A 56,313-nucleotide genomic window follows, 5' to 3' on the forward strand; every position below is an offset into this window, starting at 1 on the left:
ACAATTCGGTAAAAACAGGAATCCCTATTGAGTACAGACCCTAGCCCGCCGGCCGGTCACGCTCAAATCGGAGCAAACGAAAGTCGGGCGGCTCATCTACGACTTCCGCCACCGGGAGGCTGCCGTGGACGACAAGCCGCTCGACCTCCTGCGCCGGGAACGGCTTGCGCTCGAAGCGCTGATGCGGCGGCCCGGCCGAACCGTGCTCAGGGCGACGCTTGAGGAATCGGTCTACGCCATGGAAGACGAGATCGAATCCAACGCGCTCGACTCCCATCTTTCGCGCCTGCGCCGCAAGCTCGACGATGTCGGCGCCGGCGTCGAAATCCGGGCGATCCGCAACCTCGGCTATCTCCTGCGCGCGACGACATGATCAAGGTTCGTCCGCGCTCGCTGCAATGGGTCCTCGTCCGTCGGCTGATCCTCCTGCAGGCAGCCACGTTGGTCGTCTTCATCGGGCTCCTCTTCCTGGGCGTGTTCATCGCCCAGCCACGCCTCCTCGTCGACAACGAAGCCGCTGTGGATGTGCTCGACCGCGCCGTCGGGCGCGACGCGAACGGCCTGCTGACCGTGCACGAGACGGAGGACCTGCGGGAGCTTCGCCAGTCCTATCCCAATCTCTGGTACATCGTCCGCGACGCCGCCGGCCAGGTCGTGCGCTACGGAAACGTCCCTGCCCCCTATGAGGGAGCCGGCGACGACCTGCTGCAACGGGTGGAGGGAGCGAAACTGCTTTTCGAAGAGGGCGGCACGCTGCCGGACGCGGTCCTCCACAATGTGGAGACCGAAGCCGGCCGGGTCCAGATCCTCACCGCGACCGTTTCTTCCCGCCGCGACAACGAACCGTTGGACGTGCAGATCAGCATCAATGTCGATATGGCGCGCGACCTCGACGGTAAGACGGCCTGGATGGCGGTCATGCCGACACTTGTCCTCGTCGTCCTTTGCTTCCTTTTGCCGATCATCCTGGTCATGGGGGTCTCCACCCTGCTGACGACACCGGCTGTCGTGCGCCGCTCGCTCGCAAGCCTCGTTTCGACCGCCGACCAGGCGGGGCGCATCGACATCGACAACCGCGCTGTGCAGCTCGAAACCGAAGAAGTGCCGACCGAAATCGCCCCTCTGGTGCGGGCTTTCAACCGGGCCCTGGCGCGGCTTGGAGAAGGATACGACCAGCGCAACCGTTTCCTGACCGACGCGGCCCACGAGTTGCGCACCCCGATCGCGATCCTGCGGACCCGCGCTGAGCTTCTGCAGGAAGACGCCGAAACGACGCGCCTGAGGCTCGATATCGAACGCCTGTCGCATCTCGCCCAGCAGCTTCTCGACCGGCAGGTCCTCGAACATGCCGGCGGCCCGCTCGAAGCGGTCGATCTCGTCGCTCTCGGGAGGGTCATGGCTGCCGACTTCGCGCCGCTTGCGTTCGAAGCCGGCTACGAGCTGGCATTCGAAGGCGAAGCGCCGGCCGCCCTGGTCCGCGCCCGCCCGCGGCAGATCGAGCAGGCCGTGGCCAATCTCCTGCGCAACGCCATCGAACATGGCGGCGGTGCCGGCACGATCACCGTGCTGGTCGATGCCGCCGGCGGGCTCGAAATCCATGACGAAGGTGCCGGCATTCCGGTGGAGGAACGCGAGCGCGTCTTCGAGCCTTTCTATCGCTTGCGCCCGCGCTCCACCGGCGCCGGCCTCGGGCTCAATCTCGCGCGGGAGATCGCTCGGCTCCACGGCGGGCGTATCGACATTCTCGCCGGTCCATGGCGCGGCACGCGGGTGCGCCTGCAATTGCCGTTGATCGACGGAAACCGACCTGCGGCCACGCCGGCGCGCCCAATCGCCTGACGGAAGCGGGCGGCATGCCGCCCCAGATTTCTCAAAAGCTTTTCCGGTTGCCCCTTATCAAGGCGCTGCTGATGCTCCACATTTGCTGCGATACATCGTTCGGCTTACGCGGCTTCACCCGTTTGAGCGTCATGGAGAACAGCAATGCAGACCCCATCTGAGGCCCCCTCGCCTTCACCCGAGGATGGCAGCTGGCCGGCTCGACGCCAAAGCGTGCTCGACTGGCTGATCATCGAAACGCGCAACGAGCGCTTCATCGACAACATCCTCGTCGAGTTGGGCGAACGGCTGCAGGCAGCCGGTGTTCCCGTCGCGCGCGCCACCTTGCACTTCCGCATCAACCATCCGCAATGGCTGGGCGCCCGCATTCTCTGGCGCAAGGGACTGGCCGAGGGCGAAATCGATCTCTACGATTATGGCACCCAGAACACCGCTCTCTACCTCAACAGCCCGCTCTACGTGATCAACAACGGGGGCACCGAGGTTCGGACCAACCTTGAGGACCTGACGGAAGAGCAGGAGCAGAGCTCGCTTTATGTGGACCTCAGAGCGGAAGGCCTGACCGAATACATCGCCTGGCCACTCGAGCACACGCTCGGCAAACGCCACATCGTCACCTTTGCCACCGACCGGAAGGGCGGCTTCGAAGACGAGCATCTGGCCTTCCTCGCGAAAATGGTGCCGGCGCTGGCGCTGGTCAGTGAAATCCGACTGAAGAACCGCTTCGTCCGAACGCTGCTCGAAACCTATGTTGGCCCGCACGCCAGCGAACAGATCCTTGCCGGGGCCACGACACGGGGCAGCGGCGTCACCGTCGGTGCCGCCATCCTCATCTGCGACCTGCGCAATTTCACCAAGCTTTCCGATCTCTGGCCGCGCGACGACGTGATCGAACTGCTCAACGCCTATTTCGACGCCATGTCGGAACCGATCGAGCGCCATGGCGGCGAGATCCTCAAGTTCATGGGCGACGGGCTGCTGGCGATCTTTCCGTTAAGCAACCCTGACGCCGCCGAGAACCTGCTCCAGGCGATCCGGGAGGCGGAAGCAGCCATTGTCGTCCTCAATCAGGACAATCTCGCGAAGGGTCGCGAGCCGTTCGGCTACGGGATCGGCGTGCATGTCGGCGACGTGATGTACGGTAACATCGGCTCGCGCCGCCGGCTCGACTTCACCGTCATCGGCCCCGCCGTCAACATCGCGTCGAGGCTTGAAAGCCTGACCAAGGAAACCAAGCGTCCGGTGCTCTTGTCGCGCGCCTTCGTCGAGCTCGCCGGTTGCGCCTCCAGCATGGAACATCTCGGCGCCTACCCCGTCAGGGGGATCGGCGAACCGATCGAGGTCTTCGCTTTTTCCGGCAACGAACCATCGCCGAGGCTGCGCGTCGCCGCGGGATAGCTGGCGCTATTGCTACCCCGGCCTCACGAGTTGTCCGCGGACAACCGGTGAGGCCGGTTAGCCGATCGGGCTCGGCGCGAATTGAGCAACGAGTTCGTGGCGGTCGCCGGGATAGGTGAGCCGTACATGGGTGACCGGCGCCCGTCCGCTCCAGGTGCGCCGCTCGATGACGAGGCAGGCGGTGCCGGTGGCGATGTCGAGCGCCTGCGCTGCCGATTTACTGGCCGCAACGGCGCGAATGCGGTGTTCGGCCGTGCTCCACGGCACCTTGCCGAGCAGCCACGAACCGGGCGCTGCAGTCTCGAACGTTTCCTCCTCGGCCTCCGGAACCGCAGAAAGGCTGATAAGCCGCTCCTCGAAGCAAAAGGGACGCGAGCCGGCAAAATGCCGGCACGTTACGTCCAGCAGCTTGCCAGAGTTCGGGAGATCCAGGCGTTCCCGATCCCGGCCTTCGACCTTGCGCACTTTTCGCTCATCGACGCGGAAGCTGTAATCGAGCCCCAGCGACTGGACTTCTAGTTTGACGTCGTGGATCTCCATGACGGCGGACTGGACCTGCGGGAATGTAACGTAGCTTCCCGACTTGCGCCGCCGCTCAATCAGCCCGCGCTTGACGAGTTCCGTCAGGGCCTTGTTCACCGTCATGCGCGAGCAGTCGTATTGCTCGGTCAGTTCGTGCTCGAACGGGATGCGGTGTCCGGGCGGCCACTCCCCGGAAAGGATGCGCCCTTCGACGTCACCGAGTATGCGCTGATGCAGCGACAGCACCTGCCCCTGATTGTCGGCCGTATCGCCAGGCGGAGCACTTGAAACGGATCGATCTTGCTTGGTGTCCATGACAGCGAACTTAATCAATTCGCAGCCACGAAACAGCCCTTCTCTCTCCGATTTGCGCTTTTCCACGACCGCGGAAATCGACTTGCTCGTTGACAGCTGTCAACGGCTTGACCGGCGCAGTCTGGCGCCACGCCGGCGCTCCTCAGTAAAGGAGGTGCCAAGGGGTCAGGAAAGCACGCGCCCATTCCTGATTACGATCGGACTCTTCGCACGCCGCCGTGTCGAGCGTCGTGGAAGCGACATCCACTTCCGGCTGTCGCTTTGCCTTAATCGCCTTCGGCAAAGGCGGGGGCGGCTCGAGATAGCCAAGGGTCATTCCGCCGAGATAGAACATCAGGAAGCTCCGTGCATCCAATCGCCAACTGAACACAATCCTGACACAATTAGATCGGCTGTCAATAGTCTATTAAATCTATGCTCTAATTGAAGATGCACCCGCATCCCCGAACAGGAGTTGTCCGCGGACAACCGGATTGCGCCGTGGGCCCCCTTCCCGCCACCAGGGCCGGACATCCGCCAAAACGCTATGCATTTGTAAAACCGCGCCGAATCGGAGCATAGTGCATCTGCGCATATTGTCCGGATATGACGATTTTTGCGCAGTTTTCGGGGATATCAATGTTGCAGCAAAAAATTCAAAGCCAGGACGCACAGGAGCATCTGCCGACGCTTCTGGCTGCCGACGCTTTGGAGCTTGCCCATCAGCTGCAGCAGCACCAAAAGAAAATCTTCCCCCCGCAGGCACAAAAGCAGATGCGTCTCTTCAGCCCTGCCGAAGCCGCAGCCTTCATCGGAATCGGCGAAGGCTATCTGCGGCAGGTGGCCTCAGAGGGCCACGGCCCAGCGCCCTTGTCAAACGGTCGGCGCATGTATGCCGTTTCCGACATCGAACGCATTCGCCGCGTTCTCGACGACGGCGGCAAGTCGGGCAAATATGTCCCGCACCGGCGCGGCGATGAAAAGCTGCAGGTCCTGTCTGTGATGAATTTCAAGGGCGGGTCGGCAAAGACGACGACCTCCGCCCACCTCGCCCAATATCTGGCGCTGCGCGGCTATAGAACGCTCGCGATCGACCTCGATCCGCAAGCCTCGCTATCCGCCCTCTTCGGCCACCAGCCGGAGCTGGATGTCGGCGAAGGCGAGACGCTCTATGGCGCAATCCGCTATGACGCCCCGCGGCCGATCGCCGATATCGTGCGGTCGACCTACACGGCCAATCTGCATCTCATTCCCGGCAATCTCGAACTCATGGAATTCGAGCACGAAACGCCGAAGGCGATGATGACGGGCGGGGCTGCCGAAACCCTTTTCTTTGCCCGTATCGGCGACGTGCTCGCCGATATCGAGAGCTTCTACGACATCGTCGTCATCGACTGCCCGCCGCAGCTCGGCTTCCTCACCATGTCGGCGCTCTGTGCTGCGACCTCCGTGCTGATCACCGTGCATCCGCAGATGCTCGACGTCATGTCGATGTCGCAGTTCCTGTCGATGACGAGCGAGCTGATGAGCGTCGTCGAAAAGGCCGGTGGCCGCACCAGCTATGACTGGATGCGCTATCTCGGAACGCGGTTCGAGCCCAACGACGGCCCGCAAAGCCAGATGACCGGTTTCATGCGCGCCATTTTCGGCAATCGCATGCTGCAGAACGCCATGGTGAAGTCGACAGCCATCTCCGACGCCGGCGTGACGAAGCAAACGCTCTACGAAGTCGAGCGCGCGCAGTTTGTCCGCGGCACCTACGACCGCGCCATGGACTCTCTCAATCTCGTCAATGGCGAGATCGAGGACCTGGTCCGCAAGGTCTGGGGGAGGAAGTAATCCATGGCCCGCAAGAACCTGATCGGAATATCGGACGAGCGCATCGACGATGCCAACGGAGCACCGGGCAATGACCGGCCGATCGCCGGGCTGATGGCCGGAGCCCGCCCCCCGACCGTGGTCGGAGGCATCACCCGGTCCCTGTCGAACATCACGCAGAAAGTCGAGCGTGCCCAGGAGCTCGAACGGCAGCTCGCCGAAGGGCAAGCGGTCGTCGAACTCGATCCGTCGCTCATCGATGCATCCTTCATCGTCGATCGCCTCGGGATCGCCGCCGAAGCCCAATTGAGCCTCGCCGAACAGATGCGGGAGCACGGACAACAGGTGCCTATCCTGGTTCGGCCGCACCCGACCGCCGAGGGGCGCTACCAGGTCGCCTATGGCCATCGCCGTCTGGCTGCTGCCCGCGACATCGGCAGCAGTGTTCGTGCGGTCGTTCGCAATCTCAATGACGAGCAACTGGTCGTCTCCCAGGGACAGGAAAACAACACCCGTTCCGACCTCTCGTTCATCGAGCGGTCGCTCTTTGGCAGTCGCCTTGAAGATCGCGGGTTTTCGCGCGAGATCATCATGTCGGCGCTGGGTGTCGACAAAGCCGCCCTGTCGAAGATGATTTCGGTTGTTCGCCGGCTACCGATTGCGCTGATCGAGGCCATCGGGCCCGCGCCATCGATTGGACGGCGCCGCTGGTTCGAACTCGCTGACCTCGTCGCGCAAGACGGCAAGCAGAGGGTCGCAGACGACTTCATGCAAAGCCGGGAATTCCAGAAGGCTGGCAGCGATCAGCGCTTCGACGCCTTGTGTACTTTCTTAAGCGCCTCCAGAGCGCGTGCCCGTCCGATCCCATGGCTGGCGCCAGATAACACAACCCCGGTGCGGATCCGTGAAACGGACAGCGAGACAACGCTTGCCTTCAGCAGCAAGACGGCACCGGGCTTTGCAGATTTCGTGAGGCAGAGGCTCAAATCTCTGTACCTCGAATATCAAGAGGAAACAGGAGACTAACTGAGCAAAAGAAAAAGGCTTCCGAACGACTAGCGCTGCGGAAACCCTTCTCTCGTGTAGCAACTAGAGAATCCCATTTCCGCGAATCGGTGTCAAGAGTTTTCAACGTCGTTTCGGCGAACGGATTTCTTTTGCCTTGGAAAAGGTGAAGAAAATGGATCGTGGGATTGTCACGACGCCCTTCGGGCGGCGGTCGATGACGCTTGGGATGTTGGCACACCAACTTTCCAGCGCCTCGGCCGTCGACGACGGGAGCGTCGACAAGTGGAAATTGTTTCGAACGGTATGTGCCGCCAAGACAAGCCTTGGGGTTTCCGACCGTTCGCTCGCGGTGCTGAATGCACTGCTGTCGTTTTATCCGAAGACCGAACTCGACCCGGCTGCCGGCCTCGTCGTGTTTCCGTCGAATGCGCAGCTTTCGCTCCGCACGCACGGCATGGCCGAAACGACGCTGAGGCGGCATCTGACGGCTCTTGTCGAGGCTGGCCTTATCCTCAGGCGCGACAGCCCAAACGGCAAGCGTTATGCACGCCGTGACCGCAAGGGCGCGATCGGCCAGGCCTTTGGCTTCGATCTCGCACCGATGCTCGCACGCGCGTCTGAGTTCGCGGCAGAGGCCGCCCGGCTGGAAGCGGACCGTCGATACCTGCAGATAATGCGCGAACGTCTCAGCCTTTGCCGGCGCGACGTCGTCAAGCTTGTCGAGCTCCTGCGCCAATCCAATCTTCCCCAAGCGGAAGAAGCCGAAACCCGGTGCCAGGCCATCTACACGGCACTGTCGCGCAAGCCGCTCATCACCGAAGTGGAGCGCGCGCTTGCCGTTTTGTCGGCACTCCGCGACAATCTGACTAATTATCTGGAAAACCTGCTGAAAACGCAGAATACGGCTGCCAATGAACGCCAGGATGAGCGGCACATACAGAATTCAGAATCCGATTATCAATCTGAATCTGAAATCGCTTGTGAAAAGGCTGAAGCGGCATTTTCGGATCTTGCTGACACCGAGACGTCATGCACGGCCGATGCTGACATTGTTGCAGGCCGTACAAGGTCGTCCGCTCCTTCCCGCCTTCACGATCACGTCGGCACGCTGCCGGTGGTGCTGAAGGCATGCCCACAGATCCGCGACTATGGCCCGACGGGGCAAATTGGCAGCTGGCGGGACATGTTCGTAGCGGCAACCGTCGTCAGGACGATGCTCGGGGTCAGCCCGGAGGCCTACGATGAGGCATGCGCGGTGCTTGGTCCCGAAACGACGGCAACGGTACTCGCCTGCCTTCTCGAACGGTCCGAGCACATTCATTCGGCCGGAGGCTACCTCCGTGACCTGACGCGTCGCGCGAGAAGCCAGACATTCACCGTCTCGGCGATGCTATCGGCCCGCTTGCGAGCCCAGGCTGGAGTGGTTGCCATGAGCGGATGAACAGCACAGCGGCATGGGCCGTTCAGCAACGGTGCGGCTTGTCTGTGACGTTGAAATGCGGGACACTGGAGCTGCAGGGATTCGTTGACATCTCTCGGTTATTCTTACCTCTGAGATCGTTTTCAGCCTCTCGCCATTCCTCAGAAAACATTGCTGTTTCTCTTTCTTTTGGAAAGGAAGAGGGCATTTTGTTCCGTTGCGCGGATATGCCGTCCAAGGGTTGAGTTTTCTTCATCTCGAGGCGAAGGATTGAGCCTCTTCGGCGATCCTTACTACAGCCAGATCTAGCGGCAGAATCCAAGCTGTTTAGGTGGCAAATGAGCGGGCTGTTGCCAGCTGTCAACAGGTTGACGGTTTGGAGCTGCGCCCCCTCCCCTCAAAACGCTGAGCCGCGAAAGGCAACGTACGGCGTACAAGCTTCAGACAGGCGGATCCCGTTGCCGCGTGATTGCGAAACACGAGCATGACCGGAGGAGACAGCGAGTATGGTACGCGAAGAACGAGGAGACCAACACGGTTGACAGCTGTCAACGCAATGCACCGTGACAAGGCAATTCCCACCTGAATAGCAATGCTCGCGCCGTCGTTCTACCGTCATCAGTCGGCGCAGCTTGCCGTGTTCAAGCGGTGGAGAAAGCGTCTCCTGCCTGTTGGGGGAAATGATTCTCGTGTTACGGTCCACATCGGCAGCAACCGTTTACATTCAAAATGCGATACCAGTCTCCCGACCCCTACCATCCAACGCTCATCCCGCTGATGATTTCGGCCGAAGACGCCCTGGCGCGCCTGGATGAGCGTACCAACCGTCATGTCGTAGAGGACGGATACCGCGAACGCGGTCATTTCTTTGATGCGACGGCAGCGCTGTGGGTGGCGGGTGAACTCGTTCACGTCGAGGATCTTGTGCTGCACGATGCCCACATGGACGTCCGTACGCCGACCCACGAATTGACCATCGCCCATTCGGTCCTGAGAACCCGCCGACGCATTTGGCTCGGCGAGCCTGGTTGGGCCCTTTCCGCCCAGGGGCTTGCAACGCTCAGGGGCGAGCAAAGCCCGTCATCGGAGCTTGATCTCCCCGCGCTTGGCCGCGGCGAAACGCGTCAGGCAGCAGGTGCCGACCGCGGACCGGAGCGCGAGGTGGAGGACGAAGGCGACAGCAATCCGATGGCCGCGGAGTTCGCGGCCATAGATGCGGCCATCGCTCGATCGCAACGCCTGCTCGACGCCCATGACCAGGATACTTTGGACGTCGCCGAACGGACGGCGCTTGCCACAGCGCGCGAGCCGGTAGGGCAGCTCGGTCTGCTCTTCGACGAGGATTGGGACGAGGACGCACGTCTCGACGAATGGCGTCAGATGATAACTGCGGCTGATCAGTTGCCACCCTGCCTTGGCGCCGCCTTGCTTTTCGATGCCTGGGACCGGAAGGAACCCCTGCGCCGTCAGCATTGGCTGGGGGCACTGTTGGTCGGCGCTTACCTACGCTCCAGAGGCAAGGTTACCTCCCACCTGCTGTCGTTCAACACAGGCCTGAAGACCATCCGCTATGAGCGACGGAGGTCCCAGGATGCACTGACCCGCTGGAGCGCGTTCCTGGAGGCGATGACGGTGACGGCGGATCTCGGTCTCAAGGAACTCGACCGGCTGTCGCTCGCGAAGACCCAGATGGACATGCGCATCCGCGATCGTCGTTCCAACAGCAGCCTGCCCGCCTTGATCGACCTGGTTCTGTCGCGGCCGATCGTTTCGGCGGCTCTGGTCGCCAAGCATGTCGGCGTAACACCGCGTGGCGCGCTGAACCTTGTTCGCGAGCTTGGCATCCGCGAGATGACCGGCCGCGGGCGTTACCGCGGCTGGGGCGTGCTTTGAGCCGGCTTTAGGCCTGAAAGCTTGATGCCGGGATGGGTGGCGTCAGCCCATCGTGATCAGGATCAGTAGAACGAAGATTACCGGCACCAGTGTCAGGGCCGGAATGATGATTGCCGGGTATCCGAAGGTGAGGATGGCGAGCAGCCAGAGCAGCGCACAGTTGACGAGAAACAGCACCTTGGCTGTCTGTGAACCTTGCACGGCTTCCTTCAGCATCCAGCCGAACACCGGCACGTGGTAGACAAGTCTCGCAATCATGGTTTTTCCTTTGCGTAGGTGGCCGCATTGGGGGGACAGGCGGCGCGGGTTTTATTCAGGGGCGTGTCGTGTCGCCGGTCCGTTGGCGGGTGAAACCAGCGGTCGCTTCGAGGCGTTCGGGATCAAGGACGCGCATTGTCTTCGGGTGGCTGAAGTCGATCAGGCCTTCGCGCTTGAAGCGATTGAGACAGCGGCTCACCGTTTCGACGGTAAGACCGAGCCAGTCCGCAAGGTCGGCGCGGGTCAGGTGCAGGTGGAAGCTCAACCGGGCAGGGGCGCCGTTGCGGCCGGTCCGGTTGAACAGGCGCGACAGTTCCACCAATGCACTGGCGACTTTCTCGCTGGCGGTCTTGCGGCCAAGCAGCGTGGCATGAATCAGCATCCGATGAAGCGTCGTCTTCAGCTCGCTCGCAACGGCCGGATTGGTTGCGTTGAGATCCGCATCACCCAAGGGTTCGATGCGGGCGATGCTCAGCGTTTCGGCGGTGGCGATGTTGCGGCCGTCGATGGTAAAACCGAAGAGCCGGCCCGGTCCGAGCACGTCGGTGATCTGCCGGCGACCATCGTCGAGGAGTTGCGAAAGCACGACGCAGCCGTCAACGACACGGTAGAGCGCGCGGTTGCGCCCGCCCTCATAGAGCAGGGTCAGGTTTTCGCCGACGACACGGCTGCGCGATGCCGGGCGAGGCGGCCTTATCGAGGACACGCGGGGAGGAGCCGCTGGCGCGGCAGTGGTGATCAGGGTTTCTGGCATGAAAAACGTCCGCATAACCGAGGCAAGGGGGCGTGACGCCCCGATGCCGACCGGCGTCGAAGGAGGATGTTGACAGCTGTCAACGGAGGTCAAAGCCGGATGACGACCTGCGGTGGGCCTCGTGGACGGGCATTGGGAGCGTGAACTTGCGGCGTCGGTTGAACTGCCGACACCCGGATTGCAGGCGTGCGGCTCCCCTCCAGACGTTCGCTGAGAGAACCGTCCGGCGGCGCCAGCAGCGCCCAGAAGAACCGACAGGCGCTGCAGACATGTTTATGACCGGGCTGCTCCTTGCCGTCATCACCCAAACCGGTCTGGCAAAAGTCGGGCAAGGATCCGTCGGGCAGGGCATAAAGCGCCAGTTCCGCCGCCGGCGGGCGCGCGGCGAGCGCAGGGCCGAGATGGGCAAAACCAAGCAGGAACAGAGCCGCGGCGCAAAGCATGCGCACGGCATTGTTCCATCTGGCTTTCTCGCGACGTGTCATCGCCCCGGCTCGTTCCTGTTTCGATGGGGCAGAGATAGGCGACCGGCTTGATAAAGCTCAATGTGGCAAACCGCGCAGGGGCAGAATGCCGCAGGCAACAAAACGCCGCGCATCCGATTGGAGGCGCGGCGATTAAAGTATTGAATTATATAACTATTGTTGCAAAATTGGCGGGCAGGATCAATCCTCCTCGACAAAGACCTCCTGGCGCTTGGCCTTCACGCTGGGCAGGAACACGACGACGAGCACCAGAGCCGCAATCAGAAGCAGGATGGCGCTGATCGGCCGGGTGACGAAGGTCGTCGGGTCGCCGCGCGACAGGATCATGGCCCGACGAAGGTTTTCTTCGAGCAGTGGCCCGAGCACGAAGCCGAGCAGCAGCGGCGCCGGTTCGCAGCGCAGCTTCAACAGCAGGTAGCCGACCAGGCCGAAGAAGGCGACAGCATAGAGGTCGTAGACGTTGGAGTTGACGCTGTAGACCCCGATCGAGCAGAAGGCCATGATGATCGGGAACAAGACGTAGTAGGGGATCTTGAGCAGCTTCACCCAAAGCCCGATCAACGGAAGGTTCAGAACCACCAGCATCAGGTTGCCGATCCACATCGAGGCGATGATACCCCAGAAGAGGGCCGGTTGCTCGGTGGCAACGTTCGGTCCGGGCACGATGCCCTGGATGATCATCGCACCGATCATCAGCGCCATGACAGGGTTGGCGGGGATGCCGAGGGTCAGGAGCGGAATGAACGAGGTCTGCGCGCCGGCATTGTTGGCGCTTTCCGGACCGGCAACGCCGGCGATGGCGCCGTGGCCGAACTCCTCGGGATGGTCCGAGACGCGTTTCTCCACGGTGTAGGACGCAAAGGCGGCGAGGATCGCGCCGCCGCCGGGCAGGATGCCGAGCGCCGATCCGATGATGGTACCGCGCACGACGGGCGCGAACATGCGCTTGAAATCGTCCTTGGTCGGCATCAGGTCCGTGACCTTGGCCATCAGCACCTCGCGGGTGCTTTCGTTTTCAAGGTTGCGCAGGATCTCGGCGATCCCGAAGACGCCGACGGCGAGGGCCACGAAGTTCAGTCCGTCGGCATATTCCCGGATGCCGAGGGTAAAGCGCGGCGTGCCGGAGTAGATATCCGTGCCGACAAGCCCAAGCAAAAGGCCGAGGGCGACCATGGCCAGCGCCTTGACGATCGACCCGTGCGCGAGCGCGATCGACGAGACGAGACCGACGATCATCAGCGAAAAGTACTCGGCGGCGCCGAACTGCAGCGCGATTTCCGTCAGTGGTGGCGCGAAGACCGCGACCAGGAACGTGGAGACGGTGCCGGCGAAGAATGAGCCAAGGGCTGCGATCGCAAGGGCCGCGCCCGCTCGCCCCTTGCGGGCCATCTGATATCCGTCGATCGCAGTGACGGCCGACGAGGATTCGCCCGGCATGTTGATCAGGATCGCCGTGGTCGAACCGCCATATTGCGCGCCGTAGTAGATACCGGCGAGCATGATCAGCGAGGAAACCGGCTCGAGCTGGAAGGTGATCGACAGGAGCATGGCGATGGTTGCGGTGGCGCCGATGCCGGGAAGCACGCCGATCAGGGTGCCGAGAAGCACGCCGATCAGGCAGAAGAGCAGGTTGGCGGGCGAGCCGGCGGTCACAAAGCCGAGCGCGAGATTGTTGAAAAGTTCCATTGCGCGTCTCCTAGAACTGAACCCAGGGGCCGAAGCGCTGGAAGGGCAGGCCGAGGCCATAGCTGAACACGGCGACGGAGAAGGCCGTAAGCACTGCGGAGAGCGCCAAAGCCATGAGCGGGGTCATGCGGCCAGAGGCAAAGCAGGCGATGAGTGCCGTGAAGAACAGCGACGGCACGAAGCCGAGGCCGCGGACCGTGAGGCCGAAGAAGACCGGTGCCGGCAAGATGAAGAGCATGCCACGCAGCGCGATCGCGCCGATCGGTTCCCCCTGGACGCGGGTGGACTGTACGAGGATCACGATGCCAAGCAGCGTCAGGATGATCGCGAGCACGAGCGGGAAATAGCCAGGCCCCATGCGGAAGGCCGTGCCGAGCTCGAGGTTGAAGGCCTGCCAGGCGAAGAACAGGCCGACCGCGGTCAGGATCCCGCCGCAGAGCGCATTGGTGCTATCGAAGGAGAGTGATTTCATCGTGTCCCCATTTGTTTTCGCGGGGTAGCCGGGCCGAGGCGTCGACGGCCTCCCGCATTGGCATTGCCGGCTCGCGCCGGGTTCGCATATTGGGCAACGTCGCGTTGACAGCTGTCAACCGCCGTTGACGGCGCCTGTCCGGACACCGTCGGGAATATGCCCATGTCAGAACCGCCGCGCCCCGAGATGGCTCGAGAGCGCGGCGCGATGAGCGACGGATTAGTCGGCGTACTGGCCGGCGGCTTCGATGACCGGCTTCCAGCGGGCGATTTCGCTTTCGAGCTTGGTCTTCAGTGCGGCCGGCGTGGCGTCTGCGTCCGAAGACGGCTCGGTGCCGAGTTCGCCGAAGCGGGCAACCACGTTCGGATCCTTGAGCGCGACCTGCAGCGACTTCGACAGGCGCTCGGTCACTTCAGCCGGCGTACCCTTCGGCGCGTAGACGCCGTGCCAGATGCCGACCTGCAGGTTCGGCAGGCCACCTTCGGTGGTGGTCGGCAGGTCCGGGAAGACCTTGAGGCGTTCCGGCGAGGTGACGGCGTAAGCCTTGATCGTGCCGCCTTGGATCTGCTTGGTGGTGTTGGTCGTCTGGTCGCACATGATATCGACCTGGCCGCCGAGAAGGTCGGTCATCGCCGGGCCGGTGCCCTTGTAGGGAACGGTGGTCAGCGGCGTTTCGATGGCGCTCATGAACATCATGCCGCAAAGGTGCGAGGCGGCGCCGATGCCGGCGTTGGCGACGGTAACCGTGTCCTTGTTCGCCTTCACATATTCGACGAGGCCCTTGAGGTCGGTCGGTTCGAGGTCCTTGCGCGCGACGATGGTCATCGGTACCTCGGTGACGAGGCCGACATATTCGAAGGCGTTCAGCGTGTCATAGGCGAGCTTGCGGTAGAGCGTTGCGCTGGTCGCCATGCCGATGTGGTGGAGCAGAACGGTATAGCCGTCCGGATCGGCCTGGGCGACGCGACCTGCGCCAAGCGTGCCGCCGGCGCCGCCGACGTTCTCGACGATGATCTGCTGGCCGAGATCCTTCGACATGGATTCGGCAACCAGACGCGCAACCGTATCCGTCGGGCCACCGGCGGAGAAGGGCACGACCATGGTGATCGAACGTTCGGGATAGGTCTGTGCGTTGGCGGAAACGGCAAAAATAGAAAGGGCGGCGACGGCGCCGAGCAATGCGTTGAGGGTTTTCATCTTCTTCCTCCCGGATGAAATATGGCCAGCCGGCAAGGTTTCCTCCCACGCCGGTACTGGGTGCCCCATTTGCAGACGCAATCCGGATGCAGACAACGGCCTGTCCAGGCGATCAGTCGCATTTGTCGGGAGGCGGCAGGGACTTTGGGTGGATTCGGAAACATGGCGGCGCTGGCGTGGGTGGAAATCCACCCATCGCGCGTTTCGGAAAGCCACGGCCATGATTTCCTAGAGGCCGGTGCGCCGCCTCAGATCGGCGATTTCGTCGGCGCTGAGCGCTCGCGCCGCACCCTTCGGCAAATCACCGAGAGCGATCGCCCCGATCGAGACCCGCAACAGCCGCAACACTTCGAAGCCGAGCGCATCGAGCATGCGGCGGATCTGGCGGTTTCGACCCTCCTCGAGCTCCACTTCGATCCACATGTTGCGGTCGCCCGCCCGCAAGCGTTCGGCTCGGGCCGCCCGCAATGTCTCGCCGCCCTCGTCGATACCGGTAACCATTCGCGTGAGATGCGCGTCGTCGATCTGGCCTGTCAGTTGTACGTGGTAGACCTTGCCGACATGGGTTTCCGGGTCGAGCAGTCGCTGGGCAAGCACCGTGTCGTTGGTGAACAACAGGAGGCCCTCGCTCGCCTTGTCGAGGCGGCCGACTGGCGACAGATGGGTGGAATCCACGTCCTTCAGGCAGTCGAAGACCGTCGGCCGGCCTTCCGGGTCATGCCTGGTCGTAACCAGCCCCCGCGGCTTGTTCAGCATCAGATAGACCTTGTCTTCGGCAAGCACGGCCTTACCGTCGACAGCGAGACGGTCCTTGTCGACATCGACCCATGCAGAAAGACCGGGGGCCTTGCGCCCGTTGATGCTGACGCGGCCCTCAAGCACGAGCTTCTCGGCCTGCGTGCGCGAGCAGTACCCCAGCTTGGAAAGGGCACGGGCGACCGTCACGCGTTTGCCCATATCGGCCGCATGACGGCGGCCGGTATCGCGGACTGCTGTCGGTCGCTTCTGTTTCACGTTCTGGTCTTCCGGTTCTCAGTCGTCTCGCGGTGCATCGCTACGCTGCCGAGCATAGCCGGCGGCGCGAGCGTCAGCCGATCTTGCTATAGTCGATCCGCCGGGCGAGCCAGCAGCCGATCGTCAATCCCGTTACCTTGCCGTCTGCGTCACGCGAAACGAGTACGGTCCAGTCTCCCGGTGCCGGCGCGTCCATCGAGCGTTTGCAGCGCAGCTGCCAGACATCTTCGGCGAGCGGCCGCATGGCGTGCATGGCGCCAGAGCCAAGTGAACCGTCGAAACCGCCATAGAAGACGCCGTTGGTGGAGACGATGTCGAGATGGGCGTCGAGTTCTGCCGCATGGTAGCGGCCAGCGATATCCGGCTTGGCGGTGCCGGAGATGCGCGCGGCGTGAACCGTCAGGTTCTCCCGCGGGCGCTCCATGTGAAGCGAGGCGCCTTCCATGCGAAGCGTAACGGCCGCTGACTGTGCGCGGCCATCCGGACCGACGGCAAGCGTCTCGGCGCCCGTGGCGAAGCTCAGCGCGACGCGGGATTTGCCGGTCGGCCTGGTAACGAGTGCAAGGCCCGTTTCCGGATCGAGATAGCTGCCGGTGCCGTCGGCGTCCCAGGTGCCGGTCGCGGGCTCGGCATCGCTGTGGCCAAGGGCGACCTTCATCAGTGCTGTCGCGGCAGCATGGGCGTCGGCCTCGTGATTGAACATCACCACGACGGAAAGGCGCTCAGCGGGCGCGTAGAGCCGGCGGCTGCGGAAACCGCGCAGCGCGCCGCCATGGCCGGTGATGGCGATGTCGCCGATCTTCTCATGCGCAAGGCCGAACCCATAATGGGCCGGGCGGCCATCGGCATAGGTCTGCGGTGCGGACAGGCGGCGATAGAGGCCGTTCGCGTCATTCCGTGTCCGGTCGATGAAGCATTCCCAGGCGAGCATATCGTCGAGCGAAGCGGAAACACCGGCATCGCCGGCCCAGTAGATATTGTTGACCGCCTCGAAATAGCCGGCCGTCTCGTTGCCCTCGTAGCCGACGATCCCATCGGGGGGCAGGCTCGTATCGGCGGTGAGGGCGGCAGTCCGCATGTCGGCTGGGCCGAAGACGGAGTGCTGATAGAGTTCGGCCATCGAGCGTCCGGTATGCTCTTCGATGAGGTCGGCGAGAATGCGGAAATTGCCGTTCGAATAGGAGTAGCGCGTGCCCGGCTCGAAATGGGTCGAACGCGCGGAGGAGAGCAGGGGCCGTGCGTCCTCGCGGCGGAAGACGCCGTCGTGCCTGGCGCCCTGCAGCACGGTCAGCGCCCAGTAGTCGCGCAGCCCCGACTGGTTGTGACAGAGGTGGGCGACCGTCGGGCGCTTGCCTTCAAGCAGAGGCAGGTAGGCGTCGAGCGCGCGGTCGAGCGTCGCCGGTTCGCCGACGGCGTCCAGAAGCACAGCGCAGGTCATCTGCTTGGTGATCGAGCAGATCGGTACGCGGGTCGTCGCCGTCATCGGCTTGCGGGCGGTGAGGTCCGCATAGCCCCAGCTGTGGCTGAGGATCACCTGGCCGTCCCGGACCACGCCGGCGACGCCTCCGGGACCCGGATAGTGCTGGGGCAGGGCCTTTAAGGCGCGTTCGAGAGCGGAGAGTTCAAAAGTGGTCATGGCGCTGAAGGATCGGTCCGACGAAGGGCAGGGTGGTGTCTGTCTTCGTTCGTACCGCTCCCTCCGGGCACTTGCAATGCCGCGCCGACCGCTCTCCTCAGCCGGCGCTGGCCTGGGCGTGATAGAGCCGGCTATAGGCGCCCTTGGCGGCCAGCAGCGTCGCATGCGGCCCCTGCTCGCGAATGCCGCTGCCATCGACGACGACGATGCGGTCGGCATCGCGGATCGTCGCCAGCCGATGCGCGATGATCAGCGTCGTGCGCCCCTTGGAAAGCTCGGCGAGAGACTGCTGGATGGCTCTCTCGGTTTCCGTGTCGAGCGCCGAGGTGGCCTCGTCGAGAATGAGGATCGCCGGGTTTTTCAGGAACATGCGGGCGATCGCCAGCCGCTGCTTCTGCCCGCCGGAAAGCTTGACGCCGCGTTCGCCGATCACCGTGTCCATGCCCTCGGGCAGGGCGGCAATCATGCCGTCGAGCCGGGCGCGCCGCGCTGCGTCCTGGATGTCGGCTTCGCTCGCGCCGAGCCGCCCATAGGCGATGTTGTCGCGGATGGTGCCGGCAAAGAGGAAGACATCCTGTTGCACGATGCCGATCTGGCCGCGCAGCGACGACAGGGTAATGTCGCGGATATCGGTCCCGTCGACGGTGATCGAGCCGTCGCTGACCTCATAGAAGCGCGGCAGCAGCGAGCAGATCGTCGTCTTGCCGGCGCCCGAGGGGCCGACGAAAGCGATCGTCTCGCCGGCATGGATCGTCAGGTCGATGTTCTGGATGATCGGCTTTTCGGCGCTGTAGCCGAACGAGACATTGCGGTAGGTGATGTCGCCCTTGAGATCGGCGACGTCGGTCGCTCCGGGGCGATCCTCGATGTCAGGCTCGGTTTCCATCAGTTCGAGGAAGCGCTTGAAGCCGGCGATGCCCTTCGGATAGGTCTCGATGACCGAGTTGATCTTCTCGACCGGGCGGAAGAAGACGCCAACGAGAAGCAGGAAGCTGACGAAACCGCCGTTGGTCAGCTCGCCCGTCAGCACGAAGTAGCATCCGGTGATCATCACGATCAGCTGCGTCAGCCGCATGCTCATGTAGCTGAGCGATGTGCTCGCCGCCATGATGCGGTAGGCTTCGAGCTTGGTGCGGCGATAGTTCTGGTTGTCGGTCTCGAACAGGCTGCGCTCGTGCTCCTCGTTGGCAAAGGCCTGAACCACGCGCATGCCGCCGACATTTTCCTCGATACGCGCGTTGAAGTCGCCGATCCGGCCGTAGAGATTGCGGAAATTCCGGGTCATGCGCCCGCCGTAGCGGCTGGTCACCCAGGCCGTCAGCGGCACGACGGCGGCGGTGATCAGCGCCAGCTGCCAATGCACCATCAGCATCAGGATCAGCGCGCCGATGAAGGTCATGATCGCAATGAACAGGTCTTCCGGCCCGTGATGCGCGACCTCGCCGATTTCCTCGAGATCCTTGGTCAGCCTTCCGACGAGATGGCCGGTCTTCTGGTTGTCGAAGAACGAGAAGGACAGTTTTTGCAGATGGTCGAAGGCCATGCGCCGCATGTCCGTCTCGATATTGATGCCGAGCATGTGGCCCCAATAGGTGACGGTCGCCATCAGGCCGGTGTTGAGCAGGTAGACGATCAGCAGCCCCACGGAGGACAGCAGGATCAGCGTCCACTCCTGGCTCGGCAACAGCTGGTCGACGAACAGCTTCACCGCAATCGGAAAGCCGAGTTCGAGCAGGCCCGAGAGCACGGCGCAGGAGAAGTCGAGAATGAACAGGCCGCGATAGGGGCGGTAAAACGCGAAGAAACGCTTCAGCATGCACGTGCACTCACTGGGGGCGGGGGGCGCCGTGGGGCGCTGATAGAAAGATGATTGTCAATGTCATGTTTTTGGATCGAAACCAACCCAGAAAAGCGCGAAAGCGTGTCGGGCACGTGACGCGACCGATGTCTATGGCACCTGCGAGACGCAAACGGTTCACTTCGGCACCGGTGGGAAGGAAACGTTAACCATAGGCTTCGTAGAAATGGAATCAGCAGAACAATTCGCCTTCGATTGGGGACACCGGAGGCGGAGCGATTGTTCGATACCGAAACGCGTAGGGCGTCTTTGTGCGTTCGAGTGAGCGCACGAAGTCCAGGGGGCAAACGAGACGATGGCAGGCAATCAATCAGTGGAAGCCACGGAAACCAACACCATTGTTCCGTTTCCCGTGGTCAGGAGATTGCATGCCATTCGCAGTGCTGCCGCCGAGCTTGAAGATCTGCACGGTGCCGAGGCGCTGCAATTCTGGCGCCGTCGCTGCCGCGCTCTAGCGGACGAGCTTTTTGCCTGCGGCTGCTCGGAAGACGAAGTCCGCCGTCAGGTGATGGACTTCCAGGACGAGGTCCAGATCGAGCTGCAGCATCGCCACCTGTCGCGCCTTTCCGCAGGCGCAATGAGCCAGTAGCCGCCGCGGCTCAGGCGATCGGCAGCTCCGGATCCCAGGTAAACAGCTCCTTGGCCCTCGCAATGCCGCGCAGTGCAAAGCGGCCGAGCGAGACCGCGTGGACCCGTTCATCCGGCGGGCAGGCTTCGACGAAATCAGACGACATGATCATGTGCCGCTCGACCGAACGGCACATCGAGGCAATGCGGCTTACCTCATTGACCGCCGGGCCGACCACGGTGAAATCGAGGCGGGTCTGGCTGCCGATATTGCCGTAGAAGACTTCGCCGATATGGAGTCCGAGATAGACCTCTGTGGTCGGCTTGCTCTCGGTCTGCCGGCGGGCGTCGAGCTCGGCGAGCATGCGGCGCAGCTGCCGTTCGGCGGCGATTGCGTTGGCGCAGGCGGTCCCCGGATCGTCGGCATTGAAGATCGCCAGAACACCGTCGCCGATCAGCTTCAGCACGCTGCCACCATGGTCGTGAATGGCGGTGATCACGGTCCCCGAATAATCGTTGAGAAGCGGAATGATCTCGTCGGGTGCGGCGGTGTCGGAGATGCGCGTATAGCCGCGCAGGTCGGAAAACCACATGACCGTTTCGATGCGTTCGGCCGAACCGCGGGCAATGCTGCCCTTGACGACGCGCTGGCCGGCATCGGCGCCGAGGTAGACGTCGGCAAGCGTGCTGATGATGCGAACGCAGGAGCCGGCCTTCACCGCCAGCGCAAGCGTCGGCAACAGGATCCTAAGCGCTGCAATGTCATCCTCGCTGAAGCCGCCGTCGCTCCGCGTCGTCCAGTAGGAATAGAAACAGTCCATCTCGCCGACACGGCCCTGGTCGGTGAAGTGGTGGATCATACTGACGCAGTCGGTGTGACCCTCACCCTTCAGCTTGTCCAGTATGTTGTAGGTGGTGCCTTCGTCGGCTGAAAGCCGGATGCGGCGCTCGGCGGTCCGGTCGCGCAGCATGTGGTAGAAGATCGAGTTCTGCCAGTTCAGCAGCGCCTCACCCGTGGTCGTCGAGCCGTACTGGATGACTTCCGGGGTGATGTCGCTTTCATCGTTCCACTGGAAGGCACGCCCCTCGAATTCGGGGTGCAGCGTGTCGATCAGGCCGAGCGCGCGGGCAAGGTCGAGACCAGCTGCCCGACATTGCTCGCAGAAGCCGGCAAACAGCTCCGGCTCGTCCAGTCCCTTCAGGCCCTGTTCTGAAAGCCAGAGCACGATATCGCGTAGCTGTTGGTCGTTCATGGCGCATCCCGCTCGGCCGAGGTCGACTGCCTGATGATGTGGTGCACCATCCATAGCCGAACCAGGGCTCAGAGCGAAAGATGCAGTTTGCCCGCCTCGCTTTCGGCCGGCACGGCGCAACAGATGAGCGCTTCGCCTTCGGCGACCGGGAAGGAGGGCTGCGAGGGATAGGTTACCCTGCCCTCCAGCACCGGCGTCCGGCAGGTGCCGCAACTGCCGTTGCGGCAGCCGTAGTCCGGGTTGAGACCCCGTGCCTCTGCGAGATCGAGCAGCGTGCCTTCGCCCGGCTGCCAGCGCGCCTCCTTGCTCGACTTGGCAAAGACGACGTGAACGGGGGCGCTCGCCGCCGGCTCCATCGCGGGGGCAGAACCGCCGTCCGGCCGCCGGGTCAACGACGACAGCCCGAAGGCCTCCGCATGGATGCGGGCATCGGCGATGTTGAGCGCCCGCAGACCGTCGTAGAGCGACTGGGTGAAGGCGGCCGGGCCGCAGAGGTAGAAATCGTAGTCGTCGAAGGGCAGGGTGGCCTTGAGATGGGTGAGGTCGATGCGACCGGCGATGTCATAGTCCTGGCCTTCGGTGGCCGTTGCCGGCTGGCTCAGCGCCCGCACCAGACGAATATTGCCCTCGCCTTCCGCGACGAGTTCGGCGATCTCCCGATCGAAGGCGCGCTCTTCCGGCGAGCGGGCGGCCTGGAAGACCCAGGTCGGGCGCGTGCGCCGCTTGCGGCGGCTTTCAGCGACAACGTGCTTGAGCATGGCAAGGATCGGCGTGATGCCGACGCCGGCGCCGATCAGCACGGCCGGGCGCCGCTCGGTTCCGTCGATCGTGAAGCTGCCGGCAGGCGCCCGCGCCTCGATCCGGTCTCCCGGCTTCAGCCCGTGCAGGTGCCGGGAAGCCACGCCCTCCTTCTTGACGCTGATGCGGTAGAGACCATCCGTCGGTGCCGAGGACAGCGTATAGCTTCTGACGAGCGGTCTTTCGCCGTCTTCGACCTTGATGCGGATCGGCAGGTGCTGGCCGGCCTGGTGGGCCATCAGCCCGACGCCGTCATCCGGTTCGAGGTAGAGCGAGCGGATCGTCGTGCTCTCGTCCTCGATACGGGCAATCCGGAACGGCCGCCACGCATCGGCAAGGGCCGCGGCCTCTAGCCGGACCTTCGCCTGGTCCCAGTCGCCGGTGGACGTGAGGCTGGGAGACCAGCCGCCCTCCTCGAAGGCCCAGCGAAGCGGCAGGCCGTCCTGGCGGTAGATGACCTTTTCCGGCCGGAAGCGCCAGAGCCGCTCAGCTCCTTGGAATGCAGCGACCTCCGGAGAGGACAGGATGACTTCGGCGCTGCCGGTCATCTGCAGCATGTCGCCGGTCGCAAAATCGACGAACAGCAGGCCGGCGCGCGGATTGAGCATGAAGTTGCCGAGCGTGTTGAAGAACAGGTTTCCCGAAAAGTCTGGGATCGTCAGCACGCCGTCCGTGCCGATCTGCACGAAACCCGCCTTGCCGCCGCGATGCGAGACGTCGACCTGGCGCTCGCCACTGTCGCGATCGACATAGGAGGCGACGAAGAAAGTGTCGGCCTTGCCGATGATCGCCCGGGCGCGCGCGTCGAGCACGTCACCATGTACCGGGCGCACCGAGGCTGGCTGGTGCGGATCGCGAACGAAGGTGAACTGGCGAAGCTGGATATATTGCGGGCAGTTGCCGAAGCTCTGCCGGACGCGGAGCGTGAAGCCGTCGTCGCCATCGCGTTGGATCGCGCCGTTCAGCCGGTTCCGGCGCCGGGTCTCGAGTTGGATGCCGAGCATGCCGATGGAGTGCGCGTCGTCCATGCCGGCATCGGCCGGATCGTCCGGGTCGCGCGGCAACCGGATGTCGAGGTTCCAGGCGTCCGGCGCCTGCATGAAACCGGGGTCTGCCGCGCGCATCGTCGCCCAGACATCACCGTTCGCATCGACTGCCCCGAACATGGCGAAGGGCAGCATTGGGAAGAATTGCTGGTGCTGCTCCGGCATGAAACTGCGCACGAAATTGCGTCCGGTCGCATCCATGCGCTCGGCGACGCCGAGGCTGCGCTGGATGGCGAGTTCGCCTTCGTGCCAGGGCGAATCCGGTTTTTTCTGCTGTGCGTTGTCCGGCATGGTCGGGTGTCCCGGTTGCAGGGGGGCCGGGGCAGCGCTGCCGCCCCGGGAGGTCGGATCAGGCCGCGAGGCCGACCGCTGTCTTCTGGAAGCTGACGAAACCGGGCAGGCGCTCGACACGCGAAAGCCAGGCGCGGACATGGGCATAGTCGGTAAGATCGACATTGCCTTCTGGAGCAGCGGATACGTAGCTGTAGAGGGCGACGTCGGCGATGGTCGGCCTTACGCCCACGAGGAAGTCGTGGCCGGCAAGCTCGGCATCGATCTGTGCAAGCACCCGGTGGGCCCTGGAGATCGCCCCTTCGGCATCCAGATTGGCGCCGAAGACGGTGACGAGACGCGCGGCTGCCGGACCGAAAGCGATGTCGCCGGCGGCAACCGAGAGCCATTTCTGCACCTTCGCCGCTGCGGCCGGATCTTCGGGCAACCAGTCGATGCGGCCGAGCTTCTTGGCGAGATAAACGAGGATGGCGTTTGAGTCGGCGATGACTGTGCCCTCGTCGTCGAGCACCGGCACCTGGCCGAAGGGATTGAGCGCTAGGAAATCCGGCGCCTTGTGTGCCCGCGCCTTGAGATCGACGTCGATCAGCTCGTGCGGCACGCCGAGCAGCGACAGGAAGAGCTGCGCCCGGTGCGAGTGGCCGGAGAGCGGATGGCGGTAGAGTTTCATGGGAGATGTCCTCGAAGAGCTTGAGAACCGTCACGGCCCTCCGGCGGTTCGGGATGAACCGCCTTCGAGGATCAATCTATGACTTTCCAAATTTCGGCAGTAGAATGCGATTTCGATAGTCTGATTTCCAAATATCGGAAGGATGGAAATGGATCGCCTCGATGCCATGGGCGTTCTGCTCGCCGTCGTCGAACACGGCAGCCTTTCGGCCGCCTCCCGACACCTCAAGGTGCCGCTCGCCACGATCAGCCGGAAGCTTTCCGAGCTTGAAGCGCATCTGGGCGCGCAGCTCGTCACCAGGACCAACCGCCGGATCCAGCTGACCGAGGCCGGCCGGGCCTATGTCGAAGCTGCCAAGGAAATTCTTGCGCGGGTCGAAGAGGCGGAACGGGTGGCGGCTGGCGAATACAGAACGATCAAGGGTGATCTGACGGTTTCCGCACCCATCGTCTTCGGGCGCCTGCACGTGCTTCCCGTCCTGGTCGATTTCCTCAAGGCCCATCCCGAGGTCGATATGCGGCTCGCCTTGGGCGACCGGTTTGCCAATCTCGTCGACGATCACATCGACGTGGCACTGAGGATCGGAAACCTGCCCGACAGCAATCTCGTGGCGACGAAGATCGGCACGGTGCGCCGGGTGGTCTATGCGAGCCCCGATTATGTCGCGCGCCACGGCGTGCTCCGGCATCCGAGCGAACTTGCCGACCATGATTGCATCACCTTCGAAAACGTCACGGCCGCCCATGTCTGGCGTTTCCTCGACGAGGGGCGCGAGCTGGCTGCGCCGATCCGGTCGCGGCTGATCGTCAATACGGCGGAATCCGCCGTCGACGCGGCGATATCCGGTCTCGGCTTGACGCGGGTGTTGTCCTATCAGGTGGCGCGCCAGGTGGCGGACGGCCTGCTCGTGCCACTGCTGGAAGACTTCGAGCACCCGGCGCTGCCGGTCCAGCTCGTCTATCTTCCGCAGGGGCTGGTGCCGATGAAGCTGAGGGCCTTCGTCGATTTTGCAGCCCCGCGGCTGCGCGCGGTCCTGCGATAGCGGGAAGGCTTCCTAGTCCGTCTGGTTGCGGTCGCCGGTCATCGGCCGGATGTGGCGGGCGTAGGTTCGGCCGACGCGGATCTCGCTGCCGTCGGAGAGAAGGGCGATGAGCGCGGCGAAGGGGGCTTGCTTCAGCCCCACGATACAGTCCCGGCGCACGATCGAGCTGCGGTGCAGCCTCAGGAATTCCGCGGGATCGAGGCGACGCTCAAGCGATGCGAGGCTCTCGTGGTGCAGGTAGGATCGGCCTTCGACGTGAATGCGGACATAGTCGCGTTCCGCCTGAAAGCGCACCACCCGGTCGAGCGCGATCCGCACGAACTCTCCCCGGGCCTTGATCCAGAGGTCGTCCGTCTGGGTCTCGTGCTTGCGCAGTGCCTGGCGCAGCGCCGTCACCGTCTCGTTGAGTTCGAGTACCCGCTCGGCGCTCGTGCGTGCGGCGATCGCAACACGGGCCCGCTCGACCGCCGTGCGCAGGCGGCTGGATTCGATCGGCTTGGTGACATAGTCGACCGCAGCCGCTTCGAAGGCGCGGAGCGCATAGTGGTCGAAGGCGGTAACGAAAACGACCGCGGGCGCGTTGTCGCCCAGCTGCTCCAGGATGTCGAAGCCGGTGCCGCCGGGCATCTGGATATCGAGCAGGATAGCGTCCGGCGAAAGTTCGGCCACCATCGAGCAGGCCTGCTGCACGTTGCCGGCCGTTCCGACCACCTCGACTGCTGGAATTGCCCCGAGCAGGCGAAGGAGGCGCCGTCGCGCCAGGGGCTCGTCGTCGATGACGAGGATTGAAAGCGGAACAGTCTGGATTTCATTCATGCAAGCCTCAGGGGCATTGTGATTGCAGCTCTGAAACGACGGGGGGTCACGAGGCCCGAAACGCAGGCGCCGACACCCGGAAAACGGGCCTGGACGCGCTCGGCAACATTCTTGAGGCCGATTCCCGTGCCCGGCCACCGGGCGGTATCCGGCGCCGCTGCAATGTCGTTTTCGACGGCGATTTCCAGCGCCTGGCCCACCTTGGCGGCGCTGATGACGATTTCCACCTGATCCGGCGAACGGCTGACACCGTGCTTGACGGCATTCTCGATCAGCGGCTGCAGGATGAGGCTTGGCACCAGTGCCTCCTCAAGGCCGTTGGCGATGTCCATCCGGAGCCGCATGCGGTCGCAATAGCGCTCGCCCTCGATGTGCAGGTAACCGGCCTGGAGTGCGAGTTCGTCGGCGAGCCGCACGTCGTGCAACGGATCGAGCTCCAGCGTCGTGCGCAGAAAGTTGGACAGCGACATCACCATGCGCGTGGCGGCAAGGGGCTGCCCCTCCTCGATCAGGCCGGTGATGGAGTTGAGCGTGTTGAACAGGAAATGCGGATTGACCTGGTAGCGCAGCGCCCGCATCTGCGCGGCCAGGGCTTCCTCGCGCGAGATGGCCAGGCGCCGCTCGCGCTCGCGCAGTTCGAAGCTGTAGAGCAAGGCGACGAAGAAGAAGGACCAGCCGACGAAGGTCGCCATGCTGTAGACCAGCGTGTAGCCGATGCTGGTCCAGTCCGGGGCGATCGGGTCGGGACGCACGATGAAAAGATAGAGAAGAAAGTCGACGCCGGTATTGGCGATGGCGGCCATCAGAGCGGTCGCGAAGCCGACGACGATCTTCAGCGCGATGTGCTGGTGGCGGACGCCGAACATCGAAGCCGCGATGCCATAGGAGAAGGCCATGCCGCAGGACATCAGCAGCAGCTTGCCCGGGGCCGACATGATCGGATCGATCCCGACGATCGCCCACAGAATGCTGCTGACCAGGAATTCCACGAACCAGTAGAGAAAACCGAGCCAGAGCGTCGCGCGCCGCAGGCTGGCGATATAGGCGCTCTCGTCCACCGATCTTGCGTCATCCTCAAGGTTCATGGCCATTTTTATCGTTCAACCGGCCGCCGATGTCGATTGCCGTTCGTCGGTCAAATCGAGCCGTTGGCAGAAAGGCCCGGACTTTCGACCATTGCCGGCCGTCGTTGGCCGGAGAGCGGCGATCAGGCCAGCCGCAGCGGCATGGTGATCGCTGCGCGAAAGCGGTGGGGTGCGACGAGGCCTGATATGAAGGCGCCGACCTCGGGAAAGCGGGCCTTGATGCGGTCGGCGACATTCCTCAGTCCGGTGCCGGTCCCGACCGGTTTTTTCACCGGGCGCGGCGGCTCGCCCGCCATGTCGTTTTCGACGGAAAGCTCCAGCGTCTCGCCCTGCCTTGCTGCCCGGATCACGATCTCGACCACGCCGATCGAACCGCCAACGCCGTGCTTGATCGCATTTTCGATCAGCGGCTGAAGGATCAGGCTTGGCACCAGCGCCTGCTCCAGGCCCGGTGCAATGTCGAGCTTGACCCGCATGCGGTCGGAGAAGCGCTCGCCCTCGATGGTGAGATAGCCGAGCTGCAAGGCCAATTCGTCGGCAAGGCAGACGTCCTGCATCGGATCGAGCTCGAGTGTCGTGCGCAGGAAGGAAGAGAGCGAAAGCACCATGCGGCGGGCGGTGGTCGACGCGCCTTCTTCGATCAGCCCGGCAATCGAGTTCAAGGTGTTGAACAGGAAGTGCGGATTGACCTGGTAGCGCAGCGCCCGCATCTGCGCCGCCAGCGCTTCCTCCCGTGTCACGGCAAGCCGCCGTTCCCGCTCGCGCAGTTCGTAGTTGGCAAGAAGGGCGATGTAGAGAAACGCCCATCCGTGAAACAGTGCCATGCAATAGATGAGCGTGTAGCCGACATTGGTCCAGTTGATTGGGCCCGGATCGCCATGCTCGATCAGGCCGTGACTGAGGAAATCGACGCTGGCATTGATCGCCGCGGCGACGAGCGCGAGGGCAGAGCCGAGCAGAAGCTTGAAGAGGATGGACCGGCCTCGAAAGCGAAAGAGCGCCGCTGCCATCGCATAGGACATGAGTGTCCCGTTCAGCATCAGGATCAAGGTGATTGGCGCGATCGCGATCGGGTCGTATCCGAGGAAAGCCCAGAGCGTCGTGCTGATGACAAACTGCATGAACTGGTAGAGGAGCCCGAGGACGAGCGTCGCTCGCCGAACGCTTGCGGCATATCCAGCCTCGTCAGGCAAAACCGTCTCATGTCCTCGCGCCATGCGAGGTTTTATCCTTCAACTCCATACGGTTGTCGATTGCCGTTCGTCGCCGAAAACAAGCCGTTTGCAGAAAGCCACAGCCCTTCAACGCCGCAATCTGCCGTTTGCAGAAAGCCGAATTCTCGCTTTTTGCGGGCTTGCTATAGCCGCCCCATGACCCGTGCTTTCCCGGCGATTCCGATCGCCTGGGAATTGTGCGCCCACGAATGCAAAGGAAAAGGGGCAGACATTGAATACCTGTGCGAAGGCGGACGTTTTGAGGATCAACCTTTTGAGCTCGACCGCGCTCGGCCGGGCCGGCCTTGTCTCGATGCTGCTGGCGGCGGCGCCGTTCGCAGCGTCGCCGGCAAAGGCGGCCGGATTGCTGGTTCCAAACGACACGACGTGGTCCAGCGACCATACGATCAACGGCAATCTCGTGATCCGTGGCGGGCCGGGCGGCGCGACGCTGACGATCAACAGTGGCGCCAAGGTTGAAAGCACCGATGGCTACATCGCAGACAGCCGCGGCAGCGTCGGGACGGTCGTCGTCTCCGGGCCGGGCTCGACCTGGGACATCGTCGATGCCAACCCCAACGGCGACCGCATGCTCTTTGTCGGCGGCTTCGAAGGCGGTATCTATGGCGGCAAGGGCACGCTGATCGTCGAGAACGGCGGCAAGGTTTCGGCCAAGGAGACCTATGTCGGCGCCCTGCAGGAGGGCGACGGAACGCTCGTAGTGCGCGGCGCGGGTTCCATGCTAAACACCGAATTCCTGGGCGTCGCCTACGGCGCACTGACGCTCAATACCGCTACGGTTCGGATCGAGGACGGCGCCCTCGTCAACACCAACAAGACCTACTTCGAAAACGGCACGGTTCTCGTCACCGGCGACAATACGCGCTGGGTCAACACCGGTGAATTCACGATCGGCGACAGCTTTACCGTCGAAAAAGGCGCTGTCGTCTCGACTAACACCGCGATCCTGCGCGAGGACGAAAGCACCGACACCATCCAGGCTGCCATCGACGGCGCCGGCAGTGAGCTCAAGGTCGCCGACAGGTTGCTGATCGGCGAGGCTGGTCGGGCGAACCTTTCGATCGCCAACGGCGGCAAGCTCTCGGTTGGCGGGGACATCGTGCTCTCCGCCGTCGGCGGCATCAACAACGAGGGCATGGGCAACCTGACGATTGGCGGCAAGGTCAATCTCAACAACATCGCTGAACCGATCGCCGAACAGGCGCAGGCGGCAGGCACGGTCAATTCCTCGGCGAAGATCGATTTTGGACCGCGCAAGGGCTACGTCAACTTCAACCATACGAACACGGGCTACGAGTTTGCCAACACGATGGTCGGCAAGGGCACGATCACCAACTTCTCCGGCGAGACCATCGTTGGCGGCGACCTGTCGAAGTTCTACGGCAAGGTGAATGTCTCCGGCGGCAAGCTGGTCCTGAAGGGCAATATCGACACGATCGACAACGACCCGGACAACGGTCCCGTGGACTTCAGCGAGACCCGGTTCGAAGTGTCCGGCGGCACCCTGATCGTCGATGGCGAAACGGGGCGGGTAGAGGGTGATCGTTTCTATACCAATGAAGTGAATGTGCTCGGCGAATTGAACCGCATTCGCAATCCGAACTCGACCGCTTTCGGCAGGCTCGGCGGCTCCGGCACGGTCGGCGACACATTTATCGACAAGAATGCGATCATCTCGCCGGGCAACAATTCGACCGGCAAGCTGACGATCATGGGCCGGCTGGATATGGCCTCTGGCTCGATCTATGAGGCCGATATCGCCGGCGACGGCCGCTCCGACCGGATCGTTGTCAAGAGCATAGGCACCAACGACAACACCGGTATCGCCAAGATCGGAACCGGTACCAATGTCCAGGTGACGGCACTCGACGCCAACACCAGCTACAAGACCGGTCAGACCTACACGATCCTGACCGCCGATCGGGCAATCGAAGGCAAGTTCGCCGAGGCGATTTCGAAATCGGCGTTCCTCGAAATCTCGCTCGACCAGAAGGAAAAGCAGGTCGATCTGACGATCAAGGTCAAGAACGGCGGCAAGCCGGGCGGCGAAGAGCCGGGTAAGCCGGGTGAGCCGGGTGGAGAGCCGAAACCGGGCGAGCCGGGCGGAGAGCCCAAGCCTGGTGTCTTCGAAGGCGAGGCTGCCACCGGCAACCAACGGCAGACGGCACTGGCGCTGAACACGCTTGCCCAGAGCGGCCCGTCGGTCGGCCTCTACAATGCATTGACACTGCTCGACGGCGCCGGGGCACGCCGTGCCTTCGATCAGCTCTCCGGCGAAGTCCATGCGTCGGCCCAGACCGCGTTGATCAACGACAGCAGCCTGTTGCGCAACGCGGCGAACGACCGCATCCGCGATGCTTTCGGCGACGTCGGCGCTGCAAACGTCCCGGTTCTGGCCTACGGTCCGGAGGACAAGATCACGACAGGCGCAGTCGCGGCGGTCAACTCTGTCCCGGTGGCGCCGCCGGCCATGGTCGGTTGGGGCCAGGTATTCGGCTCCTGGACCAACACCGACGGCAACGGCAACGCCGGTGCGCTCGACCAGTCGACCGGCGGCTTCGTCACCGGTTTCGATGCGGCAATCGCGGACAATGCGATCGTCGGCATCATGGCCGGTTACAGCCGCACCAGCTTCGACGTGGACAGCCGCTCGGCGAGCGGCAACAGCGACAACTACCACCTCGGCGTCTATAGCGGCAGCCGTTGGGGCGACGTCGCATTGCGCTCGGGCCTCGCCTACACATGGCACTCGATCAACACGTCGCGCAATGTCGCCTTCCCGGGCTTCAGCGATCAGTTGAAGGCCGATTATGACGCGGGCACCTTCCAGGCCTTCGGTGAAGTCGGCTACCGCATCGATCTGCCGAGCGTCGCGCTCGAGCCCTTCGCCAACCTCGCCTATGTCAGCCTGCACACCGATGGCTTCACCGAGCGCGGTGCCGCAGCGGCGCTGTCGAGCAGGAGCAACACGACCGACACGACGTTCACGACGCTCGGTCTTCGCGCTTCGGCGCCGCTCAGCCTCGGCACGACCGAAGCAAAGCTGCGCGGTATGCTCGGCTGGCAGCATGCCTTCGGCGATACGACACCGTTCTCGTCGATGGCGTTCGGCACGGGCAGCGCCTTCTCGGTCGCCGGTACGCCGATCGCCGAGGATGCGGCAATCATCGAGGCCGGCATCGACTTCGCGCTGACCGGCAATGCGAGCCTTGGCATCACCTATACCGGCCAGTTCGGCTCCGGCACGACGCAGAATGCCGTGGACGCCAAGCTCGACGTGCGCTTCTGATGGGCAGGCTCGTCTGGCTCTCGACAATGCTGATGGCGACCTTCGTCGCCATCACACCGCTTTATGGGCAAGACGCCGCCGGAAAGCCGGCGGCGCCCTCCCAGCTTTCGGAGACCTACGAGGACTGGAGCGTCGCCTGCGCCGAGATCGAGGGGAAGAAGCATTGCCTCCTCTCGCAGCGCCAGTTCCACAAGGGCGGTCAGCATGTGCTGACGATCGAGCTCCGCACGGCGGCGGACGCGGGCCTCGAGGGGAGCCTCGCGCTCCCCTTCGGTCTCTACCTGGATAAGGGCGTGACGCTCGGTGTCGACGAGGCGACGGGCGGCAAGCCGACCGGCTTCCGCACCTGCCTGCCGCTCGGCTGCATCGTGCCTTTGACCTTCACCGAATCGACGGTTGCGCTGCTGCGCAGCGGAACGGCGTTGAAGATCGGCGCGTTTGCGAGCGACAGCGAAAAGGACGTTGCGTTCGCTGTCTCGCTCAAGGGCTTTGCCGCAGCGCTCGACCGGGTGATTGCGCTGTCCGGAAAGAGCTGAGGCAACGTCACAGCCTTCGCTTCGCCGCCAGGCATCTGGCGGGCTTTTTTAAAGGTGCGCAGCCTCCCGGGGCGGGCCCGGTCGTGCGAAAGGGCGGCCGGGTCTTCTCCATGTGTAGAGCCGAGCATAACCATCCCGGCGCGCCACCGTTGGCGTGCGCGTTCGGCCTATCGGGAGGTTACGTCGATCGCCTCGCCGATAGCGTAGAAATGCCCGCCCGCGATATAGTGCAGGCTGCGCAAGGCGGGATCGGCCGTTTCGAACATCCAATGCCCGTCGCGAAACACCCGATCGTCGGCCCAGGCCGCGAAGACTTCGCCGATGAACAGGTCGTAGCGGCTCTCGATCGACGGCTCGCTGATCAGCCGGCAGGCAAGCCAGGCGGAGCAGCCGGCGACGAGCGGAAGGTCATGGTCAGGCATCTGGAACAGTTCGACGCCGGCATTGCGCAGCTTGTCGGGATCGTCGTGAAGGCTCGTGGTGCCCACCGCATGGGTCAGAACCGCCTGGGTGGCGATCGGCACCTGGATGACGAACACGCCCGCTTCCTCTGCAAGGCTGCGGGTACGGGTGGCGCTGTCGAGAACGACCGTCAGCTTGGGCGGATCATAGTCGAGCGCGCAGGCCCAGGCTGCGGCCATCACATCTTCGATGCCGCCATGGCGGGCGGAAACCAGGACGGTCGGCCCGTGGTTCAGCAGCCGGTACGCCTTTTCGAGAGGAACGGTACGAATATGCGAAACCATCTGACTACCTCAGCCGCCGTTGGCGGACATTGACCGATCATGCGTCTTCTATAGGGGCGCTGCATTTCGCCAACAAGCACAAGCTTTCGCGGTGCCGGAGGGGCGGCACGGCCATGGGCGCAAGGCGCTGAAAAGGATCCCGGCGGGCGCAACATAAGCGTTTGACAAACACATACCCGATTGGCTATACGTCATTACATAGCCAATCGGGTATGGGACATGACTGAGTTACAGGACGCGGTTTTTCGGGCGCTCGCCGATCCTACACGCCGTGGGCTCTTCGAACACCTTTGCCGGCAGGGGGACACCACGGTCGTCGGATTGTTGGCCGATGCCGGGGTTTCGCAGCCGGTCGTGTCCAAGCATCTCAAGATCCTGAAGGCTGCGGGGCTCGTGCACGACCGGCACGAGGGTCGCTACACCTATTACAGCGCCCGGCGCGAAGCGCTTGCGACGCTGGTTGACTGGACGACGGAGATGGCCGGCTTCTGGCAGGACCGCTTCGACGATCTCGATGATCTTCTCAAGAGAATGGACCAATGACCGAAACAACCGAAACCACCCGCTCCGTCGTCGTCGAACGCGATTTTTCCCATCCGCCGGAGAAGATCTGGCGCGCGCTGACGCAGCCACACCTGATTGCCGAATGGCTGATGCGCAACGATTTCGTGCCCGAAGTCGGCCGCCGTTTTACGCTTTCGGCCGACTGGGGCCAGGTCGACTGCAAGGTCGAGACGATCGAAGCGAACCGCTCGCTCGCCTATCGCTGGGACACCAAGGACCTCACCAGTGTCGTCACCTGGACGCTCGCTCCCGCCAATGGCGGCACGAGCCTGCGCATGGAACAGCGTGGCTTCAGGGCGGACCAGAAGGCCTATTTCCAGGGCGCAACCGTCGGCTGGCAGCGCTTCTTCACCCAGCTGGAAGAGGTCGTCGCAAAACTCGACTGATCGCCGCCGCCTCCCGTTGCTCAAAGCCAAGGTGCCAGAATGACCGCCCTGATCCGGAAAATCCATCGCTGGACGTCGCTGCTCTTCGCGCTGGCTGTTGCCGCCATCTTTGCCGGCATGCCAGTGATGACGCTGCCCGAATGGGTCTACTATTTGCCCCTGCCGCCGCTGGCGGTGCTGCTGCCGACCGGCATTTACCTTTTCGTGCTGCCCTATCTGGGCAAGCCGCAGAGCAGGATGCAGGCGGCCGAGTAGGAAATAGCGCCAGCCCGGCTCATTCCGCGGAAAGAGCCGGGCTGGCGAAGCGCTTGCGATATTCGGCCGGCGTGACGCCGACATGCCGCATGAAGGCGCGCCGGAGCGTGTCGGCATCGGCAAAACCGCAGCGGGCGGCGACCTGCTTGGGGGCGTCCTGCCCCTGCTCTAGCAGGCGCCGGGCCGCCGCGACACGGGCTTCCTCCACCCAGTTCGCCGGCGTGATGCCGACGTCGCTGCGGAAAAGCCGGGAAAAATGGCGCGGGCTGAGATCCATGCGTTTTGCAAGCGTCGCGACGCTGTGATCCTGTCCCGGATTGGCCACGACCCAGCGCTGCAACTCCTGGAGCGCCGAGCGGCCCGCCGGCATGGCCTCGCCCTTGCGGCTGAACTGCATCTGCCCGCCCGGCCGCTTGAAGAACATCACCAGCTGACTTGCCACCCGCATGGCGATCTCGTGCCCGAGATCCTCCTCTACCAGAGCAAGCGCCAGATCGAGACCGGCCGTCACGCCGGCCGCCGTACGAACCGGGCCGTCGCTGACGTGAATGGCATCCTCGTCCACCGTGACCTCGGGATAGCGCTGCGCCAGCCGCGCGGCGACGGCCCAGTGCGTCGTCACGCGCCGCCCGTCAAGCAGGCCGGCGGCCGCCAGGAAAAAGGCGCCGCTGCAGACGGAACCGTAGCGCCGGACCGTCGGCGCACGTTGCCGCAGCCAATCAAGGACGATGCCGTCGGCGGGCACGTCCGTGGCATTGGGGCAGCCGGCGACGAGCAGGGTATCGATCGGATCGTCGAAGTCGCGGCCGATCACCCGGTCGGCCATCAGCCGCACGCCGGATGAGCTTCGCAGCGGCTCCGGCCCGGCCGCAGCGACGAGAAGACTGTAAGCCTCCCGGCGGACCTGCGCATTGGCTTCGGCAAAGACGTCGAGCGGGCCGGAGACGTCGAGGAGCTGCACGCCGGGCAGCGCCACCATCACGACGGTTCTGGTCTTCTCCTGCATCCGCGGCCGCTCCAAACCGGATTTGTCTCTATTTGACGTATCACGTCGATTGCCGACATTCCAGGCGGTTCTATCCTTTGGGTGCTGAGAAACCCAGGAGAAGACAATGCCATTCATTGCCGAAGATGCGACCGTTCCCGACAGCAAGCTTGCCAGGGCGATCACCGAATACATCCGCGATACGGAAACGGAGCTGCTTTTCAACCATTCGAGCCGCGTCTACCATTTCGGCGCGCTTGCGGGCGTTCATCGCGGCCTGACGTTCGACCGCGAACTGCTTTATGCCGGCGCGATGTTTCACGACATCGGCCTGATGCCGAGCCATAGCAGCAAGACCGAGCGCTTCGAGGTCGATGGCGCCCATGCCGCCCGCGATTTCCTGCGCAGCCACGGCATTTCGGAGGCGGATGCCTACACGGTCTGGACGGCGATCGCGCTCCATACCACGCCGGGCGTGCCCGAACACATGCATCCCGTCGTGGCGCTGGTGACGGCCGGCGTCGAGATGGACGTGCTCGGGCTGACCTATAAGCAATATTCCGACGCCGAGCGCGAGGCGGTTGTCAGTGCCTTCCCGCGGACGCCGACCTTCAAGGAGGACATCATCCAGGCCTTCTACGACGGCATCAGGCACAAGCCGGACACCACCTTCGGCAACGTCAAGGCCGACGTCATCGCCGACAAGGAACCGCACTTCCATCGCGGCAACTTCTGCAGCGTGATCCGCTGCTCGCACTGGCACGGTTAGGATGAGGCCGGTCGCTCGGGCCTTGGCCCGGGCGACCGGCTTTGCACGCCAGATGTCGATTTCCGCGGTTGAGCCGACAAGCTCATCCTTCAGGCTTACTCCATGAGGCAGTCGATCAATGCTCGGGTCGCAGCCGCAAGGTTTCGGTGCGGCGGATAAATGAGGGAGAAGGGACGCGACCGGCCACCGAATTCCGGCAGAAGCTCGACCAGACTGCCGCGCAAGAGCCGATCGCGCACGACGAAGTCATAGGTCTGGCATATGCCGAGGCCCGCCTCCGCCAGCGACACCGTGCCCAGCACATCGTCCTCGACTTGCACGGGACCATCGGGCACCCAGTCGACATCCGAACCATCGACCCGCAACAGCCAGGGAGCCGGGCGGCCGGTGCTCGGCATGACGAAGGGCAGGCAGGTGTGGGCCGCGAGATCTTCGACCGATTGCGGCGCGCCGCACCGGGCGATGTAGCCGGGAGAGGCCACAAGCCTCAACGGAGCGTCTCCGAGCTTGCGTCCGACCAGGCCGCTGTCTGGAAGCTGGCCGAGGCGTATCGCGAGGTCGTAGCCCTCGGCGACGAGATCGACATTGCGGTTGGCGATCGACAGTTCGACCGTAACGCCTGGATGGCGCAGCGCAAAACGCGCCAGTTTCTCCGGTAGCTGGAAATGCCCGAAGGTCGTGGAGGCGCTGAGACGGACCCGGCCGGCAAGCGCGCCCTCGCCCTGGATGGCCCGCTCCGCCTGGTCGATCGCGTCAAAGGCCACGCGGACCTGATCCAGATAGGCGCGGCCCGCATCCGTGAGGCTGATCCGCCGCGTGGTGCGCCGCACCAGCTGCGTGCCGAGCTTGGTTTCGAGGCGGGTGATCGCACGGCTGAGCACGGAGGGCGTGGTGGCGAGCGCCACTGCCCCGGCGGTCAGCGATCCCTTGTCCATGACGGTGATAAAGGCCTCGACGTCGGCGAGATGATCGAAGCGCCGCATTCTTGCCTCTCAAGACCAAATCATTTCCGTATCGGCGCATTTATCGCCGCAAATCGAAGTAATAAATAAGCAGCATCAGTCAACGGTCGCAAGCTCAGACCCGCTCCAAACAGGAAAAGATGATGCCGAACCCCAGCGCAAATCCGAAGAAGCCCGTACTCTTTGTCCTCACCAGCCATGGTACCAAGGGGGATAGCGGGCAGCCGACCGGTTTCTATCTCGGCGAAGTCACCCATCCGCTTTCCGTGCTCGAAGCCGCCGGCATCGCGGTCGAATTCGCGTCGATCAAGGGTGGCGAGCCGCCGATCGACGGCCTCGACCTGGAGGATGACACCAATCGACGTTACTGGAACGACGAGGCGTTTCGCGCCGCGATCCGCACAACGGCCAGGCTCGACGGTGTCGATCCCGACCGCTACGCGGCCATTTTCTTCGCCGGCGGTCACGGTGCGATGTGGGACCTGCCGCAAAGCAGCGCCGTCGACCGGGTGACCCGTTCGGTGTTTGAGGCCGGCGGTGCCGTCGCGGCGGTCTGCCACGGTCCGGCAGCCCTTGTGAATGTCAGGCTTTCCGACGGCCGCTACCTCGTCGCCGGCCGCAATGTCAGCGCCTTTACCGATTCCGAAGAACGCGCCGTCGGCCTCGACAGGACGGTGCCGTTCCTGCTCGCAAGCACGCTTGTCGAGCGCGGTGCGACCCACCATCCGTCCGCGGACTGGACATCGAAGGTGGTCGTTGATGGCCGGTTGATCACCGGCCAGAACCCGCAGTCGGCGACCGGGGTCGGCGAGGCGCTTCGCGATCTCCTGAGCGCCTGATCCGGGCGTCGCCGGGCATTTTGAAAGTCCGGCAAAGTCCTTCCGATCGTGCTGCCGGCGATGCGTCGCCGACAGCGTGAGGCGCGCCGGACAGGTGGGGCGCTCGACTGCCCTTGCGTTGGCCATGGCGGGAAACCGGAAAAACCGCCATGTTCGCCATCCCTGTCGCGTCCGGTTGACACGGCCCGCACACTCTTGGGTAAGCCGTCGCCGGCCGGAAAGTTCCCTCAGTGAGGCGGCGTCAGCCGCGCCGCGCCGCCTCGATCGCGGCGACGTCGATCTTGCCCATGGTCATCATCGCCTCGAAGGCGCGTTTTGCCTCGGCGCCGCCGGCCGCCAGCGCATCGGTCAGGACCCGTGGCGTGATCTGCCAGGAAATGCCCCATTTGTCCTTGCACCAGCCGCAGGCGCTCTCCTGGCCGCCATTGCCGACAATGGCGTTCCAGTAGCGGTCGGTCTCCTCCTGGTCGTCGGTGGCGATCTGGAACGAGAAGGCCTCGTTGTGCGTGAACATCGGGCCGCCGTTGAGACCGAGGCAGGGAATGCCGGCGACGGTGAATTCCACCGTCAGCACGTCTCCCGCCTTGCCGGACGGAAAGTCGCCGGGCGCCCGGTGCACGGCGCTGACCCGGCTATCGGGAAAGATCTCGGCGTAGAAGCGAGCGGCCGTTTCGGCCTCCTTGTCGTACCAGAGGCAGATCGTGTTCTTGGCCATGACGCGTCCTTTCGTTTTGAAGCCGGATGGGCCGTTTCCTTCGCCACCTGCCTTGCGAGATAGGTCGGCGCACCCGTTTCTCCACCCTGATATTCCCAGGCGGAGGCGTTTGCCGGGCGCTATGTCGGTCCGATCCACATGCGCCGGGTCGTCGCATCAGCCGGTTTCCCGTTGGAAATTCAACCGCTGATACCTAATTGTGCGGCTTCGATACGCGCATGGGGCTTCTCCTCGCGCGCCTTAGGGGATGCGGATGATACAACTGAATGGAACTGTTGCAGTGGTTACCGGCGCTGGTCGCGGTCTCGGGGCGGCACTGGCCTATGCCCTGGCCGAAGCGGGGTGCGATCTCGTTTTGTGCGGGCGTAGCCAGAGTGCCCTCAAGGACGTGGCCGAACCGATTGCCCGCAATCTCGGGCGACGGGTACAAACCGTCGCGCTCGATCTTGCCGATGCGAAAAGCGTCGCTGCGGCGGTCGAGGGCATCAAGGCGGAGAACACCCGCGTCGATATCCTCGTGAACAATGGCGCCATGTGGCTCGAGGACAGCGACGAGGATCATCCCGATGATGCGGTCATCGGTGTCATCAACGCGGCCGTTACCGGAACCTTCCTGTTTACCCAGGGTCTGCTGCCTTTGCTCGCTCACTCGGCCCGGCCGGATATCGTCACGATCGGCTCGATCAGCGGCCTGCCCAACGCAGCGCTCCAGACCGTGTCCGTGCCCTTCTACGCCGCCAAGCGGGCGCAGGCCGCCCTGGCCGATGGTCTGCGCCAGAAGCTTGCCGGTACGCCTACCCGTTCGATCGTTGTCCACCCGCCTTACCTCGAGGATGTCTCTCCGCTTGATGGCGCATGGGAGGCGGCCGGCAGTCGCAAGAAGGGCGAGGCGGCAACCAACCGGGACATCGCCGAAGCGGTGCTGTTCGCCTTGACGCGGCCGCGGCACGTGACCCTGTCGATCACCGTCGATGCCGACGAAGGCGGCCTCTATCCGTCTCCGCTTCGCTCCGCCTAGCGGGGGGCCCAGATCAGCGGCCGAGCCCGCACATTGCCGAACGCTCGCGAGGGCGTTCGGCGAAAATCAGGTCCCGTTCGCGCAACCCCTCTCATCGTCCACATGTGCAGACGATAAGTCCAATTTTGGCCAACTACAGAGCCTCCGTCCACGTCGATATATCCATGACACCAACAATGGAGAAACGACACCATGCCTTCTGTCTCTGAACCGATCTTCACCGCAGGCTTTCCGCTCGGCAGCTCCGCCGGCCTGGTCACCGCCTTCGAATGGCTCGGCCAACCCTATCGCCTCACCCGCGTCGACATGCTCGGGGAAATGCGCACCGACGCCTATGAGCGCTTCAACGGCCGGGTCGAAACGCCCGCGCTGGTGACCGAAAAGGGCGACGTGCTGACCGAGACCATGGCGATCGCACTGTGGCTGGAGGCGCGCGATCACCAGCGTCGCATCTCGTTCGCCCCAGGCACTTTCGAGGCGGCCCGCATGCACCAGTTCATCGCCTTCCTCAACACCGGCTTCACCGGCGCCTTCTTCCCGATGTGGGTGGCGCTGGAATCCGAAGGTGCCACGGAGGAATACCGCGAAACCCTGCGCGCCTTCGGCCGCGAATTCGTCGCCAAGCGTCACAAGCAGTTGGAAGCGATGATGGGCGACAGCGATTACCTGCTCGACGACCGGCCGACGCTTGCCGATGCGGTCTTTGCCGGTGTGGCCCGCTGGGTCGATTTCCACGAGGCGATCGATCCGAAGGATTATGCGCGCAACTACCCGCGCATCCACGCGCTGCGCCAGCGCATAGAGGCCGACCCCGCCTTCCGTTTAGCCGTGGCGATCGAGGACGGCGAACCTGCCACCGGCAGCGGTGCGATGAAGGGCCTCGTCCCGCTCGAAGATGTGTTGCGGATGACCGGCGCACTCCGCGCGTGATCTAAAAAAGTGAGGTGGTGCACCGGCAGGCGGTGCACCACCTCAAACTGTTGGAGCGGCCAGCCGCCGCCGACATCACACCTCGAATACGTCGACGAACGATTCCGGGAAGCTTTGCCGGGCAACCTTCTCGTTGATGACGAGCATCGCCTCATAGGACACGGGATCGAAATCCTTGTCGACCGGCAGCACCTCGCGTCCGAACAGGAGGTTCAGCCGGGCGGCATCGAGATTGCCGCGCTCGAATGGTTCCGCGCCGAAATGATGCCAGAGGGCGTGGAGGAAGGCCGCATCGATGCGGTGCGCTCCGGAGCCCGGTCGGGCATGACGGGGCAGTGCCTTGATCGGCGTTGCTCCCTTGGGATTGGCCCGACGGATGACGAACTGGATGCCCGTGCCCGGCATGGCGTAGGGGAAACCCCGGTGTTTCGTCATATCAGCCAGCTTGGCCATTCTATTCTCCTTAGGCGGTCTGCTTCTCGCCAATCTTGTCCTCAGTCTTCGTATCGAAGTCGGAGGCGTCGTGGCGCTCATGCAATTGTTCGGACGGGTTGCCGCTCAAGCGGTTGACCATGCGGCCGCGCTTGACCGCCGGACGGGCGGCGATCTCTGCCGTCCAGCGCTGGACGTGCTCGTAGCTCTGGACCTCGAGGAAGGTACCCGCATCGCCATATACCTGCCCGAGCGCCAGATTGCCATACCAGGGCCAGGTGGCCATGTCGGCGATGGTGTATTCGTTGCCGGCGAGGAACCGGTTTTCGGCGAGATGGCGATCGAGCACGTCGAGCTGGCGCTTCACCTCCATGGCGTAGCGGTCGATGGCGTATTTGATCTTCATCGGCGCATAGGCATAGAAATGGCCGAAGCCGCCGCCCAGAAACGGTGCCGAGCCCATCTGCCAGAACAGCCAGTTCAAGGTTTCGGTGCGGGCGCGAAGCTCGCTCGGCAGGAAGGCGCCGAATTTTTCGGCGAGATAGGTGAGGATCGAAGCCGATTCGAACACGCGCACCGGCGTGCCGCCGCCCTTGGGCGCGTGATCCATCAGCGCCGGGATCTTGGAGTTCGGGTTGACGTCGACGAAGCCGGAGCCGAACTGGTCGCCGTCTCCGATGCGGATCGGCCAGGCGTCGTATTCGGCGTCCTTATGGCCGGCCGCCAGCAGCTCTTCGAGCATGATCGTGACCTTGACGCCATTCGGCGTCGCCAGCGAGTAAAGCTGCAACGGATGCTTCCCGACCGGCAGGTCCTTGTCGCTCGTCGCTCCGGCGGTCGGGCGGTTGATGCTGGCAAACGCGCCGCCATTGCCCTTGTCCCAGGTCCAGACCTTGGGAACGTCGTAGCCGGCAGGGAAATTGTCAGCGGGGGATTTTTCGGTCATCAAATCTGTCCTTGTCTTGGCGGAAACGTCGAACGTCGTATTGGCTTATATAGGAAGTTCATCAAGCCACCACATCGACGTGGCGGCGAGGATGACCATGCTCAAAGGCCGGGTGCCGGAGAATTTTTTTATCGAAGCTGGATGAGACCTGCTTCCGTCGGCGTGAAGCCGCACCGATCGAGGTAAAAATCGCGAAGCTCAGGATCGAAGTCGACGTGCAGCCATTCGCAGCCCGAGGTCTTGGCGTGCGTTACGGCCTCTTCGACGAGCAGCGTGGCGTAACCCTTGCGCCGCAGCGATGACGTCACCATCGTATCGAGCAGGAACGCGTGCACGCCACCGTCCCAGGCGACATTGACGAAGCCGGCGAGCGCGCCTGAAATCCGCATGGTGAGCCAACCGAGGCTGAAGCGGGTGACTTGGTCCCACCAGTCGTCTTTGGTCACGGCGTGATCGAAGCATTCGGCGTGCAGGGTATTCACTTCGGTGTTTTCGAACGGCCCGCGCCAGGCGAACGCGGGTGCTTCAGTCCGGTTTTCTGCCGTCACGGTCCAACCTCACACGCTGCAGGAAACGATCTCGTCGGTCCTTTTGACCACAACGGTCCGGCCGCCAGCAAGCGCGGCCGAGTCCTCACAAAAAAAATCGCGAGCCTCTCTTGATCCCGGAAAGCCGAACGCTTATCTGCCGCCTAACCCGCTGGTCCGGGCCCCTCTGGCGAGAGCTTCGGCACTCTTGCGATGTCGGACCTTATTCCGACAACATGTGCCGATTGGGGACCCGTCTGTGGACTTTTCCTTCATGTCTGTAGTGTGGCTGGGAACGCCACTGTGGCTGTGGGCGAGCTTTTTCGCCCTCGTGATCGCTATCCTATCGTTCGACCTTGGTATTCTCCATAAGGAGAACAAGGAGATCAACGTCGCCGAAAGCGTCAAGCTTTCCGCCTTCTATATCGCCCTCGGCCTGAGCTTCGGCGGCTTCGTCTGGTGGTATCTCGGTGCCGAGTCCGGCCTTGCCTACATGACCGGCTTCGTCGTCGAAAAGACCCTGGCGCTCGACAACGTCTTCGTCATCGCCCTCATTTTCTCCTTCTTCGCCGTCCCGCGCATCTACCAGCACCGCGTGCTTTTCTGGGGTATCCTCGGCGTCATCGTGCTGCGCGCGATCATGATCGGCGTCGGCGCGACGCTCGTGGCTGAGTTCTCCTGGGTTCTCTATATCTTCGCCGCCTTCCTCGTCTTTACAGGCATCAAGATGCTGGTGATGAAGGAGGCCGAGCCCAACGTTTCGGACAACGCGCTCGTGCGCTTCATGCGCAGCCGTTTCAACGTCACCGAAGAGCATCACGGCGAGCGCTTCTTCGTGAAGCTCGTGAACCCGAAGACCGGCAAGATGACCTGGTTCATCACCCCCCTCTTCATGGCGCTGGTCATGGTCGAGGTGGCTGACGTGATCTTCGCCGTCGACTCGGTTCCCGCGATCTTCGCGATCACCACGGACCCGTTCATCGTCTACACGTCGAACATCTTCGCTATCCTCGGCCTTCGCGCTCTCTACTTCGCGCTCGCTGCGATGATCCATCGCTTCCGCTACCTGAAGCCGGCGCTGGCTGTCGTCCTGATCTTCATCGGTTCGAAGATCTTCGTGGCCGATCTCCTGGGGCTCGAGAAGTTCCCGGCGGCTCTGTCGCTCGGCGTCACCTTCGCGATCATCGCTTCGGGCGTTGTCTGGAGCCTGATAAAGACCAAGGAAGAGCAACTGCCGGCATAACGCCCGGGCTCATCCGACCGTGACAAGAGACGCGGCGGCCTTCGAAAGGAGGCCGCCGCGATCGCTTTTGCCCTTGCCGGGCGAGGGGGCAGCCTTACTTCGCCCTCAAGGAGGCATGCCGAACGGCATTTCGAAGGAGGAGGCGCACATGACAGAGGACGAACAAGCCATCCGCACGCTCGTCGAAAGCTGGATGGTGGCAAGCCAGGCCGGCGACATCGACATGGTCCTCTCGCTGATGACCGATGACGTGGTCTTCATGGTTCCCGGACAGGATCCCTTCGGCAAGGGGGCCTTCGCCGCGGCTTCGCAGGCGATGGCCGGCACGCGCATGGAAGGGGGCAGCGAGATTGTCGAGCTCCAGGTGCTGGGCGAGTGGGCCTTCATCCGCAACCGCATAGAAGTGACGGCGACGCCGACCAACGGGGCAAGCATCCGACGGTCGGGCTACACCTTGACGCTCTTGCGCAAGGAGGCCGACGGCCGATGGCGGCTGGCGCGAGACGCCAACCTTCTCGCCGTAGAGAACTGAGGCCGAAGGGCCCGAGCGCAAGCCCTTTCGACGCCGCCGACGCTCGGGAACTGCGTTCGGGCAGCGTCCGCACCCCCGCGACGGATGACCTGGCTGCGCCTTCGTCCGTGCCTTGAAATTTTAACATGAGTATTACAGACAAGTTTATTTCTGCGTGCTAAGAGACACCGCGCTCGGTCGGTCCCTGCCTATCGATCGCCTACCGGCAGGGGTGCGCACGGCGCGCCGAATCGAAATTATTTGATCGGATCAGACACAGTGGTCGACACGGATACGCGCCATCAGGTCTATTTCGCCAACCGCACTGCCCTGGTCGCCTACGCCACGCGGATCGTCGGATCGCGAGAAACGGCCGAAGATATCGTGCAGGAAGCCTTCATCCGATTCGCGCCGGCAAATACCGGCAATCCGCCCTCGGCGGGGCCTTCCGGCCTGTCGCTCGCCTATCTCTACAAGATCGTCCGCAACCTGTCCCTCGACCTCCTGAAACGCCGCAAAATCGAGGCGCGGGAAGAGCAGAGCGAACCGCCGTTCTGGTCGATGCCGGTCGAGGTGCCGACGCCCGAAGACATCATCCTCGTCAGCGATGAAATCAGACGCATCTCCGGTATTCTCGAAGACCTGCCCGAGGACGTGCGGGTCGCGCTCGAGATGCACCGTTTCGGCGGCTATACCCTGGAAGAGATCGCAGCCCACCTCGACATCTCCGTCGCGACGGCACACCGCCACGTGCGCTCCGCCATGATGCGGGTTGCGACAACGCTTGCCGGCGGCGCCTCCTAGAATTTCAGGGGTCCCCGTGTGAAAAAAATTCCGGTGCTGATCGTCTTTAAGACAGAGCGAAGGAACCACGGAAGCGTCCCGCTTCCCGGTGACTTCGCTTGACGTGGTAGGGGGCTACAGAAACAAGGTGCTAGGGCGTCGATCATCCAAGCGGCAGGCAAGGCTTTGACCAAGGACAACCACATATCGGAGGCTCTGCTCGAGGAGGCCATGGACTGGTTCCTCAAGTTGAAGGCGCGCCCGAACTGTCGCGAGACGGAGGCCGGCTTCCGTGCGTGGCTGGGCCAGTCGGATCTGCATGCCCAGGCCTGGGAGACGGCGTTGCGGACCTGGCAGCTGCTCGGCGAGGTGCCGCAGGTGCACGAGCATCTTTGGCGGGGGGCAAGACCGTCCGTTGCCGTCGAAACACCGATCCGCCAACGCCGCCGGCTGGGGACGGGCGGCTTGGCCGCCGGCGTGGGGCTGGCGCTAGCTGCCTGCCTCGTGCTTTTCGTCTCCCTGCCGTCGCTTCTCGTGTGGTGGCAGGCGGATCATGTGACCGAGACGGCGCAAAACAGAACGATTACGCTTGGCGACGGGACGATCATCGAAATGGGCGGCGGCAGCGCGATCGCCACCGACATCAGCGTAGGCACCCGCCATGTCAGGCTGCTGAAGGGCGAAGCCTATTTCAACGTTGCCCGCGATCCCTCGCGTCCTTTCGTCGTCGAGGCGGGGGGCGTCGAGGTGTCCGTGCTCGGGACCGCGTTCGATGTGCAACTGGCGAGCACGGAGACAACAGTCGAGCTGGCGCACGGCACGGTCGCCGTCTCCTACAGCGCTGACGCCCAAAAGCAGAATTTCGAACTGGCGCCGGGAGAAATGGCGACGGTGAGCCATGCGACCGGGGCAGTCTTGCGAAGCGCGATCGCGGCGGATGAGATCGGCGCCTGGCGAAGCGGCAGGATGTTCGTCAATGATGTGACGGTCGCCGCGGCCGCCGAGCGGCTGCAGCGCTACCATTCCGCCTGGATCGCCATTCCGCAGCCCGATCTGGCGGCACGGCGCGTGACCGGCGTCTACGACCTGAAGGATCCGGATCGTGCGCTCCAGGCGCTGGTGCAGCCCTTCGGCGGCAAGGTGCGCGAGGTGACCTCCTACGGCCGCATCCTGACGCGGTTTTAATTGGAGTAAAAAAATCAGGAAAAAATCGCGCGCCGGTGAAAAAAAATCCGGGGCCGGTCGTCTTTGGTTGGAAACGCGCGTCCGCAAGGCCGCGTGGACTGCCGAGACGGGGGTAAGATGCGTTCGCCGAAATGCCGCAAGGGACATCTGAGATTCGATACGGGACGTCGCCGTGAAAGACGGCGCCTGCTGGCGACGACGGCGATCGTCGCGTTTTCGTCCTTCGCGCTGGTACCCGCTACCACCGTATCCGCCCAGCAGACCACGTCGCGCGTCGGCAATGCCCGCAGCTTCGACATCCCGTCGCAGCCGCTTTCCACCGCGCTCAACGCCTTCGGGCGACAGTCCGGCCTGCAGGTGACCCTGGCGGCTTCAACCTCGCAGGGGCTTCGCTCGGCCAAGGTCAGCGGAACGATGACGGCGGACCAGGCGCTTGCCCGGCTTTTGTCCGGCACCGGCATTTCCCACAGGATATCGGGCGGGACCGCGCTGGTCGGTTCGGCCGTTTTGGCGGGTGGCGGCGGCGCGGTCGCTGCGGACGGCGCAACGGTGCTCGATCCGATTTCGGCCTTCGGCGCGGGGCCGCTCGGCGCAGGCGAGATCGTCATCTCGTCGGAAGACCTGAAGCGCAAGAACCCCGCCAACATTGCCGACGTGTTTTCCGGCGAGCCCGGCATTTCGGTCGGCAGTTCGCTGCCGATGTCGCAGAAGGTCTATGTCCACGGCATCGAGGAAACAAGCCTCGCGGTGACGATGGACGGCGGCCGGCAGAACAACAAAGTCTTCCATCACAACGGCACGAACCTCATCGATCCGGGTCTGCTCAAGGCTGTCAACGTCGATGCCGGCGTCGCGCCGGCCGATGCCGGTCCGGGTGCGCTCGCCGGTGCGATTTCCTATGAAACGATCGATGCACGCGATCTGCTGGACGGCGACGGTTTTGGCGGCTTCGTCACGTCCAGCTACAATTTCAACAGCAACACGGTGACAACCGGGCTCTCGGCCTACGGCATGCGAGACGGACTGGAGTTCCTGGGATACTTCAACTTCGGAACCGGCAACGATTTCACCGCTGGCAACGGCCAGGAAGTGCAGGGAACCTCCACCGACCTCTTGAGCGGGCTTGGAAAACTCGCCTACGAGTTCGACAGCGGCGATCGCTTCGAGATCAGCCACGACAGCATCCGCGACGATGCACCGCGACCGTTCCGCGCCAATATGGGGTCGACGACGGGAAGCAAGCCCTGGGAGCCACGTATCCGCGACTACACCCTTGAGCGGGGCAACACGGTCTTCACCTATACCGACAGCACGCCCGAGGGCTGGTGGGATCCGACATTGCTGCTCGCCTACAGCAAGACCGAAGTCGAGGTGCCCGTTTATCCGAAGCCGGCGCCGGGCATTCCCGTGAGCTACCAGGGTGTCGGCGCGTCGGACAGCTTCAACGGCAAGTTCGAGAACAAGTTCTCCTTCGATATCGGCAACGTCATCGCCGGCATCGATTTCTACGATGACGAGGCAAAGCTCAGGGATCTCTTCGATCCGGGCTCGGAGAAGGCGCGCAATGTCGGTCTCTACGCCCAGGCGCGGCTGGAGCCCTTCGAGCGCACACGTCTCTCCTTCGGTGCGCGCGGCGACAATCAGCGCTTTACCGGGACGACCGGCCAGACGTGGAACAACTCCGGTTTCAGCGGAAACGTTTCGGGCGAATACGATCTCGTCGAGGACCTGCTGACGGCCAAGGCCGGCTATTCACATGTCTGGGCCGGCATTCCGCTCGCCGAGAACTTCATCATCAATCCCAACTGGGACTATGGCAACGGCCCGAAGCCGGTAACGGCGGACAACTATATCCTCGGGCTGGAAGCGAACTACAACGGCTTTACCGTCGAAGGCAGCGTTTTCCAGACGGATCTCGATGATGCCCGCACACCACGTTATGCGGTCGCGCGCGGGATCGAGGCCCATGACGTCCGCTCGCGCGGTTTCGAAATCGGCGGCGGCTACAACTGGGGCGATGGCTACTTCAAGGTGAAATACGCCAATATCGACGTCGAGATCGACGGCAAGCCGGCCGATTCCGACCTCGGCACCTATCTTGCCACCCCGGCCGGCCAGATCATCACCCTGCAGGCGGTGCACACATTGACGGATTGGGGCGTCACCTTTGGCGCCGATGCCGAAATCGCGCTCGACTACGACGACGTGGCTGCGGGCTCCAAACCCCTTCAAGGTTACGAGGTCTTCAACGCTTTCGTCGAGTATGTGCCGCCGCAACGGCCAAACCTGACGCTGCGCGCCGAACTCAAGAACGTTTTCGATGAAACCTATTCGGACCGGGCGACCTACGGTCAGGAATTCGGCCAAGTCACGCCGCTCTATGAGCCCGGACGTTCCTTTATCCTGACCGCCAGAGCGACCTTCTAGGTCGGCGGTCCCGACTGCGGCTGCCGGATCCTCCCGGCGGCAGCCGCCCAAGACGCTCAGGCGGTCAGTCCCGGCCGCCAGAGCAGCGAAAGCCGAAAGACAGGAAGTTCCAGATGCAAGAAGCGACCACCCATTTTGCGACGGAAGACGGCCAGAAGTACCTGACGCAACTCTGCAAGCATTTCGCCCACAAGATCGACGTCGAACAGGCGGGCGATCGCGCCGAGCTCCGGTTCTCCTGCGGCACCGGCTATCTCCAGGCGACCGCCGATGGCCTGAGCATTCGCGCCCGCTCGCCCGACGATGCCGAACTCGCCGACACGAAGTCGGTGATCGAAAGCCATCTTCTGCGCTTTGCGTTCCGGGAAGAGCCCGGTCCGCTTGCCTGGCAAGCCGGCGGCTAAGCGGCCGCTTCAAAACAGTTCGGATCAGAAAATTCAATGTGTTGGTCGAAAGCGCCCAACGCAATTGCGCGGCTATGCGTGTCGCGTGCCGAGGATCAGGATGCAATCGTCTAGGCAAATCGCAGAAATCGCCACCTTTCAAAGCTTCGCAAACTGCTACCTGCGCGAAGTCAATCCGGGTATCCGGGCCATGCATCGCGCCGCAGGCGGCGCCGTTGATTGCGTGGAATGGTCTCTTCCCAGGCAGCAGATGATCCTGCGCGCCGAGGTGACATCGCCGTCGCTCTGCGGCCCCCACCATTTCGGCCGTGTATGGGGCAGAGGCGTGTCCGACGCCACCTGGCGCCAGATCGAACTGATTTCGGCACTCCATATCCTGGTGCACGAGTGCTACCGCCAGGTCGACGAGGCCCAGGCGGACGCCCTGCGCGGCTTCGAACTCGAACTGCTGATGCGCGTGCTCGAAAGCTACCAGCAGACCGCACTCTATATCGACAGGGCCGCGCCGGAACCGGCGGGCGGCGGCCACTTCATCGAAGCGGAGCAGTCGCTCGTCTTTGGCCATTGGCAGCACCCGACGCCGAAGAGCCGCCAGGGCATGACCTATTGGCAGCAGGAGAGCTACGCGCCGGAACTGCGCGGCCAGTTCAGGCTGCACTATTTCGCGGCAAAACGCGGCGATGTCCGGCACGATTGCGCGCGTGCAGTTGCTGCGCCCGAGATCGTGCGGTCGCTGGTCGGCCCGGATACCGACGGCTTCGCGATCGGCGACGACGAATATGTGCTGCCGATGCATCCGCTCCAGGCCGAAGCGCTGCTGCTTGATCCCGATATCCGCGGCTTGCTGGGGGAGGGGCGGCTGCGGCATCTCGGTCCCGCCGGTCCGGCCTTCACCGCGACCTCGTCGGTGCGCACGGTCTACGGCGCCGACGCGGACTGGATGCTCAAGTTCTCCCTGCCTGTGCGCATCACCAACTCGGTGCGCTTGAACCGTCGCCAGGAGCTCGAAGCGGGCGTCGCAATGGCAAAGCTGATCGACCGGATCGGTTTTGCCGAACGCTCGCGAAACTTCCGTATCATTCAGGACCCCGCCTATATCACGCTCGATCTGCCGGGACGCAGCGAGAGCGGCTTTGAAGTCATCCTGCGGGAGAACCCGTTTGCCGGCAGCGGCGGGCGGGGCGTCGTCACCGTCGCCGCCCTGACCGCCGATCCGCTGCCCGGTGCGCCATCCCGGCTGGCAAGGCTGGTTGAGACGGCTGCTCTGCGCGCCGGCGAAAACCTGGCGGACGCGGCGCTTGCCTGGTTTCGCAGCTATCTTGATTGCGCCGTCGAACCGCTGGTCCGTCTCTATGACGATTACGGTATAGCGCTCGAAGCCCACCAGCAAAACAGCCTGCTCGACGTCGGCTCCGGCTATCCGTCCGTCAGCTACTACCGCGACAATCAGGGCTTCTATCTCTCGGAGCGGTATCGCAGCCTGATTGCCGGCCATGTGCCCGAGACTGAACGGATCGCGTCCCTCTATTTTGCCGAGAGCGAAATCCGCGATCGTTTCGCCTATTACCTGATCGTCAATCAGGTCTTCTCGGTGATCAGCCGCATGGGCCATGACGGGCTCTGCGACGAGAGCCTGCTCCTGCGCGAACTGCGCGCGCATATCGAGCGCTATGCCACCCGGATGAGTGGCGCGGGTCGCGACTTCGCCCGTCACGTGCTCGACCTGCCGACGATCGTCTCCAAGGCCAACCTGACGACGCGCCTCTACGACGTCGACGAACTGCAATCCAGCAACGCGCCGTCGCTTTATCGCCCCGTGCCGAACCCGCTCCGGGCGCCGGCCGTCCTGACTGCGCCGAGGACCGACCATGCCATTGCCTCTTGATCTCAAGGGTCGCCCGGACGAGCGGGTGCTCCGCCAGCTCGCTGCCGCGCTGCTGTTCGAAGGCATTGTTGAGGCTAGCGAGCACCCGGACGGGGATATCACCACTTTCCACTGGTCGCTCGGCGGCCGGCAGTTCCGCTGCTGCGGCGCCATCGGTCCCTTTGGCCGGCTACGGCTGGCTGCCGGATCGGTGGAGATGCGCGATGACGCCGACGGCTGGGTCGTGCCGCCGCTGGCGCAGTTGGTATCCGTCCTGCCGGGCAGTGGACCGACACGCGGAAAGCTGCTCAACGAACTGACGCAGACGATTGCCTTCAGCGCCTGGAACGGGCGTCAGGTACCGGCGCGGCTGCGGCGCGCCTTTTCATTTGCCGAGTTGGAGGGAGCGCTCGACGAGGGGCATCCCTACCACCCCTGCTACAAGGCGCGCACCGGTTTTTCCGTCGCCGACCATGCAGCCTATGGCCCCGAAATGGGGCGCGCGTTCCAGCTCGTCTGGTTGCTGGTGGCGCGCAAGCATCTTCGCTGCGCGATCCCTGGTGATGAGGATGCCTTCTGGGAAACGGAACTGGGGGAGGAAACCTGGTCCGAACTCCGGGTGAAGTGGCAGGAATGCGGTGCTTCGCCTGACCTGTTCGGCCTTCTGCCGCTGCATCCCTGGCAATGGCGCGAACTCCGCGAGACTGAGCTTGCCGGCTGGATCGCCGCGGGTGAAGCCTTTTGCCTTGGCCCGGCGGGGTACCGATACACGGCGACGCAGTCGGTTCGTTCCCTGTTGAACCAGGACCGGCCGCTGGCCGCGAGCATCAAGCTGCCGCTCAACATGGTCAACACCTCGTCGCGCCGCATCCTTGAGGCGCATTCGGTGTGCACGGCGCCGGTGATCTCGCGCTGGATCGCCGGGATGGTCGCCGGCGACCCGGCTTTTCGCGACCGCTATCCGCTCACCATCCTGCAGGAATATGCCGGCATCATCGCCGACAGCGACGGCCCTTTGGCCGGACAGGTCGCAGCCATCTGGCGCGAGAGTGCGGAAGCGACGCTTGGCTCCGGCGAGGCCGTCATTCCCTTCAACGCGCTGATGATGGTCGAAGCGGACGGGCGCGCCTTTGCCGACGACTGGATCCAGCGCTTCGGCCTGATGCCCTGGATCAACCGCCTGATCGAAGTCGCCGTCCTGCCCGTCTGGCACCTCCTGCTGCATCATGGGCTGGCGGTCGAAGCGCATGGGCAGAACATGCTGCTGGTCCATCGCGATGGCTGGCCGGTGCGGCTGATCCTTCGCGATTTTCACGAGAGCATCGAGTTTTCGCCGGGCTTTCTGCGCGCGCCGGAAAAGGCGCCGGATTTCCTGTCGCTCCATCCAGCTTACCGGGAGGCGGAGCCCGACCAGTTCTACTGGACGGACAACCTGGACTCACTGCGCGAATTGGTAATGGACACGCTGTTCGTCTACAATTTGACAGAGATCTCCCACCTTCTTGACCACTGCTACGACCTGCCGGAAACGCTCTTCTGGCAGCGCGTCCAGACCGTGCTTGCCGCCTACGAGGCCGAGCACGCCGCGACGGGGCGGCTGGCGCAGCTTGCCTGCGACCGCCCCCGCATCCAGACCGAATCCCTGATGACGAGGAAGCTGCTCGCGCTCAAGCCGGAATACCACCACGAGGTGGCGAACGCCTTGGCCGCAAGAACGCTCCAACGAAGGAGAAAGCCATGATCCGTATCGACGACAGGCTCTATGACGAGGCCTATTTCAGCAGCAGATCGGCAGAACTCGCAGCCGAGATCGGCCTGAGTGCGCAAGACACCGGCCGCTACGCCGTCTGCTTCTCGGAAACGGTCGATTGGCTGGCGCTGTTCTTTGCCATTCGCAAGGCAGGCGCGAGCGTGCTGCCGATCCATCCGGGCACACCCTATCCGGCCGCGCGCAAGCTCGCGATCGGTGCTGGCTGCGACCGGCTGTTCTACAACAGCCTGACGGCCGAAGTTCTCGAACCATCCGGCCAGCTTTCGCCTGAGGGCACGCTGTTGCAGATGAGCTCCGGCACGACCGGCGCGCCGAAATGCGTGGCGCGCAGCTGGGCCGAAATCGATGCCGAGATCGAAAGCTATGTCGGCACCTTCCGCGAAGCGGAGGACATGACGCCGGTCATCGCCTGCCCGACCACCCATTCCTACGGGCTGATCTGCGGTATCCTGGTGGCGCTGAAGCGCGGGCAGACACCCGTCATCGTCAACACCGCGAACCCGAAGTATCTCCTGAAGGTGCTGCGCGAGACCGAACGGCCGTTGCTCTATTCCTCACCGGCGATCTTGCACACGCTGGCGCGGCTGATGCCCGCGGGCGAGCAGATCCACGCGACGATGACCTCGGGTACGCTGCTTCCCGATCCGTGGTTTGCCGATATCCGCGCCAAGAGCCGTTTCATGTTCCAGCAATATGGCTGCTCGGAATCCGGCTGCATCGCCATCAATCCGGATGTGACGTCTGCCGGCGACATGGGCTTCGTCCTGCCACATCTGATCGCCGCCACCGGCAACAGTTCTGAGGATACGGGCGAGATCATCGTCAAAAACGGCGACGGCGCGCCGATCCACACGCGTGACCTCGGTTACCGGCGCGCCGACGGCATGCTGGTCTTCGTTTCCCGCCTGGACGACATGATCAACGTCTCCGGCCTCAACGTCTATCCGAAGGACGTGGAGGATGCGGTCATGGCGATGCCGGCGGTTACCGATGCGGTGGCCTTCCGCAAGTCCGACCGTTTTGCCGGCGAGCGTGTCGCGCTGCTCTTCAGCGCCGAGGCGCCGGTGGCGCCGCAGGCCGTGCGCGAATGGTGCAGCCGCCACCTCGCGTCTCACCAGTTGCCGATGGAAATCCTGCAGATCGACACGGTCCCGCGCCAGGCGAACGGCAAGATCAGCCGCCGCGACGTCGCGGCGCGTCATCTGGCAGGCGAATTCAACAAACCGATTGCGGGAGCCGCATCATGACCGAAAGCGAAGTTCTGGCGGCGGTCGAGGCCGTCCTGACCGACAAGATGGCGCATGGACATATGGACGGCTTCGGCCTCGATGCCCGCCTCAACGAAGATCTCTATCTCGACTCCGTCCTGATCCTCGAGATCTTCCTCAATCTCGAGCTCGAATACGGGTTGTCGGTGCCGGAAGAGGCGATCGCGAAACAGGAGATCGAAACGGTCGCCGATCTCGTCGCGCTCTATGTCCCCAAGTCTACCGCGACCATCGTGCCGGCCTTTCCGCTCACCGGCGGGACGACTGACGAAGGCGTGCACGGCGAGGCCTATTACGACATCAAGGTCCATTGCTTCGTCAGCTGCGTTTCGGATGGCCTGAAGCGAAACGGGCTGGACCAGCGGCCGTTCTATTTCGGCGTCTGGGACGCGAAGTTCGCGGTCAGCGAGCGTTTCGAGCTTCTCTATCATGCGCCCGATATCACCCAGGAATTCTTCCGCGGCTGGTTCGAGCGACTTTACGGCGTCTCCGTCGTCGAGTGGTACGATCCGCAGCGCACCAAGCTCGACAACCTCGCGGTGCTCCTCGGGCTGTTGAAGCAGCGCGGCGAAACCGGTTCGGTCATGGTCATGCTCGACATGTTCCACCTGCCGGAACGAGAGAACAAGTTCAACCAGAACCCCTTCCCACACTATCTGATGCTGCAGGAGACAGCCGATCCCGATACATGGTTCGTGCACGATCCCGACTATCGCTGGGAGGGCGAGATCGCCCGCGAGAAGGTCATTCACGCCATCATGCAGCCGACCGTCGGCGGCGGTTACGTCTTCGACAATGCCGAGGCGCGCGCGCCGTTTGCCGAAGATCTGAAGGCTTATTTCGAGGCCTGCTTCGTCCGGGACCGCAATCCGCTCGTCGATGCCGTCAGAGCGATCGTTGCCGCGCATCTCGATGGCACGAACGGGGTGATGCTTACAGATCTTGGCGCGGCGGTGCGCGAGCTGCCGGTCATCACCATCCGGAAGTATGCCTATGAGCACGGCTTCGCCTTCTACTGGCGGGCGCTGAAACTGCCGTCGGGCGAGTTCGAAGGGTGGTGCGAGGAAATCGAGGCGCTGGTCCAGTCCCTGAAGACCCTGCACTACACCTGCATGAAGCTCGCCCAGACCGGCGACCGCGCTCTGGCCGCGCCGGTCTTCGAACGCCTCGACGAGGCGGACCGGCTCGAAACGAGACTGAAAACCAAGCTCGCCGAAGTCTTCGAACGCTGGTGCGACCTTGCCATCCCCGCGGAAAGCCACACCCCCTTGAAGAGAGTTGCGCGATGAGAGTTTCGCTTTGCACCATCACCTTCCGGCATCACCTGATATCGCTGGACGAGATCGCCGCCTGGGCCGAAGCCAATGATTTCCAGGGCATCGAGCTCTGGGGTGCGCATGCGCGAAATCTCGCGTCGCGCCCGGACCGCAATGCGGAATGGCTGGATGGCTATGGCCTCTCGGTGCCGATGATCAGCGACTACCTGCCGCTCGACGGCGACGCCGAAACGCTGCGCACCAAGACGGTCGAGCTTTGCCGGCTGGCGCGGCGGTGGCGGACCCGCAAGATCCGGACCTTTGCCGGCAACCGCGGCAGCGCCGAGGTCAGCGCCAACGAGCGGCAGCGGATCGTTTCGCGGTTGAAGGACATTTGCGCGATCACCGCGGGCTATGGCATCCAACTGCTTGCCGAGACCCATCCGAAAACGCTGGCCGACACGGCGGCGTCGACCGTGCGGCTGATCGAGGAGGTCGACCACCCCGCCTTTGCGATCAACTTCGATACGCTGCATGTGTGGGAGGGTGGCGACGATCCGGTCGCGGTGCACCGGGCGATGAAGCCGCATATCCGGCACTATCACCTGAAGAACATTGTCGACCGCGCCGACCTGACCGTGTTCGAGCCCGCCAATGTCTATGCCGCCGCCGGCAGCCGGCGGGGCATGACGCCGCTGTTTGAGGGCGCCGTCGACTACGACCGCTTCCTCTCAGAAATCGCAGGCGACCCGCAGGCCGATGCGTCGTTGGAATGGTTCGGGAACGATTGCTTCGAGACCCTGCGTGGCGACCGCCAGCAGATCAACCACATGGTTGAAGCGCGCACGCCTGCCCGCAGAACGGCAGGCGTCTGACGCAGTAATCGGCATCGGCCCGGCGGCCTGGCCCTTGGCCGGCCGCTACACCGTAGGAAGTCTGTAGATTTCCGTATGCTCCGTCCGCCCGGCAAGGCAATGCTTGCCGAGCGGGATGAGATCGGAGCGATCCTCGGCCACCAGGTCGAAGGTCTCTCCACTCAGCAGCATCACCAGCTCTTCGCCGGGCGCGATCGCCTTGCCCAGTTGCTCCAGCCGGTTACAGGCATTCACGGTGTCGCCGACGATCGTGTAGGCCGACCGCCCGGTCATTCCGATATTGCCGGCAACGACCGGTCCGGAGTGTATGCCGATGCGCAACCTGAGCGGCGGCAGGCCGCGGCGCTGCCGGGCGGCGTTATCCTCGGCGATGGCAAGGGCGATGGCGCGCGCGGCGCGGATGGCGCGGTCGGCGTGATCTTTCTGGATATCGGGCGCGCCCCAGAAAGCCATCACGCAGTCGCCGATGAAT

Annotated in this window: 54 protein-coding genes (1 of these 54 only partly in view); 29 read left to right on the plus strand and 25 right to left on the minus strand. The window is 63.6% G+C overall.

Annotated features, from left to right (window positions below):
• The first annotated feature begins 124 nt into the window (after window positions 1–124).
• From L981_RS10905 to L981_RS10915, 3 genes are all read left to right on the plus strand, one after another.
• Window positions 125–373 (plus strand): winged helix-turn-helix domain-containing protein, encoded by a 249-nt coding sequence (locus L981_RS10905; RefSeq protein ID WP_371258858.1) that lies wholly within the window; start codon window positions 125–127, stop codon window positions 371–373.
• The gene (locus tag L981_RS10910) at window positions 370–1,839 is read left to right on the plus strand and encodes a HAMP domain-containing sensor histidine kinase (RefSeq protein ID WP_052201740.1); all 1,470 of its coding nucleotides are present in this window, start codon (window positions 370–372) and stop codon (window positions 1,837–1,839) included. The genes L981_RS10905 and L981_RS10910 overlap by 4 nt, the downstream gene beginning before the upstream one ends.
• Before the next feature lie 144 nt (window positions 1,840–1,983).
• Window positions 1,984–3,237, plus strand: coding sequence for an adenylate/guanylate cyclase domain-containing protein (locus L981_RS10915; protein ID WP_043615200.1), 1,254 nt, complete (start codon window positions 1,984–1,986; stop codon window positions 3,235–3,237).
• Window positions 3,238–3,294: 57 nt separating this feature from the next.
• Here the strand turns inward: L981_RS10915 and hutC are convergent, their stop codons facing one another.
• Both hutC and L981_RS10925 read right to left on the minus strand, forming a co-directional pair.
• Window positions 3,295–4,074: a histidine utilization repressor gene (gene hutC, locus L981_RS10920; protein ID WP_052201741.1), complete on the minus strand. Its 780-nt coding sequence runs from the start codon at window positions 4,072–4,074 to the stop codon at window positions 3,295–3,297.
• A 142-nt stretch (window positions 4,075–4,216) separates the two neighbouring features.
• On the minus strand, window positions 4,217–4,408 hold the full coding sequence (locus tag L981_RS10925) for a hypothetical protein (RefSeq protein ID WP_043615202.1): 192 nt from the start codon (window positions 4,406–4,408) through the stop codon (window positions 4,217–4,219).
• Window positions 4,409–4,695: 287 nt separating this feature from the next.
• Here L981_RS10925 and repA point away from each other — a divergent pair, with 287 nt between their 5' ends.
• The 4 genes from repA (at window position 4,696) to L981_RS10945 (ending at window position 10,192) form a co-directional block, all read left to right on the plus strand.
• Window positions 4,696–5,892 carry a plasmid partitioning protein RepA gene (repA, locus tag L981_RS10930; protein ID WP_043615379.1) on the plus strand — a complete coding sequence of 399 codons (1,197 nt, stop codon included), beginning with the start codon at window positions 4,696–4,698 and terminating at the stop codon, window positions 5,890–5,892.
• A 3-nt stretch (window positions 5,893–5,895) separates the two neighbouring features.
• Window positions 5,896–6,897: a plasmid partitioning protein RepB gene (gene repB, locus L981_RS10935; protein WP_043615204.1), complete on the plus strand. Its 1,002-nt coding sequence runs from the start codon at window positions 5,896–5,898 to the stop codon at window positions 6,895–6,897.
• Window positions 6,898–7,051: 154 nt separating this feature from the next.
• The gene (gene repC / locus L981_RS10940) at window positions 7,052–8,320 is read left to right on the plus strand and encodes a plasmid replication protein RepC (protein ID WP_043615206.1); all 1,269 of its coding nucleotides are present in this window, start codon (window positions 7,052–7,054) and stop codon (window positions 8,318–8,320) included.
• Between the two features lie 708 nt (window positions 8,321–9,028).
• Window positions 9,029–10,192: an RHE_PE00001 family protein gene (locus L981_RS10945; RefSeq protein ID WP_043615208.1), complete on the plus strand. Its 1,164-nt coding sequence runs from the start codon at window positions 9,029–9,031 to the stop codon at window positions 10,190–10,192.
• A 42-nt stretch (window positions 10,193–10,234) separates the two neighbouring features.
• On the opposite strand, the gene L981_RS10950 is transcribed toward L981_RS10945, so the two are convergent.
• From L981_RS10950 to L981_RS10990, 9 genes are all read right to left on the minus strand, one after another.
• Window positions 10,235–10,450, minus strand: coding sequence for a hypothetical protein (locus L981_RS10950; RefSeq protein WP_043615210.1), 216 nt, complete (start codon window positions 10,448–10,450; stop codon window positions 10,235–10,237).
• A gap of 55 nt (window positions 10,451–10,505) precedes the next feature.
• A complete protein-coding gene (locus tag L981_RS10955; protein ID WP_052201742.1) occupies window positions 10,506–11,204 on the minus strand; it encodes a helix-turn-helix domain-containing protein in 699 nt (232 codons plus the stop codon).
• Between the two features lie 89 nt (window positions 11,205–11,293).
• A complete protein-coding gene (locus tag L981_RS34485; RefSeq protein ID WP_156134051.1) occupies window positions 11,294–11,689 on the minus strand; it encodes a hypothetical protein in 396 nt (131 codons plus the stop codon).
• 180 nt (window positions 11,690–11,869) lie between these two features.
• Window positions 11,870–13,375 (minus strand): tripartite tricarboxylate transporter permease, encoded by a 1,506-nt coding sequence (locus L981_RS10965; RefSeq protein WP_043615214.1) that lies wholly within the window; start codon window positions 13,373–13,375, stop codon window positions 11,870–11,872.
• A gap of 10 nt (window positions 13,376–13,385) precedes the next feature.
• Window positions 13,386–13,847, minus strand: a complete 462-nt coding sequence (locus L981_RS10970) for a tripartite tricarboxylate transporter TctB family protein (RefSeq protein ID WP_043615217.1) — start codon at window positions 13,845–13,847, stop codon at window positions 13,386–13,388.
• A 219-nt stretch (window positions 13,848–14,066) separates the two neighbouring features.
• Complete coding sequence (locus L981_RS10975; protein WP_043615220.1) at window positions 14,067–15,044, minus strand: tripartite tricarboxylate transporter substrate-binding protein; 978 nt, start codon at window positions 15,042–15,044, stop codon at window positions 14,067–14,069.
• A gap of 228 nt (window positions 15,045–15,272) precedes the next feature.
• Entirely contained in the window at window positions 15,273–16,058 is a 786-nt protein-coding gene (locus tag L981_RS10980) for a pseudouridine synthase (protein WP_043615223.1), read from the minus strand.
• A gap of 73 nt (window positions 16,059–16,131) precedes the next feature.
• Window positions 16,132–17,694, minus strand: coding sequence for a D-aminopeptidase (locus L981_RS10985; RefSeq protein ID WP_043615226.1), 1,563 nt, complete (start codon window positions 17,692–17,694; stop codon window positions 16,132–16,134).
• Window positions 17,695–17,791: 97 nt separating this feature from the next.
• Window positions 17,792–19,510: an ABC transporter ATP-binding protein gene (locus L981_RS10990; protein ID WP_043615229.1), complete on the minus strand. Its 1,719-nt coding sequence runs from the start codon at window positions 19,508–19,510 to the stop codon at window positions 17,792–17,794.
• Between the two features lie 337 nt (window positions 19,511–19,847).
• On the opposite strand from L981_RS10990, the gene L981_RS10995 reads away from it, so the two are divergent.
• On the plus strand, window positions 19,848–20,141 hold the full coding sequence (locus L981_RS10995) for a DUF6074 family protein (protein WP_043615232.1): 294 nt from the start codon (window positions 19,848–19,850) through the stop codon (window positions 20,139–20,141).
• Between the two features lie 10 nt (window positions 20,142–20,151).
• Here the strand turns inward: L981_RS10995 and L981_RS11000 are convergent, their stop codons facing one another.
• The 3 genes from L981_RS11000 to L981_RS11010 form a co-directional block, all read right to left on the minus strand.
• The gene (locus L981_RS11000; RefSeq protein ID WP_043615235.1) at window positions 20,152–21,372 is read right to left on the minus strand and encodes an adenylate/guanylate cyclase domain-containing protein; all 1,221 of its coding nucleotides are present in this window, start codon (window positions 21,370–21,372) and stop codon (window positions 20,152–20,154) included.
• A 68-nt stretch (window positions 21,373–21,440) separates the two neighbouring features.
• Window positions 21,441–23,507 carry a pyridoxamine 5'-phosphate oxidase family protein gene (locus L981_RS11005; protein WP_043615237.1) on the minus strand — a complete coding sequence of 689 codons (2,067 nt, stop codon included), beginning with the start codon at window positions 23,505–23,507 and terminating at the stop codon, window positions 21,441–21,443.
• A gap of 58 nt (window positions 23,508–23,565) precedes the next feature.
• Entirely contained in the window at window positions 23,566–24,177 is a 612-nt protein-coding gene (locus L981_RS11010) for a glutathione S-transferase family protein (protein WP_043615240.1), read from the minus strand.
• 148 nt (window positions 24,178–24,325) lie between these two features.
• On the opposite strand from L981_RS11010, the gene L981_RS11015 reads away from it, so the two are divergent.
• Window positions 24,326–25,219 carry a LysR family transcriptional regulator gene (locus tag L981_RS11015; RefSeq protein ID WP_043615243.1) on the plus strand — a complete coding sequence of 298 codons (894 nt, stop codon included), beginning with the start codon at window positions 24,326–24,328 and terminating at the stop codon, window positions 25,217–25,219.
• Window positions 25,220–25,231: 12 nt separating this feature from the next.
• Here L981_RS11015 and L981_RS11020 read toward each other — a convergent pair whose 3' ends face one another.
• From L981_RS11020 to L981_RS11030, 3 genes are all read right to left on the minus strand, one after another.
• Window positions 25,232–26,035 (minus strand): LytTR family DNA-binding domain-containing protein, encoded by an 804-nt coding sequence (locus L981_RS11020; protein ID WP_043615246.1) that lies wholly within the window; start codon window positions 26,033–26,035, stop codon window positions 25,232–25,234.
• Complete coding sequence (locus L981_RS11025; RefSeq protein WP_043615385.1) at window positions 26,032–27,120, minus strand: sensor histidine kinase; 1,089 nt, start codon at window positions 27,118–27,120, stop codon at window positions 26,032–26,034. The genes L981_RS11020 and L981_RS11025 overlap by 4 nt, the downstream gene beginning before the upstream one ends.
• A gap of 122 nt (window positions 27,121–27,242) precedes the next feature.
• Window positions 27,243–28,337, minus strand: coding sequence for a sensor histidine kinase (locus tag L981_RS11030; RefSeq protein WP_052201743.1), 1,095 nt, complete (start codon window positions 28,335–28,337; stop codon window positions 27,243–27,245).
• 271 nt (window positions 28,338–28,608) lie between these two features.
• Between L981_RS11030 and L981_RS11035 the strand changes: the two genes are divergently transcribed.
• Both L981_RS11035 and L981_RS11040 read left to right on the plus strand, forming a co-directional pair.
• Window positions 28,609–31,644 (plus strand): autotransporter domain-containing protein, encoded by a 3,036-nt coding sequence (locus tag L981_RS11035; protein ID WP_156134052.1) that lies wholly within the window; start codon window positions 28,609–28,611, stop codon window positions 31,642–31,644.
• A complete protein-coding gene (locus L981_RS11040) occupies window positions 31,644–32,180 on the plus strand; it encodes an invasion associated locus B family protein (protein WP_043615252.1) in 537 nt (178 codons plus the stop codon). The genes L981_RS11035 and L981_RS11040 overlap by 1 nt, the downstream gene beginning before the upstream one ends.
• A 167-nt stretch (window positions 32,181–32,347) precedes the next feature.
• Here the strand turns inward: L981_RS11040 and L981_RS11045 are convergent, their stop codons facing one another.
• Window positions 32,348–32,926 carry a flavin reductase family protein gene (locus tag L981_RS11045; RefSeq protein ID WP_043615254.1) on the minus strand — a complete coding sequence of 193 codons (579 nt, stop codon included), beginning with the start codon at window positions 32,924–32,926 and terminating at the stop codon, window positions 32,348–32,350.
• A gap of 219 nt (window positions 32,927–33,145) precedes the next feature.
• On the opposite strand from L981_RS11045, the gene L981_RS11050 reads away from it, so the two are divergent.
• From L981_RS11050 to L981_RS11060, 3 genes are read left to right on the plus strand one after another with little or no spacing between them, the layout of a single operon-like run.
• Entirely contained in the window at window positions 33,146–33,469 is a 324-nt protein-coding gene (locus tag L981_RS11050) for a helix-turn-helix transcriptional regulator (protein ID WP_034787670.1), read from the plus strand.
• The gene (locus L981_RS11055; RefSeq protein ID WP_043615259.1) at window positions 33,466–33,876 is read left to right on the plus strand and encodes an SRPBCC domain-containing protein; all 411 of its coding nucleotides are present in this window, start codon (window positions 33,466–33,468) and stop codon (window positions 33,874–33,876) included. Before L981_RS11050 ends, L981_RS11055 begins: the two co-directional genes overlap by 4 nt.
• Window positions 33,877–33,915: 39 nt before the next feature.
• Complete coding sequence (locus L981_RS11060) at window positions 33,916–34,131, plus strand: hypothetical protein (RefSeq protein ID WP_043615265.1); 216 nt, start codon at window positions 33,916–33,918, stop codon at window positions 34,129–34,131.
• Between the two features lie 19 nt (window positions 34,132–34,150).
• Here the strand turns inward: L981_RS11060 and L981_RS11065 are convergent, their stop codons facing one another.
• Entirely contained in the window at window positions 34,151–35,137 is a 987-nt protein-coding gene (locus L981_RS11065) for a GlxA family transcriptional regulator (RefSeq protein WP_043615278.1), read from the minus strand.
• Window positions 35,138–35,243: 106 nt separating this feature from the next.
• On the opposite strand from L981_RS11065, the gene L981_RS11070 reads away from it, so the two are divergent.
• Window positions 35,244–35,885: an HD domain-containing protein gene (locus L981_RS11070; protein ID WP_043615281.1), complete on the plus strand. Its 642-nt coding sequence runs from the start codon at window positions 35,244–35,246 to the stop codon at window positions 35,883–35,885.
• A 95-nt stretch (window positions 35,886–35,980) separates the two neighbouring features.
• Here the strand turns inward: L981_RS11070 and L981_RS11075 are convergent, their stop codons facing one another.
• Entirely contained in the window at window positions 35,981–36,868 is an 888-nt protein-coding gene (locus L981_RS11075; RefSeq protein ID WP_043615284.1) for a LysR family transcriptional regulator, read from the minus strand.
• A 122-nt stretch (window positions 36,869–36,990) separates the two neighbouring features.
• On the opposite strand from L981_RS11075, the gene L981_RS11080 reads away from it, so the two are divergent.
• A complete protein-coding gene (locus L981_RS11080; protein WP_043615287.1) occupies window positions 36,991–37,686 on the plus strand; it encodes a type 1 glutamine amidotransferase domain-containing protein in 696 nt (231 codons plus the stop codon).
• Window positions 37,687–37,927: 241 nt separating this feature from the next.
• Here the strand turns inward: L981_RS11080 and L981_RS11085 are convergent, their stop codons facing one another.
• Window positions 37,928–38,401, minus strand: coding sequence for a VOC family protein (locus tag L981_RS11085; RefSeq protein ID WP_043615290.1), 474 nt, complete (start codon window positions 38,399–38,401; stop codon window positions 37,928–37,930).
• A 253-nt stretch (window positions 38,402–38,654) separates the two neighbouring features.
• On the opposite strand from L981_RS11085, the gene L981_RS11090 reads away from it, so the two are divergent.
• Together L981_RS11090 and L981_RS11095 are read left to right on the plus strand one after the other, a co-directional pair.
• A complete protein-coding gene (locus L981_RS11090) occupies window positions 38,655–39,419 on the plus strand; it encodes an SDR family oxidoreductase (protein ID WP_043615293.1) in 765 nt (254 codons plus the stop codon).
• A gap of 192 nt (window positions 39,420–39,611) precedes the next feature.
• Window positions 39,612–40,349: a glutathione S-transferase family protein gene (locus tag L981_RS11095; RefSeq protein ID WP_043615296.1), complete on the plus strand. Its 738-nt coding sequence runs from the start codon at window positions 39,612–39,614 to the stop codon at window positions 40,347–40,349.
• A gap of 75 nt (window positions 40,350–40,424) precedes the next feature.
• Here L981_RS11095 and L981_RS11100 read toward each other — a convergent pair whose 3' ends face one another.
• The 3 genes from L981_RS11100 to L981_RS11110 form a co-directional block, all read right to left on the minus strand.
• Window positions 40,425–40,802, minus strand: a complete 378-nt coding sequence (locus tag L981_RS11100) for a hypothetical protein (RefSeq protein WP_043615300.1) — start codon at window positions 40,800–40,802, stop codon at window positions 40,425–40,427.
• A gap of 10 nt (window positions 40,803–40,812) precedes the next feature.
• A complete protein-coding gene (gene yghU / locus L981_RS11105; protein ID WP_043615303.1) occupies window positions 40,813–41,727 on the minus strand; it encodes a glutathione-dependent disulfide-bond oxidoreductase in 915 nt (304 codons plus the stop codon).
• A gap of 128 nt (window positions 41,728–41,855) precedes the next feature.
• Window positions 41,856–42,275, minus strand: coding sequence for a GNAT family N-acetyltransferase (locus L981_RS11110; protein WP_043615306.1), 420 nt, complete (start codon window positions 42,273–42,275; stop codon window positions 41,856–41,858).
• Between the two features lie 253 nt (window positions 42,276–42,528).
• Between L981_RS11110 and L981_RS11115 the strand changes: the two genes are divergently transcribed.
• The 11 genes from L981_RS11115 to L981_RS11165 all read left to right on the plus strand — a co-directional run bounded on the left by L981_RS11115 (window position 42,529) and on the right by L981_RS11165 (window position 55,841).
• Entirely contained in the window at window positions 42,529–43,497 is a 969-nt protein-coding gene (locus tag L981_RS11115) for a TerC family protein (RefSeq protein ID WP_210336052.1), read from the plus strand.
• A gap of 148 nt (window positions 43,498–43,645) precedes the next feature.
• Window positions 43,646–44,029 carry an SgcJ/EcaC family oxidoreductase gene (locus tag L981_RS11120; protein WP_043615391.1) on the plus strand — a complete coding sequence of 128 codons (384 nt, stop codon included), beginning with the start codon at window positions 43,646–43,648 and terminating at the stop codon, window positions 44,027–44,029.
• 258 nt (window positions 44,030–44,287) lie between these two features.
• Entirely contained in the window at window positions 44,288–44,812 is a 525-nt protein-coding gene (locus L981_RS11125) for an RNA polymerase sigma factor (protein ID WP_043615312.1), read from the plus strand.
• Between the two features lie 165 nt (window positions 44,813–44,977).
• Window positions 44,978–45,976, plus strand: a complete 999-nt coding sequence (locus L981_RS11130) for a FecR family protein (protein ID WP_052201745.1) — start codon at window positions 44,978–44,980, stop codon at window positions 45,974–45,976.
• Window positions 45,977–46,093: 117 nt separating this feature from the next.
• Window positions 46,094–48,403 (plus strand): TonB-dependent receptor, encoded by a 2,310-nt coding sequence (locus L981_RS11135; protein ID WP_043615316.1) that lies wholly within the window; start codon window positions 46,094–46,096, stop codon window positions 48,401–48,403.
• Between the two features lie 113 nt (window positions 48,404–48,516).
• On the plus strand, window positions 48,517–48,807 hold the full coding sequence (locus L981_RS11140; protein ID WP_043615319.1) for a DUF2218 domain-containing protein: 291 nt from the start codon (window positions 48,517–48,519) through the stop codon (window positions 48,805–48,807).
• 100 nt (window positions 48,808–48,907) lie between these two features.
• Window positions 48,908–50,692, plus strand: coding sequence for an IucA/IucC family siderophore biosynthesis protein (locus L981_RS11145; protein WP_043615323.1), 1,785 nt, complete (start codon window positions 48,908–48,910; stop codon window positions 50,690–50,692).
• Entirely contained in the window at window positions 50,676–52,412 is a 1,737-nt protein-coding gene (locus tag L981_RS11150; protein ID WP_043615327.1) for an IucA/IucC family siderophore biosynthesis protein, read from the plus strand. The genes L981_RS11145 and L981_RS11150 overlap by 17 nt, the downstream gene beginning before the upstream one ends.
• Window positions 52,409–53,689, plus strand: a complete 1,281-nt coding sequence (locus L981_RS11155) for an AMP-binding protein (protein ID WP_043615330.1) — start codon at window positions 52,409–52,411, stop codon at window positions 53,687–53,689. The genes L981_RS11150 and L981_RS11155 overlap by 4 nt, the downstream gene beginning before the upstream one ends.
• Window positions 53,686–54,999: a DUF6005 family protein gene (locus tag L981_RS11160; RefSeq protein ID WP_043615333.1), complete on the plus strand. Its 1,314-nt coding sequence runs from the start codon at window positions 53,686–53,688 to the stop codon at window positions 54,997–54,999. Before L981_RS11155 ends, L981_RS11160 begins: the two co-directional genes overlap by 4 nt.
• The gene (locus L981_RS11165) at window positions 54,996–55,841 is read left to right on the plus strand and encodes a sugar phosphate isomerase/epimerase (protein ID WP_043615336.1); all 846 of its coding nucleotides are present in this window, start codon (window positions 54,996–54,998) and stop codon (window positions 55,839–55,841) included. The genes L981_RS11160 and L981_RS11165 overlap by 4 nt, the downstream gene beginning before the upstream one ends.
• Window positions 55,842–55,886: 45 nt before the next feature.
• On the opposite strand, the gene L981_RS11170 is transcribed toward L981_RS11165, so the two are convergent.
• Window positions 55,887–56,313: the 3' end of an adenylate/guanylate cyclase domain-containing protein gene (locus L981_RS11170; protein ID WP_197067120.1), read on the minus strand. It continues 1,394 nt past the right edge of the window; 427 of the gene's 1,821 nt are visible here — the last part of the coding sequence; its start codon lies beyond the right edge, outside the window; the stop codon is at window positions 55,887–55,889.

Source organism: Ensifer sp. ZNC0028, assembly GCF_000799055.1.
In the GTDB taxonomy this organism is placed as follows: domain Bacteria; phylum Pseudomonadota; class Alphaproteobacteria; order Rhizobiales; family Rhizobiaceae; genus Ensifer.

What these genes read in the sequence shown, in the direction of transcription:
- L981_RS11010 (WP_043615240.1), bottom strand. Translation starts at nt 24,177, where the DNA reads ATGAAACTCTACCGCCATCCGCTCTCCGGCCACTCGCACCGGGCGCAG.
- L981_RS11090 (WP_043615293.1), top strand. Translation starts at nt 38,655, where the DNA reads ATGATACAACTGAATGGAACTGTTGCAGTGGTTACCGGCGCTGGTCGC.
- L981_RS11140 (WP_043615319.1), top strand. Translation starts at nt 48,517, where the DNA reads ATGCAAGAAGCGACCACCCATTTTGCGACGGAAGACGGCCAGAAGTAC.
- L981_RS11005 (WP_043615237.1), bottom strand. Translation starts at nt 23,507, where the DNA reads ATGCCGGACAACGCACAGCAGAAAAAACCGGATTCGCCCTGGCACGAA.
- L981_RS11055 (WP_043615259.1), top strand. Translation starts at nt 33,466, where the DNA reads ATGACCGAAACAACCGAAACCACCCGCTCCGTCGTCGTCGAACGCGAT.
- L981_RS11030 (WP_052201743.1), bottom strand. Translation starts at nt 28,337, where the DNA reads ATGGCGCGAGGACATGAGACGGTTTTGCCTGACGAGGCTGGATATGCC.
- L981_RS11085 (WP_043615290.1), bottom strand. Translation starts at nt 38,401, where the DNA reads ATGGCCAAGAACACGATCTGCCTCTGGTACGACAAGGAGGCCGAAACG.
- L981_RS10990 (WP_043615229.1), bottom strand. Translation starts at nt 19,510, where the DNA reads ATGCTGAAGCGTTTCTTCGCGTTTTACCGCCCCTATCGCGGCCTGTTC.
- L981_RS10950 (WP_043615210.1), bottom strand. Translation starts at nt 10,450, where the DNA reads ATGATTGCGAGACTTGTCTACCACGTGCCGGTGTTCGGCTGGATGCTG.
- repC (WP_043615206.1), top strand. Translation starts at nt 7,052, where the DNA reads ATGGATCGTGGGATTGTCACGACGCCCTTCGGGCGGCGGTCGATGACG.
- hutC (WP_052201741.1), bottom strand. Translation starts at nt 4,074, where the DNA reads ATGGACACCAAGCAAGATCGATCCGTTTCAAGTGCTCCGCCTGGCGAT.
- L981_RS10925 (WP_043615202.1), bottom strand. Translation starts at nt 4,408, where the DNA reads ATGTTCTATCTCGGCGGAATGACCCTTGGCTATCTCGAGCCGCCCCCG.
- L981_RS11135 (WP_043615316.1), top strand. Translation starts at nt 46,094, where the DNA reads ATGCGTTCGCCGAAATGCCGCAAGGGACATCTGAGATTCGATACGGGA.
- L981_RS11080 (WP_043615287.1), top strand. Translation starts at nt 36,991, where the DNA reads ATGCCGAACCCCAGCGCAAATCCGAAGAAGCCCGTACTCTTTGTCCTC.
- L981_RS10995 (WP_043615232.1), top strand. Translation starts at nt 19,848, where the DNA reads ATGGCAGGCAATCAATCAGTGGAAGCCACGGAAACCAACACCATTGTT.
- L981_RS11065 (WP_043615278.1), bottom strand. Translation starts at nt 35,137, where the DNA reads ATGCAGGAGAAGACCAGAACCGTCGTGATGGTGGCGCTGCCCGGCGTG.
- L981_RS10910 (WP_052201740.1), top strand. Translation starts at nt 370, where the DNA reads ATGATCAAGGTTCGTCCGCGCTCGCTGCAATGGGTCCTCGTCCGTCGG.
- L981_RS11020 (WP_043615246.1), bottom strand. Translation starts at nt 26,035, where the DNA reads ATGAATGAAATCCAGACTGTTCCGCTTTCAATCCTCGTCATCGACGAC.
- L981_RS11015 (WP_043615243.1), top strand. Translation starts at nt 24,326, where the DNA reads ATGGATCGCCTCGATGCCATGGGCGTTCTGCTCGCCGTCGTCGAACAC.
- L981_RS11045 (WP_043615254.1), bottom strand. Translation starts at nt 32,926, where the DNA reads ATGGTTTCGCATATTCGTACCGTTCCTCTCGAAAAGGCGTACCGGCTG.
- L981_RS11025 (WP_043615385.1), bottom strand. Translation starts at nt 27,120, where the DNA reads ATGAACCTTGAGGATGACGCAAGATCGGTGGACGAGAGCGCCTATATC.
- L981_RS11150 (WP_043615327.1), top strand. Translation starts at nt 50,676, where the DNA reads ATGCCATTGCCTCTTGATCTCAAGGGTCGCCCGGACGAGCGGGTGCTC.
- L981_RS11145 (WP_043615323.1), top strand. Translation starts at nt 48,908, where the DNA reads ATGCAATCGTCTAGGCAAATCGCAGAAATCGCCACCTTTCAAAGCTTC.
- L981_RS11120 (WP_043615391.1), top strand. Translation starts at nt 43,646, where the DNA reads ATGACAGAGGACGAACAAGCCATCCGCACGCTCGTCGAAAGCTGGATG.
- L981_RS10955 (WP_052201742.1), bottom strand. Translation starts at nt 11,204, where the DNA reads ATGCCAGAAACCCTGATCACCACTGCCGCGCCAGCGGCTCCTCCCCGC.
- L981_RS11070 (WP_043615281.1), top strand. Translation starts at nt 35,244, where the DNA reads ATGCCATTCATTGCCGAAGATGCGACCGTTCCCGACAGCAAGCTTGCC.
- L981_RS11100 (WP_043615300.1), bottom strand. Translation starts at nt 40,802, where the DNA reads ATGGCCAAGCTGGCTGATATGACGAAACACCGGGGTTTCCCCTACGCC.
- L981_RS11155 (WP_043615330.1), top strand. Translation starts at nt 52,409, where the DNA reads ATGATCCGTATCGACGACAGGCTCTATGACGAGGCCTATTTCAGCAGC.
- L981_RS10975 (WP_043615220.1), bottom strand. Translation starts at nt 15,044, where the DNA reads ATGAAAACCCTCAACGCATTGCTCGGCGCCGTCGCCGCCCTTTCTATT.
- L981_RS10965 (WP_043615214.1), bottom strand. Translation starts at nt 13,375, where the DNA reads ATGGAACTTTTCAACAATCTCGCGCTCGGCTTTGTGACCGCCGGCTCG.
- L981_RS10970 (WP_043615217.1), bottom strand. Translation starts at nt 13,847, where the DNA reads ATGAAATCACTCTCCTTCGATAGCACCAATGCGCTCTGCGGCGGGATC.
- L981_RS34485 (WP_156134051.1), bottom strand. Translation starts at nt 11,689, where the DNA reads ATGACACGTCGCGAGAAAGCCAGATGGAACAATGCCGTGCGCATGCTT.
- L981_RS11115 (WP_210336052.1), top strand. Translation starts at nt 42,529, where the DNA reads ATGTCTGTAGTGTGGCTGGGAACGCCACTGTGGCTGTGGGCGAGCTTT.
- L981_RS11095 (WP_043615296.1), top strand. Translation starts at nt 39,612, where the DNA reads ATGCCTTCTGTCTCTGAACCGATCTTCACCGCAGGCTTTCCGCTCGGC.
- L981_RS10985 (WP_043615226.1), bottom strand. Translation starts at nt 17,694, where the DNA reads ATGACCACTTTTGAACTCTCCGCTCTCGAACGCGCCTTAAAGGCCCTG.
- L981_RS11165 (WP_043615336.1), top strand. Translation starts at nt 54,996, where the DNA reads ATGAGAGTTTCGCTTTGCACCATCACCTTCCGGCATCACCTGATATCG.
- repB (WP_043615204.1), top strand. Translation starts at nt 5,896, where the DNA reads ATGGCCCGCAAGAACCTGATCGGAATATCGGACGAGCGCATCGACGAT.
- L981_RS10945 (WP_043615208.1), top strand. Translation starts at nt 9,029, where the DNA reads ATGCGATACCAGTCTCCCGACCCCTACCATCCAACGCTCATCCCGCTG.
- L981_RS11040 (WP_043615252.1), top strand. Translation starts at nt 31,644, where the DNA reads ATGGGCAGGCTCGTCTGGCTCTCGACAATGCTGATGGCGACCTTCGTC.
- yghU (WP_043615303.1), bottom strand. Translation starts at nt 41,727, where the DNA reads ATGACCGAAAAATCCCCCGCTGACAATTTCCCTGCCGGCTACGACGTT.
- L981_RS11160 (WP_043615333.1), top strand. Translation starts at nt 53,686, where the DNA reads ATGACCGAAAGCGAAGTTCTGGCGGCGGTCGAGGCCGTCCTGACCGAC.
- L981_RS11050 (WP_034787670.1), top strand. Translation starts at nt 33,146, where the DNA reads ATGACTGAGTTACAGGACGCGGTTTTTCGGGCGCTCGCCGATCCTACA.
- L981_RS10915 (WP_043615200.1), top strand. Translation starts at nt 1,984, where the DNA reads ATGCAGACCCCATCTGAGGCCCCCTCGCCTTCACCCGAGGATGGCAGC.
- L981_RS11000 (WP_043615235.1), bottom strand. Translation starts at nt 21,372, where the DNA reads ATGAACGACCAACAGCTACGCGATATCGTGCTCTGGCTTTCAGAACAG.
- L981_RS11060 (WP_043615265.1), top strand. Translation starts at nt 33,916, where the DNA reads ATGACCGCCCTGATCCGGAAAATCCATCGCTGGACGTCGCTGCTCTTC.
- L981_RS11075 (WP_043615284.1), bottom strand. Translation starts at nt 36,868, where the DNA reads ATGCGGCGCTTCGATCATCTCGCCGACGTCGAGGCCTTTATCACCGTC.